Annotated in this window: 48 protein-coding genes, 2 tRNA genes and 1 pseudogene; 18 read left to right on the top strand and 33 right to left on the bottom strand. The window is 69.5% G+C overall.

Translation table 11 applies throughout. The annotated features are described in order from the left end of the window. Positions 1 to 156 precede the first annotated feature (156 nt). From ACWDTS_RS25055 to ACWDTS_RS25045, 3 genes are all read right to left on the bottom strand, one after another. Positions 157 to 354, bottom strand: coding sequence for a hypothetical protein (locus tag ACWDTS_RS25055; protein ID WP_197256812.1), 198 nt, complete (start codon positions 352 to 354; stop codon positions 157 to 159). Between the two features lie 257 nt (positions 355 to 611). After that, positions 612 to 684: transfer RNA gene (locus ACWDTS_RS25050), tRNA-Thr, on the bottom strand. Between the two features lie 62 nt (positions 685 to 746). Further along, positions 747 to 1,931 carry a DNA polymerase III subunit delta' gene (locus ACWDTS_RS25045; RefSeq protein WP_248675950.1) on the bottom strand — a complete coding sequence of 395 codons (1,185 nt, stop codon included), beginning with the start codon at positions 1,929 to 1,931 and terminating at the stop codon, positions 747 to 749. A 94-nt stretch (positions 1,932 to 2,025) separates the two neighbouring features. Here ACWDTS_RS25045 and ACWDTS_RS25040 point away from each other — a divergent pair, with 94 nt between their 5' ends. After that, positions 2,026 to 2,412, top strand: coding sequence for a VOC family protein (locus ACWDTS_RS25040; protein ID WP_197256814.1), 387 nt, complete (start codon positions 2,026 to 2,028; stop codon positions 2,410 to 2,412). Between the two features lie 18 nt (positions 2,413 to 2,430). Here ACWDTS_RS25040 and ACWDTS_RS25035 read toward each other — a convergent pair whose 3' ends face one another. The 4 genes from ACWDTS_RS25035 to ACWDTS_RS25020 all read right to left on the bottom strand — a co-directional run bounded on the left by ACWDTS_RS25035 (position 2,431) and on the right by ACWDTS_RS25020 (position 7,178). Then, the gene (locus ACWDTS_RS25035) at positions 2,431 to 3,099 is read right to left on the bottom strand and encodes a helix-turn-helix domain-containing protein (protein WP_197256816.1); all 669 of its coding nucleotides are present in this window, start codon (positions 3,097 to 3,099) and stop codon (positions 2,431 to 2,433) included. A 37-nt stretch (positions 3,100 to 3,136) separates the two neighbouring features. Beyond that, positions 3,137 to 6,085, bottom strand: coding sequence for a type I DNA topoisomerase (gene topA / locus ACWDTS_RS25030; protein ID WP_450119233.1), 2,949 nt, complete (start codon positions 6,083 to 6,085; stop codon positions 3,137 to 3,139). A gap of 117 nt (positions 6,086 to 6,202) precedes the next feature. Next, complete coding sequence (locus ACWDTS_RS25025) at positions 6,203 to 6,808, bottom strand: hypothetical protein (RefSeq protein ID WP_450119230.1); 606 nt, start codon at positions 6,806 to 6,808, stop codon at positions 6,203 to 6,205. Between the two features lie 166 nt (positions 6,809 to 6,974). Next, entirely contained in the window at positions 6,975 to 7,178 is a 204-nt protein-coding gene (locus ACWDTS_RS25020) for a cold-shock protein (protein WP_003935252.1), read from the bottom strand. 384 nt (positions 7,179 to 7,562) lie between these two features. On the opposite strand from ACWDTS_RS25020, the gene ACWDTS_RS25015 reads away from it, so the two are divergent. Continuing rightward, positions 7,563 to 9,914, top strand: a complete 2,352-nt coding sequence (locus ACWDTS_RS25015) for a DEAD/DEAH box helicase (RefSeq protein ID WP_450119229.1) — start codon at positions 7,563 to 7,565, stop codon at positions 9,912 to 9,914. Positions 9,915 to 9,916: 2 nt separating this feature from the next. Here the strand turns inward: ACWDTS_RS25015 and ACWDTS_RS25010 are convergent. The 7 genes and pseudogenes from ACWDTS_RS25010 to ssd all read right to left on the bottom strand — a co-directional run. Then, positions 9,917 to 10,264: pseudogene (locus tag ACWDTS_RS25010) on the bottom strand (Rv3654c family TadE-like protein); the annotation flags it as partial. Continuing rightward, the gene (locus ACWDTS_RS25005; RefSeq protein WP_450119228.1) at positions 10,261 to 10,575 is read right to left on the bottom strand and encodes a TadE family type IV pilus minor pilin; all 315 of its coding nucleotides are present in this window, start codon (positions 10,573 to 10,575) and stop codon (positions 10,261 to 10,263) included. The gene ACWDTS_RS25005 and the pseudogene ACWDTS_RS25010, both read right to left, overlap by 4 nt. A gap of 23 nt (positions 10,576 to 10,598) precedes the next feature. After that, positions 10,599 to 10,802, bottom strand: coding sequence for a DUF4244 domain-containing protein (locus ACWDTS_RS25000; protein WP_197256821.1), 204 nt, complete (start codon positions 10,800 to 10,802; stop codon positions 10,599 to 10,601). A 43-nt stretch (positions 10,803 to 10,845) separates the two neighbouring features. After that, a complete protein-coding gene (locus ACWDTS_RS24995) occupies positions 10,846 to 11,454 on the bottom strand; it encodes a type II secretion system F family protein (RefSeq protein WP_248675947.1) in 609 nt (202 codons plus the stop codon). Continuing rightward, positions 11,418 to 12,209 (bottom strand): type II secretion system F family protein, encoded by a 792-nt coding sequence (locus tag ACWDTS_RS24990; protein ID WP_450119227.1) that lies wholly within the window; start codon positions 12,207 to 12,209, stop codon positions 11,418 to 11,420. The genes ACWDTS_RS24995 and ACWDTS_RS24990 overlap by 37 nt, the downstream gene beginning before the upstream one ends. After that, on the bottom strand, positions 12,206 to 13,372 hold the full coding sequence (locus tag ACWDTS_RS24985) for a TadA family conjugal transfer-associated ATPase (RefSeq protein ID WP_197256835.1): 1,167 nt from the start codon (positions 13,370 to 13,372) through the stop codon (positions 12,206 to 12,208). Before ACWDTS_RS24985 ends, ACWDTS_RS24990 begins: the two co-directional genes overlap by 4 nt. After that, positions 13,369 to 14,451, bottom strand: coding sequence for a septum site-determining protein Ssd (gene ssd / locus ACWDTS_RS24980; RefSeq protein WP_282582321.1), 1,083 nt, complete (start codon positions 14,449 to 14,451; stop codon positions 13,369 to 13,371). Before ssd ends, ACWDTS_RS24985 begins: the two co-directional genes overlap by 4 nt. A 336-nt stretch (positions 14,452 to 14,787) precedes the next feature. On the opposite strand from ssd, the gene ACWDTS_RS24975 reads away from it, so the two are divergent. Both ACWDTS_RS24975 and ACWDTS_RS24970 read left to right on the top strand, forming a co-directional pair. After that, positions 14,788 to 15,606, top strand: a complete 819-nt coding sequence (locus ACWDTS_RS24975; RefSeq protein ID WP_450119226.1) for an HAD family hydrolase — start codon at positions 14,788 to 14,790, stop codon at positions 15,604 to 15,606. Positions 15,607 to 16,197: 591 nt separating this feature from the next. Then, positions 16,198 to 16,704 carry a pyridoxamine 5'-phosphate oxidase family protein gene (locus tag ACWDTS_RS24970; RefSeq protein ID WP_197256841.1) on the top strand — a complete coding sequence of 169 codons (507 nt, stop codon included), beginning with the start codon at positions 16,198 to 16,200 and terminating at the stop codon, positions 16,702 to 16,704. Positions 16,705 to 16,720: 16 nt separating this feature from the next. On the opposite strand, the gene ACWDTS_RS24965 is transcribed toward ACWDTS_RS24970, so the two are convergent. Further along, positions 16,721 to 17,470 carry a Fic family protein gene (locus tag ACWDTS_RS24965; RefSeq protein WP_197256843.1) on the bottom strand — a complete coding sequence of 250 codons (750 nt, stop codon included), beginning with the start codon at positions 17,468 to 17,470 and terminating at the stop codon, positions 16,721 to 16,723. A 203-nt stretch (positions 17,471 to 17,673) separates the two neighbouring features. On the opposite strand from ACWDTS_RS24965, the gene acs reads away from it, so the two are divergent. Together acs and ACWDTS_RS24955 are read left to right on the top strand one after the other, a co-directional pair. Further along, positions 17,674 to 19,611 carry an acetate--CoA ligase gene (gene acs, locus ACWDTS_RS24960; RefSeq protein WP_450110457.1) on the top strand — a complete coding sequence of 646 codons (1,938 nt, stop codon included), beginning with the start codon at positions 17,674 to 17,676 and terminating at the stop codon, positions 19,609 to 19,611. 283 nt (positions 19,612 to 19,894) lie between these two features. Continuing rightward, positions 19,895 to 21,391 carry a trypsin-like peptidase domain-containing protein gene (locus tag ACWDTS_RS24955; protein WP_450119225.1) on the top strand — a complete coding sequence of 499 codons (1,497 nt, stop codon included), beginning with the start codon at positions 19,895 to 19,897 and terminating at the stop codon, positions 21,389 to 21,391. A gap of 61 nt (positions 21,392 to 21,452) precedes the next feature. Here the strand turns inward: ACWDTS_RS24955 and ACWDTS_RS24950 are convergent, their stop codons facing one another. Further along, positions 21,453 to 22,823: an MFS transporter gene (locus tag ACWDTS_RS24950; protein WP_450119224.1), complete on the bottom strand. Its 1,371-nt coding sequence runs from the start codon at positions 22,821 to 22,823 to the stop codon at positions 21,453 to 21,455. Positions 22,824 to 23,015: 192 nt separating this feature from the next. On the opposite strand from ACWDTS_RS24950, the gene nhaA reads away from it, so the two are divergent. From nhaA to ACWDTS_RS24935, 3 genes are read left to right on the top strand one after another with little or no spacing between them, the layout of a single operon-like run. Beyond that, entirely contained in the window at positions 23,016 to 24,239 is a 1,224-nt protein-coding gene (nhaA, locus tag ACWDTS_RS24945) for a Na+/H+ antiporter NhaA (RefSeq protein ID WP_197256849.1), read from the top strand. Continuing rightward, entirely contained in the window at positions 24,236 to 24,736 is a 501-nt protein-coding gene (locus ACWDTS_RS24940) for a phage holin family protein (protein WP_197256851.1), read from the top strand. The genes nhaA and ACWDTS_RS24940 overlap by 4 nt, the downstream gene beginning before the upstream one ends. Positions 24,737 to 24,757: 21 nt before the next feature. Continuing rightward, on the top strand, positions 24,758 to 25,690 hold the full coding sequence (locus ACWDTS_RS24935) for an alpha/beta fold hydrolase (RefSeq protein WP_450119232.1): 933 nt from the start codon (positions 24,758 to 24,760) through the stop codon (positions 25,688 to 25,690). A 33-nt stretch (positions 25,691 to 25,723) separates the two neighbouring features. Here the strand turns inward: ACWDTS_RS24935 and marP are convergent, their stop codons facing one another. The 4 genes from marP to nth are packed head-to-tail and all read right to left on the bottom strand — an operon-like array spanning position 25,724 to position 29,070. Then, positions 25,724 to 26,914 carry an acid resistance serine protease MarP gene (gene marP, locus ACWDTS_RS24930; RefSeq protein ID WP_450110453.1) on the bottom strand — a complete coding sequence of 397 codons (1,191 nt, stop codon included), beginning with the start codon at positions 26,912 to 26,914 and terminating at the stop codon, positions 25,724 to 25,726. Beyond that, positions 26,911 to 27,609: an NUDIX hydrolase gene (locus tag ACWDTS_RS24925; RefSeq protein ID WP_197256857.1), complete on the bottom strand. Its 699-nt coding sequence runs from the start codon at positions 27,607 to 27,609 to the stop codon at positions 26,911 to 26,913. The genes marP and ACWDTS_RS24925 overlap by 4 nt, the downstream gene beginning before the upstream one ends. After that, the gene (locus tag ACWDTS_RS24920; RefSeq protein ID WP_450119223.1) at positions 27,606 to 28,268 is read right to left on the bottom strand and encodes a TlpA family protein disulfide reductase; all 663 of its coding nucleotides are present in this window, start codon (positions 28,266 to 28,268) and stop codon (positions 27,606 to 27,608) included. Before ACWDTS_RS24920 ends, ACWDTS_RS24925 begins: the two co-directional genes overlap by 4 nt. Before the next feature lie 7 nt (positions 28,269 to 28,275). Then, on the bottom strand, positions 28,276 to 29,070 hold the full coding sequence (nth, locus tag ACWDTS_RS24915; RefSeq protein ID WP_450119222.1) for an endonuclease III: 795 nt from the start codon (positions 29,068 to 29,070) through the stop codon (positions 28,276 to 28,278). A gap of 72 nt (positions 29,071 to 29,142) precedes the next feature. On the opposite strand from nth, the gene ACWDTS_RS24910 reads away from it, so the two are divergent. Both ACWDTS_RS24910 and ACWDTS_RS24905 read left to right on the top strand, forming a co-directional pair. Then, positions 29,143 to 29,415, top strand: coding sequence for a hypothetical protein (locus tag ACWDTS_RS24910; protein WP_197256863.1), 273 nt, complete (start codon positions 29,143 to 29,145; stop codon positions 29,413 to 29,415). A gap of 189 nt (positions 29,416 to 29,604) precedes the next feature. Next, positions 29,605 to 30,279, top strand: coding sequence for a Crp/Fnr family transcriptional regulator (locus ACWDTS_RS24905; RefSeq protein ID WP_197256865.1), 675 nt, complete (start codon positions 29,605 to 29,607; stop codon positions 30,277 to 30,279). Between the two features lie 81 nt (positions 30,280 to 30,360). On the opposite strand, the gene ACWDTS_RS24900 is transcribed toward ACWDTS_RS24905, so the two are convergent. Genes ACWDTS_RS24900 through ACWDTS_RS24890 form a run of 3 tightly spaced genes read right to left on the bottom strand, consistent with a single transcriptional unit; the run spans position 30,361 to position 31,843 of the window. Continuing rightward, positions 30,361 to 31,149 carry an MBL fold metallo-hydrolase gene (locus ACWDTS_RS24900; RefSeq protein ID WP_197256867.1) on the bottom strand — a complete coding sequence of 263 codons (789 nt, stop codon included), beginning with the start codon at positions 31,147 to 31,149 and terminating at the stop codon, positions 30,361 to 30,363. A gap of 59 nt (positions 31,150 to 31,208) precedes the next feature. Continuing rightward, positions 31,209 to 31,673: a RidA family protein gene (locus tag ACWDTS_RS24895; protein WP_374068814.1), complete on the bottom strand. Its 465-nt coding sequence runs from the start codon at positions 31,671 to 31,673 to the stop codon at positions 31,209 to 31,211. A 5-nt stretch (positions 31,674 to 31,678) separates the two neighbouring features. Further along, positions 31,679 to 31,843 carry a DUF4177 domain-containing protein gene (locus ACWDTS_RS24890; protein ID WP_156665596.1) on the bottom strand — a complete coding sequence of 55 codons (165 nt, stop codon included), beginning with the start codon at positions 31,841 to 31,843 and terminating at the stop codon, positions 31,679 to 31,681. Positions 31,844 to 31,919: 76 nt separating this feature from the next. On the opposite strand from ACWDTS_RS24890, the gene ACWDTS_RS24885 reads away from it, so the two are divergent. Both ACWDTS_RS24885 and ACWDTS_RS24880 read left to right on the top strand, forming a co-directional pair. Continuing rightward, positions 31,920 to 32,933 (top strand): ArsA family ATPase, encoded by a 1,014-nt coding sequence (locus ACWDTS_RS24885; RefSeq protein WP_197256869.1) that lies wholly within the window; start codon positions 31,920 to 31,922, stop codon positions 32,931 to 32,933. Further along, entirely contained in the window at positions 32,930 to 34,069 is a 1,140-nt protein-coding gene (locus ACWDTS_RS24880) for an ArsA family ATPase (RefSeq protein ID WP_450119221.1), read from the top strand. The genes ACWDTS_RS24885 and ACWDTS_RS24880 overlap by 4 nt, the downstream gene beginning before the upstream one ends. 51 nt (positions 34,070 to 34,120) lie before the next feature. Here the strand turns inward: ACWDTS_RS24880 and ACWDTS_RS24875 are convergent, their stop codons facing one another. Continuing rightward, entirely contained in the window at positions 34,121 to 34,444 is a 324-nt protein-coding gene (locus ACWDTS_RS24875) for a WhiB family transcriptional regulator (RefSeq protein ID WP_068166357.1), read from the bottom strand. Between the two features lie 304 nt (positions 34,445 to 34,748). Here ACWDTS_RS24875 and ACWDTS_RS24870 point away from each other — a divergent pair, with 304 nt between their 5' ends. Next, positions 34,749 to 37,163, top strand: coding sequence for a penicillin-binding protein (locus tag ACWDTS_RS24870; protein WP_450119231.1), 2,415 nt, complete (start codon positions 34,749 to 34,751; stop codon positions 37,161 to 37,163). 4 nt (positions 37,164 to 37,167) lie between these two features. Here ACWDTS_RS24870 and ACWDTS_RS24865 read toward each other — a convergent pair whose 3' ends face one another. After that, positions 37,168 to 37,644, bottom strand: coding sequence for a GatB/YqeY domain-containing protein (locus ACWDTS_RS24865; protein WP_420749976.1), 477 nt, complete (start codon positions 37,642 to 37,644; stop codon positions 37,168 to 37,170). Between the two features lie 66 nt (positions 37,645 to 37,710). Here ACWDTS_RS24865 and ACWDTS_RS24860 point away from each other — a divergent pair, with 66 nt between their 5' ends. The 3 genes from ACWDTS_RS24860 to ACWDTS_RS24850 all read left to right on the top strand — a co-directional run bounded on the left by ACWDTS_RS24860 (position 37,711) and on the right by ACWDTS_RS24850 (position 39,976). Then, entirely contained in the window at positions 37,711 to 38,664 is a 954-nt protein-coding gene (locus ACWDTS_RS24860; protein WP_450110451.1) for a metallophosphoesterase, read from the top strand. A 54-nt stretch (positions 38,665 to 38,718) separates the two neighbouring features. Beyond that, positions 38,719 to 38,792, top strand: a tRNA-Pro gene (locus tag ACWDTS_RS24855). Positions 38,793 to 38,980: 188 nt separating this feature from the next. After that, a complete protein-coding gene (locus tag ACWDTS_RS24850) occupies positions 38,981 to 39,976 on the top strand; it encodes a hypothetical protein (RefSeq protein ID WP_197256876.1) in 996 nt (331 codons plus the stop codon). Positions 39,977 to 40,031: 55 nt separating this feature from the next. Here ACWDTS_RS24850 and ACWDTS_RS24845 read toward each other — a convergent pair whose 3' ends face one another. The 5 genes from ACWDTS_RS24845 to ACWDTS_RS24825 all read right to left on the bottom strand — a co-directional run bounded on the left by ACWDTS_RS24845 (position 40,032) and on the right by ACWDTS_RS24825 (position 48,494). Then, complete coding sequence (locus ACWDTS_RS24845; protein ID WP_197256878.1) at positions 40,032 to 40,856, bottom strand: DUF5602 domain-containing protein; 825 nt, start codon at positions 40,854 to 40,856, stop codon at positions 40,032 to 40,034. A gap of 52 nt (positions 40,857 to 40,908) precedes the next feature. Next, on the bottom strand, positions 40,909 to 42,294 hold the full coding sequence (locus tag ACWDTS_RS24840) for an FAD-binding oxidoreductase (protein WP_450119220.1): 1,386 nt from the start codon (positions 42,292 to 42,294) through the stop codon (positions 40,909 to 40,911). 111 nt (positions 42,295 to 42,405) lie between these two features. Further along, complete coding sequence (locus ACWDTS_RS24835; RefSeq protein ID WP_450119219.1) at positions 42,406 to 45,825, bottom strand: BTAD domain-containing putative transcriptional regulator; 3,420 nt, start codon at positions 45,823 to 45,825, stop codon at positions 42,406 to 42,408. Positions 45,826 to 45,898: 73 nt separating this feature from the next. Continuing rightward, positions 45,899 to 47,368: an MFS transporter gene (locus ACWDTS_RS24830; RefSeq protein ID WP_450119218.1), complete on the bottom strand. Its 1,470-nt coding sequence runs from the start codon at positions 47,366 to 47,368 to the stop codon at positions 45,899 to 45,901. A gap of 214 nt (positions 47,369 to 47,582) precedes the next feature. Further along, complete coding sequence (locus ACWDTS_RS24825) at positions 47,583 to 48,494, bottom strand: hypothetical protein (protein ID WP_450119217.1); 912 nt, start codon at positions 48,492 to 48,494, stop codon at positions 47,583 to 47,585. A 141-nt stretch (positions 48,495 to 48,635) separates the two neighbouring features. Between ACWDTS_RS24825 and ACWDTS_RS24820 the strand changes: the two genes are divergently transcribed. Beyond that, positions 48,636 to 49,907: an amidohydrolase family protein gene (locus ACWDTS_RS24820; protein ID WP_197256885.1), complete on the top strand. Its 1,272-nt coding sequence runs from the start codon at positions 48,636 to 48,638 to the stop codon at positions 49,905 to 49,907. A gap of 66 nt (positions 49,908 to 49,973) precedes the next feature. Here the strand turns inward: ACWDTS_RS24820 and ACWDTS_RS24815 are convergent, their stop codons facing one another. From ACWDTS_RS24815 to ACWDTS_RS24805, 3 genes are all read right to left on the bottom strand, one after another. Further along, positions 49,974 to 50,732, bottom strand: coding sequence for a maleylpyruvate isomerase family mycothiol-dependent enzyme (locus ACWDTS_RS24815; RefSeq protein ID WP_450119216.1), 759 nt, complete (start codon positions 50,730 to 50,732; stop codon positions 49,974 to 49,976). 32 nt (positions 50,733 to 50,764) lie between these two features. Then, positions 50,765 to 52,513 carry a cholesterol oxidase substrate-binding domain-containing protein gene (locus tag ACWDTS_RS24810; protein WP_450119215.1) on the bottom strand — a complete coding sequence of 583 codons (1,749 nt, stop codon included), beginning with the start codon at positions 52,511 to 52,513 and terminating at the stop codon, positions 50,765 to 50,767. A gap of 92 nt (positions 52,514 to 52,605) precedes the next feature. Further along, positions 52,606 to 53,415, bottom strand: a complete 810-nt coding sequence (locus ACWDTS_RS24805) for a metal-dependent hydrolase (protein ID WP_197256897.1) — start codon at positions 53,413 to 53,415, stop codon at positions 52,606 to 52,608. Positions 53,416 to 53,587 lie beyond the last annotated feature (172 nt).

Raw genomic sequence — 53,587 nt, 5'->3', positions numbered from 1 at the left:
TCGCAGGCGCCTTCGTCCAACCTCGTTTCCCGTACCTTCCGGTCCGGGTCGGTGTCCGTGTCGCTCTGACCTGGAATAAGTTACGCGAAGGCTACGCAGAACACCAAATCACCAGGTCAACGACGGTTTCGGGGTGGTTCAGGCGTCGAGAAGAGGTCAGGGCACCCAGTACTTGACGGCGAGCTGTTGGACCACGTCGTCGTCCTCCGATGCCTGATCCAGCAGCGCGAGGTCATAGCTGATATCGACGAGCCGGGGGTTGTCGCCTTCGGCGTCCCCGAGCGGACGTCCGCCGTCCTCGATGCGCTGCCGGAGTATCTTTTCGCGCACTCGTTCCTTCAGCGACTCGCTCATATAACGAGCATGAGCGCCCCGCGACCGGTTGTCGAGCACTGCGTTCCGGCTACTCGTCGTCGTGTCGTCGGAACACACGTATCGCCATCGGGAGGACGACGGCGAGGGCCCCGATGATGACGATCAGGGAGAAGATTTCCATGGCCATGCTTCCATCGTCCCTGTTTCCGACGATGTGTGTGGGCTGGTCCGATGCGGATGGGCAGGAACGAGGAAGGCCCCTCACCGTGTTCCCGGTGAGGGGCCTTCCCCTTCTGAGCTGCCTGTCGGAATCGAACCGACGACCTTTTCATTACGAGTGAAATGCTCTACCGACTGAGCTAAGGCAGCGAGCCATTCGGCGTCCGAAGTGTAGCCGACCACCCCCCGGAGGATGCAAACCTGCACGTAGATCAGCGGAACGCGGAGCTCAACCTGGCCGCCATCGCAGCGACCGCGAAACGCGGTTTGACGTTCTGCGCGAGCGCCTCGCGGCACTCGAGGATCGATTCGATACAGGTCAGCAGTGATTCCGGGGAGGTGCGGGACGCGAGGTCGCGGACACGCTCGGCCATGTCCGGATGGTTCGGTGTGGTGGTGGCGCCGAACGCGGCCGCGAGCGCGTCACGATACAGCCCGGCGAGGTCGATCAGTGCCCGGTCCATGATGTCGCGCTCGGTTCGGGTCAGGCGCACCTTCTGTTTGTCCGCGAGCGCCTTGAGGACACCGGCCGACCCACGCAGGGCTCCCGCGGTTCCCTTTCCGGTGCCGCCCGCCCCCAGTGCCGTCCTCAGCTCCTCGGTTTCCCGTTCGTCGATCGATCCGGTGATCTCCTTGGCCTCGGCCTGCGCGCGCTGGACCAGGTCCTCGGCATCGGCGTAGGTGGTGGCCGGGTGCAGGACCGCCTTGGCCACGTCGAGTGCGCGGGTGCGGTTGGCACGCGCGGACTCGTCGGTCGCCAGGCGCCGGGCGCGGCCGACGTGACCGCCGCTGACGGATGCGGCCCACTGTGCCGCGCGCTCGTCGATCCCGTCGACGTCGCGCAGCACCCGGGCGATCGATTCGACGCTGGGCGTCACGAGTCCGATGTGGCGGCAGCGTGAGCGCAGCGTGACGGAGATGTCCTGGGGATCGACCGAGGGCGCGCACAGCAGGAAGACGGTGCGCTGCGGTGGTTCCTCGACGACCTTGAGGAGCGCGTTCGCAGCACCCTCGGTGAGCCGGTCGGCGTCTTCGACGACGACGATCTGCCAACGTCCCGTGCTCGGCCGGCGCGACGCGGTCTGAACGATCTCGCGCATGGACTTGACGCTGATGGTCAGGCCCTCGGGTACGACCCGGCGCACGTCACCGTGGGTGCCGGCCATCGTCGTCGTGCAGGCATGGCAGTGTCCGCAGCCGGGTTCGCCGGGGTCGGTGCACTGGAGTGCCGCGGCGAAACACAGTGCCGCGACCGACCGCCCCGACCCGGGAGGCCCGGTGAACAGCCACGAGTGGGTCATCGCCGATCCCGTGTCGCCGTTGCGGGCCGCGATCGCGGCAGCGATCAGGTCCGTCTCGACGTCGCGTTGACCGACGAGACGATCGAAGACACCCATGCAGCGCAGCGTAGCGGCAGGCACCGACGATCCCGCTCCCGCTGCTGTCCGAAATCTGCAAGACACCCGAACCCGCTCTGCCTAGGTTCGGATCATGACTCCGCACCTGTCTGCCGTCGGACTCGTGGTGTCCGACCTCGTCCGCTCCTTCGACTGCTATCGACTCCTCGGCCTCGACCTACCGACGGAACCGCCGGACAGCCCGCACTTCGAGGTGACACTGCCCGGCGGTCTGCGTCTGCTGTGGGACACCGTCGAGTCCGTCCGGTCGTTCCATCCCGAATTCACGCCCGGCACCGGCGGCGCGTCCCTCGCCTTCGACTGCGGCAGCCCGGACGGCGTCGATGCCACGTACAAGGCGTTGCTGTCGGCGTCCTGCACCGAGGTGAAGGCCCCGTGGGATGCCTTCTGGGGACAGCGCTACGCCCTGGTCCAGGACCCGGACGGGCACTCGATCGACCTCTTCGCCGCGCTGTCGTAACCGGCCGCGCTGTCGTGACTATCCGGCGAGGTCGGTGAGAGTCGTTCCGCACAGGGCACGCACCTCACGCGCGAGGTGGGCCTGATCGGAGTAACCGCAGTCGGCCGCGATCCTCGCGAAGCCGCCGCCGGCCCGGGCCAGGTCTACGGCGGTCCGGAATCTCAGAACCCGGGCCAGCGTCTTCGGCCCGTATCCGAAGGTCCGCAACGCGCGGCGATGCAGCTGCCGGTCGCTCCACCCGATCGCCGCCGCGGTGTCCGCGACGGACTCTCCCGCCGCGAGCATTCCCGCGACGGCCACATCGATTCGGAGGTCGGCGTCGGCGAGTTGCGTGCGGGCGAGCGCGACGAGGGCGGCCGCGGGCGCGACGTGCGCAGCATCGGAGAGCCGCCGGACCTGCGCCGACGACCACACCTGGTCGAGGGGAACGCGCTGGTCACGCAGTTCGCACGCGTCGACGCCGAACAGGGCCGGGCCGATTCCGGGTGCGCAGCGCAACGCGGTCAGCGACCGGAGGGTCCCCAGGTCCGAGTGGTGTGCCCGGGTGTCCGGTCCCGCGACGAGGAATCCGTCCTCGTGCCAGATCAGGTCCATGCACCCGTCCGGCAGCACGTGGGACCCCGCAGCCGCGCGCGACGCGGACCACAGGATCACGCCTGCGACACCCGACGCCTGCTCGCGGTACACGCCGCGAGGATACGACGGCCCCGCGGGCCCGTCACCCCTACTCGGCGGCCTTCTTGGCTGCCGTCTTCTTGGCGGTCGTCTTCTTGGCGGTCGTCTTCTTGGCGGCGGTCTTCTTCGCCGCCGTCTTCTTGGCCGGGGTCTTCTTGGCCGCGGCCTTCTTCGTCGCCTTCTTGGCCGGGCCGCGGGCACGACGGTCGGCGAGCAGTTCGGAGGCACGCTCGTCGGTGATCGTCGCGACCTCGTCGCCCTTGCGCAGGCTCGCGTTGGTTTCACCGTCGGTGACGTACGGGCCGAACCGGCCGTCCTTGATGACCATCGGCTTCTCGCTGACCGGGTCGATGCCGAGCTCACGCAGCGGCGGGGTCGCCGCGGCCTGCCGTCCACGCCGCTTGGGTTCGGCGTAGATCTTCAGCGCTTCGTCGAGGGTGACGGTGAACATCTGTTCCTCCGTCGCGAGCGACCGCGAGTCCGTGCCCTTCTTCAGGTACGGGCCGTAGCGGCCGTTCTGCGCCGTGATCTCCTCACCCGTCTCGGGGTCGACGCCCACCACCCGCGGCAGCGACAGCAACCGGAGGGCATCGTCGAGCGTGACCGTCGACAGGTCCATCGACTTGAGCAGCGACGCCGTGCGCGGCTTCGGCCCGGTGGCCTTCTTCGCGGCCTTCTTGGCCGGCGCCTTCTTCGCGGCGGTCTTCTTCGCGGTCTTCGTCGCGGTGCCGCCGGACTCGATCTCGTCGACCGGGATCGGCGTGACCGCGGGCTCCGGCTCCTCGGCTTCGGCCGGCGGTTCCGGCAGCAGCTCGGTCACGTAGGGGCCGAAGCGACCTTCCCGGGCGACGATCTCGTTGCCGGTGACGGGGTCGATGCCGAGGCTGCGGCCCTCCTGCGGCGTCGCGAACAACTTCTCCGCGTATTCGCGGGTCAGCTCGTCCGGCGGCAGGTCGTCGGGCAGGTTCGCGCGCTGCGAGATCAGCTCACCGTCCGGGTTGGCCGGGTCGACGACCATCCGCTCGAGGTACGGACCGAAGCGGCCGACGCGCACGCGGATCTCGCGGCCTTCGGAGTCGTCGAACAGGCGGATCGAGTTGATCTCGCGGGCGTCGATCTCCTCGAGGTTCTCCCCGACCATCTTCTTGAGGCCACCCTCGCGGGCGACGGATCCCTGGGCACCCCGCTCGCCACCGAAGTAGAAGCTCGACAGCCAGGCGTTGCGGTGCTCGTGACCGGACGCGATCTCGTCGAGGTCATCTTCCATCCCGGCCGTGAAGTCGTAGTCGACGAGCTGCCCGAAGTGCGCTTCGAGGAGGCCGATCACCGCGAAGGCCACCCACGACGGCACGAGTGCGCTGCCGCGTTTGTAGACGTAGCCGCGGTCCAGGATCGTCTTGATGATCGACGCGTACGTCGACGGACGGCCGATCCCGAGGTCTTCGAGGGCCTTGATCAGGCTGGCCTCGGTGTAGCGGGCGGGCGGGTTCGTCGAGTGTCCGTCCGGGTCGAGCTTCGTCGCGGTGACGGACTGCCCCTCGCTGAGGTTCGGCAGCCGGGACTCGGCGTCGTCGGACTGGCCACCGGCCTCCTCGTCGACGCTTTCGACGTAGGCCTTGAGGAAGCCGGCGAACGTGATGGTCCGGCCGGACGCCGAGAACACGCATTCCTCACCGGTCGCGGCGGTACCGGCGATCCGCAGCGTCAGCGTGGTGCCGCGTGCGTCCGCCATCTGCGAGGCGACGGTGCGCTGCCAGATCAGCTCGTAGAGCTTGAACTCGTCGGTGTCCAGGCGCGAGTGCAGTTCGCCGGGCGTCGCGAACACGTCGCCGGCGGGACGGATCGCCTCGTGCGCTTCCTGCGCGTTCTTGACCTTGCGGGTGTACTGCCGCGGGCTCGGGCTGACGTACTCGGCACCGTACAGCTGGGTGGCCTGGGCCCGAGCCGCGGCGATGGCCGACTCCGACAGCGTCGTCGAGTCGGTACGCATGTAGGTGATGTAGCCGTTCTCGTACAGCCGCTGCGCGATGCGCATCGTCCGTTCGGACGAGAACCTCAGCTTGCGGCCCGCTTCCTGCTGCAGCGTCGACGTCATGAACGGTGCGTACGGCTTGCGGGTGTACGGCTTGGATTCGGCGGAGGTGACGGCCAGCGCCGCGCCTTCGAGCGCGGCGGCCAGGGCCCGCGCGCGGGCCTCGTCGAGCACCGCGACCCCGGTGGACTTGAGCTGACCGTCCGGGCCGAAGTCGCGGCCGACCGCGACGCGGCTTCCGTCGACACCGACCAGCCGCGCCCCGAACGATCGGGGGCTGGCGTCGGCGCCGGCGTCGAGGGTCGCAGCGATGTCCCAGTACTCGGCGGACGTGAACGCCATGCGCTCGCGTTCGCGCTGCACGATGACGCGGGTCGCGACGGACTGCACGCGGCCCGCCGACAGCCGCGGCATGACCTTCTTCCACAGCACCGGGCTGACCTCGTAGCCGTACAGGCGGTCGAGGATGCGGCGGGTTTCCTGCGCGTCGACCAGGTCGATGTCGAGATCGCGGGTGTTCTCCGCGGCCGCCCGGATGGCGGGCTCGGTGATCTCGTGGAAGACCATCCGGCGAACCGGGACCTTCGGCTTGAGCGTTTCGAGCAGGTGCCAGGCGATGGCCTCGCCCTCACGGTCGGGGTCGGTGGCGAGGTACAGCTCGTCGGCGTCCTTGAGGAGGCTCTTGAGCTCGGCGACCTTGGACTTCTTCTCCGGGCTGACCACGTACAGCGCTTCGAAGTCCTGGTCGACGTTCACGCCGAGGCGGGCCCACGGCTCACCCTTGTACTTGGCCGGGACGTCGGCCGCGCCGCGCGGCAGGTCCCGGATGTGACCGACCGACGCCTCGACGACGTAGCCCCGTCCGAGGTACGGCGCGATCTTCTTCGCCTTGGTCGGAGACTCGACGATGACGAGCCGACGAGTGCCCGACGAGCCGTCCGACGTGCTCTTGTCCCGTGCTGCCACCGTGCCGCCCGCACCTTCCCTAGTTGTCGACATGCCTGCTTCTTCAAGGACATGTATACCGACCCGTCCCCCCGACGCGGCCACACACAGGGTCGCACATGACCGGCGACCGACTCGTCACCTGTCGAAATCGTCGCCCGTCACGTGGGGCCACATCGACCGCGCGGAGGGGTCGTCCGGGGGCTCGCCGATGTTCTCTCCGAGCCTGGTCAGACGCCTGCGGCCGGACACCCGCAGTCCCGGTCCGGTGCCGCGTGTACCGATCAGGGTCGGAGCGATCCCGGCCCTCATCAGCGACTGGGCGAGCACCGGATGGGTGTCGGGTGCGTGCGGGTCGAGTCCCAGCACGTACCGCTCGCCGTCCACCTCCATCCGGCCGGCGGCCAGCACCCACGCGCGCAGCGCCCGCGACCTGGGCACCCAGCCCGGCGGCACGGCCTTGACGGCTCCGCGGGTCCACTGCGTGGCGAGCGGGACGAGGTCCTCGACAGCGGCGCTCCGGACGAGGGGGCGTCCCTCGTCGGTGGTGGTGGTCTCGGGCGTGAGGCCGGCCTGCGTCATCAGCTCGGCGATCGCGTCGGCGCGCCAGCGTTCGTCGACCACCACGGAGATGCGCGCCTTGCCGGCGGACACGACCACCTGTCCCTGCGCGGCGAGCAGTCCGCTGAGGTCGGTGAGCGCGGGCGGTACGGTTTCGGCGCCGAAGATCGACAGTTGTCCCACCACGGGCACCTCCCCATTCAGCACGCCGCGCGTCGCGCGACCGGTCGTGCACGAATCGGTCGTGCACAGAAATGGATCGTCCCCCATCACCGACGGTGACAGGGGACGAATTCAGGCTTCGATCCGTGAGGACCGAGATCCACCTGGTAGTTCGCGCTGCGAACTATCAGAGAGCGCGCACACCGGTGGCCTGCGGGCCCTTGGTGCCCTGGCCCACCTCGAACTCGACTCGCTGGTTCTCCTCCAGGGTGCGGAAGCCGGAGCCCTGGATCTCGGAGTAGTGGACGAACACGTCGGCGGAGCCGTCTTCGGGAGCGATGAAGCCGAAGCCCTTCTCCGCGTTGAACCACTTCACAGTGCCCTGTGCCATGCTTTTCCTTCTCTTTCCTAACACCGGATTCGGTGGGCCGCCGGGTGCGCGGTCCACCGGGCCGGTTCCGACCGCTGTACTTTCTTGATCCCCCCATGTGGAAGAGCGAAGCACCGCGCTCGCAACCTCGATCCTGCGAGCGTGCACTTTCTCAAGTCAACGAACACAGAAGCTGCGACCGGTGTCAGTCAACCACGAACCCGGCGCGCACAACAGTGGGAGGGCGTACAAATCGCCCGAATTTCTGATCTTGTTACAGCACGCGGGAAATTTGCCGACCTTTTGTTGTCGATACTACTGCCCGGAACGACCCACCACCCCGACCGAACCAGGACCGTTGGGCCTACGCTGAACATCGGCCCCACCCGACCCTCGGAGCACACCGTGACCACCCCGCACCACCGTCCGTCCCCCGACGCGACCGTGGGTTTCGGTGACGAACTGCTCGACCGGATCCTCGAGGGCACCCCCGCGAGCGAGCACCCGCTCACCCACACCGCGCAGCTTCCCGCGCGCAAGGCGATCCACAGCGAGTGGCCGGACTGGGTCGCCGAACCGGTGGTGCGCGTGATGCGCGAGTGCGGAATCGACCGGCCCTGGAAACACCAGGCCGTCGCCGCGACCCTCGCCGCGGAAGGCAGCCACGTCGTGCTGTCCACCGGAACCGCGTCGGGAAAATCTCTCACCTACCAACTGCCGGTGCTCACCGCCCTGAGCGAGGATCCCCACGCGACGGCTCTGTACCTGTCGCCGACGAAAGCGCTCGGCGCCGACCAGTTGCGCGCGGCCACGGAGCTGACCTGCGCGGATCCGGCTCTGGCGAGCGTGCGCCCGTGTTCCTACGACGGCGACACCTCGACCGAACTCCGCCAGTGGGCCCGTGCCCACTCGCGCTGGATCTTCACCAACCCCGACATGCTGCATCTCGGTCTGCTTCCCGGCCACGGCCGCTGGAGCCGGTTCTTCAAACGGCTGCGGTACGTCGTCGTCGACGAGTGCCACGCCTATCGCGGCGTGTTCGGCTCCCACGTCGCCCTGATCCTGCGGCGGCTGCGGCGGATCGCGGCGCACTACGGCGCGCATCCGGTGTTCGTGCTGGCCTCGGCGACGACGGCGGAGCCGGGTGCGGCCGCGTCCCGGTTGATCGGTGCGCCCTGCCGGGAGGTGACCGAGGACTGCTCCCCGTCCGGTCCGCGCACCGTCGCCCTGTGGGAACCACCGCTGCTCACCGACGTCACCGGGGAACACGGTGCACCCGTGCGCCGCGCCGCCGGCAGCGAAGCCGCGCGCCTGCTCGCCGATCTCGTCGTGGAAGGAGCCCGCACGCTCGCGTTCGTGCGGTCCCGGCACGGCGCCGAATCGACCGCGATCGCCGCGCGCCGACTGCTCGCCGCCTCCGCCCCGGACCTGGTCGACCGGGTCGCCGCCTACCGCGCCGGATACCTGGCCGAGGACCGCCGCGAGCTCGAGGCGGCCCTCGCCGACGGTCGCCTGCTCGGCGTCGCGACCACCAACGCGCTCGAGCTCGGCGTCGACATCGCCGGGCTCGACGCGGTCGTCGTCGCCGGTTTCCCCGGGACGGTCGCGTCGTTCCGGCAGCAGGGTGGCCGTGCCGGCCGGCGCGGCGCCGGGTCGCTGGTGGTGCTCGTCGCCCGCGACGACCCGCTCGACACCTATCTCGTGCATCATCCGCAGGCGCTGCTCGGCACACCCGTCGAGGCGACCGTCACCGATCCGGCGAATCCGTACGTGCTGGGTCCGCAACTGCTGTGTGCCGCGCTGGAGGCGCCGCTCACCGACGCGGAGGTCGCCGAGTTCGGGGCGGAGGACGTGCTCGCCGACCTCGCCGCGCAGGGCCTGATCCGCCGGCGCCCGCACGGCTGGTTCGTCACCCCCGACACCGACCCGCACGCCGGCCTCGACATCCGCGGCGGGATCGGCAGCCAGATCGCGATCGTCGAGGCCGACACCGGCCGGATGCTCGGCACCGTCGACGCCGGCCGCGCTCCCGCGACCGTGCATCCGGGCGCGGTGCACCTGCACCAGGGCGAATCGTTCGTCGTCGACGAGCTGTACCTCGACGACGGCGTGGCCCTCGTGCACGCGGAGGACCCCGAATGGTCCACGTTCGCCCGGGAACTGACCGACATCACCATCACCTCCGTCGACGAACAGCGCACCGCGGGCGACGTCACCGTCACGTTCGCGCGGGTGGAGGTGACGCATCAGGTGATCGGTTATCTGCGGCGCCTCCCCTCCGGTGAGGTCCTGGACCAGATTCCCCTGGACATGCCGCCGCAGACCCTGCCGACCCGGGCCGTGATGTACACCGTCACACCCGAACTGCTCGAGCGCGCCGGGATCGGAGCCGAACGCGTCCCCGGTGCACTGCACGCCGCCGAGCACGCGGCCATCGGCCTGCTCCCGCTCGTCGCGACCTGCGACCGCGGCGACATCGGCGGGGTGTCCACCGCACTGCACGCCGACACCGGGCTGCCGACCGTGTTCGTGTACGACGGGCACCCCGGCGGCGCCGGGTTCGCCGAGCGCGGGCACAGCCGGATCACCCGATGGCTCACCGCCACCCGCGACGCGGTCCTCGCCTGCGAATGCGCCACCGGCTGCCCGTCGTGCGTCTACTCCCCCAAGTGCGGCAACGGCAACGACCCGCTCGACAAAGCCGGGGCGATCGCGCTGCTCGGTGCGGTCCTCACCGCGCTCGCGGACGAGCCCTGACCGGCCGGACCGGCCCGCGCGATCGCCACCGCCTCCCCCTTAGCCGGGAGCGCCGACGTCACCTCCGCGGCGACCTCGACGACCGCGTCCCACCCGTCGACCGAGCACTCCCGCACCCGGACCCGCATGCGCGTGGCGATCCGTTCGGCCTGCTCGCACGCCCGGCCGCTCCCCCGGTCGAGGGCGACCGCGACGGCCAGCGCCGCCAGATCGGCCGCCGCCTGCGCCCGATGCCGCGACGCCACGGCCGACCCGATGTGCACCAGCGTCGCGGTCACGACGACGAGCGCGGCCATGAGGAAACACCCGACGATCGTGGCGCTGCCCCGGTCGTCCCGCAGTGCACTCACGGCACCGGTTCCGGTTCGCGGACCGCGACGGCCTCGGCGGTCAGCGTCGCCAGCGGCAGCAACGGCCCCGCCACCGACACCACCGCGACGACGAGATCCCCGTCCTCGCGCAGCGTGATCCGCGCGTTCGGCGGCGCGACCCGGGCGGCCGTCTCGACCGCCCGCGCCTCGTCACCGCGCGCAGCCAGCCGGGCGGCCTCCCGCGCCGCGTCCTGGCAGCGGAACTGATGCGAAACGCACAGCACCGCACCGAGACAGAGCACGAGAACCGACACCAGCGCGGCGAGGGTGATCGCCGCTTCGACGGTCACCCCGCCCTCTTCCCCGGAGCCGCTCACACCGCGGTGTTCAGGGCGCGCTCGACGATGCCGGTCAGCGCGGAGACGATGTTGTCGCCGGTGACGACCGTGTAGAGCACGGCCCCGAACGCCGCGGCCGCGATCGTGCCGATCGCGTATTCGGCGGTCGACATGCCGTCCTCGTCGGCCACGGCCCCCGCGAGTCGATCACGTACGTTTCGAATTCCGTTGGTGAACATGTTTTCTCCCCTCCGACCGGCACGGACCGTCCGCGCCGATGTCTCACAGCAGTCCTCCCGAGAGGACCTTCCCCGCCAGTCCGATCACGACCGGGACGATGCCCAGGCACACGAACGCCGGCAGGAAACACAGGCCGAGCGGTCCGCTGACGAGCACTCCGGCCCGTTCGATCGCGGCGGCCGCCCGGTCCTCCGCTTCGGCGCGACCGCGTTCGGCGAGTTCGGCGACGATGCCCGACAGCGGCGCACCGGACTTGGCGGATCGTCGTGCAGCCCGCGAGAACGCTTCGAGCACTTCGTCGTCGCCGAGCCCGTGCCAGGCCTCGGCAGGGTCGGCACCGAGCTGCAGCCGATCGGCACCACGCCGCAGCGCATCGGCCAGGCCCGGCGGCGCCGACTCCGCGACGGCGCGGGCGGCGGTGGCGGTGGGCAGACCCGCGCGCAGGCACGCCGCGAGCAGATCCAGCGTCGCCGGAACGGCGTGCGGATCCTCTTCCGCCGCAAGCACGGTCGCGGATTCGTCGCCGGGCGGCTGCACGACCCGGCGCAGGCGGCCGCGACCGGTCTCCGGCAGAACCAGCACCGCCGCCGCGAGGCACAGCGCCCCGACCGCGATCACGACGCCACCCGCGCCGAGATGCGGTCGGTCCACAGCAGACCCGCACACGCCAGGCCGGTACCGAACACGAGGAGCGCGCCACCGAGGCCACCTCCGAGCAGCACCGCGATCGGTGCGGCACCCATCGCCTGCCCGAGTGCGACACCGAGCGCGGGCAGCCCGGCGAGCACGGTCGCGGTCGCGCGGGCCCCGGCCAGTCCCGCTTCGGTGCGTGCCCGCAGCCGGATCCGTCCGAGCAGGTCGGTGCGCGTCGCCGAGAGCAGTTCCGCGAGTGCGAGCCCGTGCCGGTCGGAGACGGCCCACGCCGCCGCGACGCGCTCCAGCTGTGCGCCGAGCGGACCGGATGTGGCACCGCGCAGTCCGTCCGCCGCCGATCCGCCGAGACGGGCGCGAGCGGCAGCGACGCGGAACGCCTCGGCGGCCGGACCACCGCTCTCCTGCGCAGCGACCGCGCACGCCTCGGCCGGGTGGTTGCCCACCCGCAGTTCGGCGATGACGGTTTCGAGGGCGCCCAGCAGCATCCGCTGGTCGGCGTCCGCCGCCCGGGCACGACGACGGGTGCGCATCCGCCACACCGCGGTCGCAACGACGATCGACGTGGCCAGCGCGACCGCGACACCGACGACCAGCGCCACCACGACGGCGGCGGACGCGCCGATCACCAGAGGCGACCCGACCCGCCGTGCTGCAGCGGGTTCGGTGCCGGTGGCCGACCGGAGACGGTGCCGGGCGATCGGCCCGGGGGCGACCAGCACCGCGACCGCAAGGCACACCGCGGCGACGGTCATGCCCGCCGCCGGAAGTACCGCTCGAGCCGTTCCATCCCGGCGTCCGGCCCGTGCACGGCCGTCCACGCGGGCACGACGAGGACCCCCGCGGCCGGATCGCGCTCGACGACCCCGATCTCGACGAGCCGGCGAGTGCCGTCGGGCGCCCGATCGACGTGCAGGATCACCTGCACGGCCGCGGCCAGCTGGCTGTGCAGCGCGGCTCGGTCGAGTCCGCCGAGCGCGGCGAGGGCCTCGAGTCGGGCCGGAACCTCGTCCGGGGAGTTCGCGTGGACCGTGCCGGCGCCGCCGTCGTGTCCGGTGTTGAGCGCGGTCAGCAGGTCGACGACCTCGCCGCCGCGCACCTCCCCGACGACGATGCGGTCGGGTCGCATCCGCAGGGCCTGCCGGACCAGGTCGCGCACGGTGACCTCACCGACGCCCTCGACGTTCGGGGGTCTGGCGACGAGCCGGACCACGTGCGGGTGGGTGGGTGCGAGTTCGGCGGCGTCCTCGACGCAGACGATCCGTTCGCCCGGGTCGACGGCGCCGAGCATCGCCGCGAGGAGCGTTGTCTTTCCTGCGCCCGTGCCGCCCACGACGAGGAACGCCAGCCGGGCCGTGACGACGCGGCGCAGCAGCCGGTACGCGTCCGGCTGCACGGCGCCGTTGGCGAGCAGCGCGTCGAGGCCTTGCGTGGCCGGCCGCAGGATGCGCAGGGACAGGCACGTCCCGCCCTGGGCGACGGGGGCGAGCACGGCGTGCAGCCGCACCCCGAACTCGCCGTGTCCGGGCAACCGGCCGTCCACCCAGGGTTGGGCGTCGTCGAGCCGCCGCCCCGCGAACAGCGCGAGGCGCTGGGCGAGCCGGCGTACCGACGCCTCGTCCGGGAACGTGACGGGAGCGAGCTGCAGACCCGCACCACGATCGACCCACACGCGGTCCGGGGCGGTCACGAGCACATCGGTGACCTCGGGTTCGGCCAGCAGTGCCTCGAGCGGTCCCGCCCCGGTGAGTTCGGTCTGCAGGTGCCGCAGGGCGGTGAGCAGGTCGGAGTCTCCGAGCACGCCACCGGATTCGGCGCGCAACGCCGCCGCGACCCGCGCGGGGGTCGGTTCGGCGCGGTCGCCCGCGAGGCGTTCGCGCACGCGGTCGAGCAGGTCGGCGGTCAGCACGGTGCTCATGCCGCCCACCTCGAGGACGCCCGGTCGAGGCCGACGACGGCGAGCACCGCGTCGGCCGCGGTGGTGAGGGGCGAGCGGCGCCGGACCCGCAGCCCACCGTGTTCGAGGGCTTCGGCGAGACCGGGCTGGGCCCGCATCGCGGCGAGCAACGGGATCCCGACGACGGCGGCGACGTCGGCGCCGCGGAGCCCACCCGGCGCGGGCCCGCGCACCACGAGACCCGTGTTCGGGTTTCGCGCCCCCGCCCATTCGGCGGTCCGTGCCGCCGCGAGCGCACCGCCCACCCGCGCCGGGGTGATCAGGACGACCAGATCGGCCGCGGCGACCATCGCCTCCGCGGCCGGGCCGACGCTGCGCGAAACGTCGCACACGACCACCGTTCCGGATCGACGCGCCGCGTCGAGCACGGCGGTGACCGCGGCCGACGGCGGTTCACCGGACGCGGTGCGGTCGGTGGAGAGCACGCCGAGCCCGGGCGCCCAGTCCGGGACGGCGTCGCGCAACGCCCGCGCGGAGACCCGGCCGCCCTCGACGGCCAGTCCCGGCCAGCGCACCCCGGGCCGGTCTTCGAGGCCGGTGAGCACGTCGAGGCCGCCGCCGAAGGGGTCGCCGTCGACGAGCAGCACGTTCGGGTCGTCGCGGTCGGCGGCGGTCCAGGCCAGGGCCGCCGCGAACGTGGAGGCGCCGGCACCTCCGCACCCGCCGACGACGGTGACGACGCGACCCCCACCGGTGTCCGGTTCGGCCGCGGCACCCATCACCGCGAGCAGTTCGACCTCGTCGTCCGGAAGCGCGATCACGTGTTCGGCACCGACCGCGGCCGCTGCCTGCCAATCCGCCAGCCCCGCGGCACCCGAGCAGACGAGAACCACGCCGCGCCGCCGCGGGAACGTCTCCATCGCCGCCGCGGTGGCATGGTCGACGACGACGAGCCCGGCGTCGTCCCAGCTGCGCCGTGTCGGAGGGACGGGTGCGTCGTCGAGGTCGCGGTCGGATGCAGCGGCCACGCGCCGCAGACTGGCCAGCAGGGTGCCGTCGGAGATCAGCGCGAGGATTCGTGCGGTGCGCTCGTCGTTCATGCGGACAGCGTGCGTGGAAGCACCGAGACGCGGAAGACGGTTTTCGGGGCGGGGGGCGAATCTGTGGATGAACCGGGCGCCTGTGGACAACTTCCCGGCCGCGGACGCGCGCGGCGAAACCGAAAGACATTCGGATACGGGACGACCCTCGCCAGGGGGGAGGAGGCGAGGGCCGTCGTGTTCAGCCCCGGGGGGTCGGGCTGAACACAGCCTGGTTGCGCCCAGGTATTTGCGATACTACACCGGGCCGCTCGACTATTTGCAAGTTGAAACATTCAGTGGGACCGAGGTACCGAGGACCGGCCGAAACGCGGATCAGCGGCCTATTGTGGTGCGGTGACCGACGAGACACCACGGCCCTCCGAGGCGGGTCGCATCGCCGCGTTCTTCGACCTGGACAAGACCGTCATCGCGAAGTCCAGCGTCCTGGCGTTCAGCCGGCCGTTCTTCGATCAGGGGCTGCTCAACCGTCGCACGGTCATCGAGAACACCTACGCCCAGTTCCTGTACCTGCTGTCCGGCGCCGACCACGATCAGGCGCAACGGATGCGCGCGTACATCGCGGCGATGTGCGAGGGCTGGAACGTCGAGCAGATCAAATCGATCGTCGCCGAGACGCTGCACGAGATCGTCGATCCCCTGGTGTTCCAGGAGGCCGCGGACCTCATCGCCGACCACAAACTGCGCGGACACGACGTGGTCGTGATCTCGGCGTCCGGGGAGGAGGTCGTCGCCCCGATCGCCGAAGCACTCGGCGCGTCGCACAGCACCGCGAGCCGGATGCGCATCGTCGACGGACGGTACGCCGGCGAACTCGAGTTCTATTGCTTCGGCGAGGAGAAGGTCGCGGCGATGAAGGAACTGGCCGAGCGATACGGCTACGACCTGGCGCGCAGCTACGCATACTCCGACTCGTCGACGGACATCCCGATGCTGCAGGCGGTCGGATACCCCCGAGCGGTCAACCCGGACCGGACGCTGCGCCGGGTCGCAACGGAAAGAGGTTGGCCCGTATTGACTTTCGTCAAGCCCGTGCCGCTGCTGCGGCGCCTGACCATCCGCGGTCGCGGGTTGCTCACGGTCGGCATGATCGTTTCCGCGACGGCCCTGCTCGCAGGCGCCGCCACCTACTCCGTCCTGCGCCGGCGGCGCTAGATCAGGGCCGGACACCAGCGGAAATCGACCCGAAAATGGGGCTTGCCGACCCCGGCAACAGAGGGTAGAAATGGTGTTACGGAAGCCGGAAGGCCAAGAGCGAATCGGAAGAGAAGGTTCGATCTCCCGTACCGACTTCCCAGCACGGACACCGAGTACCCACGCGGAGCCGATGCCACTATAAGGGCAAAAGCGTTGTGGACCTGCGAGATCCGGGGCGTCGCGAGCGAACCTCCTCGCACCCGTTGCGAGGGCGAACTTGCGAAACCCGAGTCATCGCCGAGGTCGTTGACACACAACCCATTCCAGCACGCATGCGTAACACGGCGATCCGTGCTAGCGGGTGGCGACACCGACGCAAGTCGGCGGCGCCACCCGCTTCGCATGTGGAGACTCCTTCGTGCAAGGCCTCGCTGCGACAGAACTCTCCTGCGCCGCAGCGACTTCCGAAGCCCGGGGCGACGTCCCGACCGGGGATCGCACGTCCATGCATTCTTGACACAGGGTGTCAGCATCCGATGCGAGCATGGTCTCGCGGACCGACGCCGAGCGCCGGCCGCGACAGCAGCCGATCACGGACAAGGTGCCCCCATACAGGAAACACCGGAAGAACTCGCCGAACTTCAGGCTCTCCTGGACGCGTCCCTCGCCCGGTCCACCGCGCACCTGCGGTCGATCATCAACCGCGAGAGCACACTGACCGCCGAGCAACTCACCCGAGTCCTCACCGGCATGTGCACGCTCGCCCTGTCCACCGTGACGGCGTGCGGCGAACCCCGGATCAGCGGCGTGGACGGGCACTTCCTCCACGGCAAGTGGCACTTCGGCACCGCGCGCAGCGCCGCCAAGGCCCGTCACCTCGCCGCGCGGCCCGCCGCCAGCGTCGCTCATCTTCGCGGTGAGGAACTGGGCGTCTTCACACACGGCACGGTGGAGATCCTCACCCCGCCCGACGCCGAACCGGCCGCGGACTGGCCCGAACTGCTCGCCTATTTCAAGTCGTTCTACGGCGAGGACATGTTCGACTGGGACAACGACGTGGTCTACTACCGGCTACACCCGAAATGGATGACCGTCTACGCCCCGGCACCACACTGACCGGGCCCCGGGTGGCTCAGCCGGCGAACGCGTCGGCGATCGACGTCGCCTCGCGGGCACCGGACTCGAGGGCGACGCAGCAGAACAGCAGCCAGTTGCCGACACCCTCCGCGGTGCCCTGCCCGAAGGCGGCGATGCCCTCGCGGTAGGCCGGGACGCGGCGCATCCAGGTCACCTCCGGCACCCCGAGGTTGTGGGGGTCGAGACCGGTCGAGACGCACACGAGCCGGGAGGCGGCGCGCGCGATCACCCCGTCGGCGACACCGAACGGGCGCAGCGTGCACAGTTCACCGTGCACGACGCCTGCGAGAACCGGAGCGGGCACACGGGTCCCTCCGGTCACCAGCTGCGCGAGGGCGTCGAGCCGTTCCCCGATTCCGGGATCCGTCCGGGGACGACCCAGCGATTCCGGATCGTCCACCAGGTCCGCCGCAGCGAGCAGATGCAGTCGCGCGAGGGCCTGCAGCGGAGCCCGCTTCCACGTCGCGACCAGTATGCCGAGGCTGTCCCCGTCGAGCGCCTGCGCGACCCGCAGTGCGCCGGCCAGGATGGGGTCACCGGCCTCGCCCGGCTGCGGCAGCTCCATCGAGCCGCCGTCGATCGCGGCCGAGGCCCGCGCCGCGCGCACCGATGCCTCCGCGGCGGTGTTCGGCCAGCCGCGCCGGTTGGTCTTGTGCCGGTGCACCTCGGCGAGCGCGTCGCGCGCTCGATCGGCGGCGTCGCGCACTCCGGGCAGGTCGAGAAGGGGCTGCAGCGGGTCCGTCACGTCTGTGGACGCTACCGGTCCGGGGTCCGATACCGGTCGGCGGTCCGTTCGTCGACGCAGCCGACCATCCGTCGCGCGACACCGACCGATCGGCGCAAGTGACCAGGTTGCAAGTGGATGCAACGATGCGATCCCCGTCACAGGTGACTACTCTCACTTGAGCCCGATTCATTTCGCACATCCCGGAAAGAGGCCCCGGCATCATGACGAGTGCAGCCCAGGACCATGAACAGCAGGTGTTCCCGCCGAGCGCGGAATTCGCCGCGACCGCCAACGCCGGTCCCGAGTTGCAGGCTGCCGCCGACGCCGACCGCCTCGCATTCTGGGACACCCAGGCCAAGCGTCTGGACTGGGCGACGCCGTGGAGCGAGGTGCTGGACTGGTCCGACGCCCCGGTCGCGAAGTGGTTCGTCGGCGGACAGCTGAACGTCGCCTACAACTGCGTGGACCGGCACGTCGAGGCCGGCAACGGCGACCGTGTCGCCATCCTGTTCGAGGGTGAACCCGGCGATTCCCGGGCGATCACCTACAACGATCTGCTCGCCGAGGTCTCCAAGGCCGCGAACACCTTCACCGAGCTGGGTCTGGTCGCCGGCGACCGCGTCGCGATCTACATGCCGATGATCCCCGAGGCGATCGTGTCCATGCTCGCCTGCGCGCGCCTGGGCCTGACGCATTCGGTGGTCTTCGGTGGCTTCTCCGCCTCGGCGCTGCGCTCGCGCATCGACGACGCGCAGGCCAAGCTGCTGGTCACCGTCGACGGCCAGTGGCGCCGCGGCGCCCCTGCCCCGCTCAAGTCCGCCGCCGACGAAGCGGTCACCGGCGCGGAATCGATCGAGCACGTGCTCGTCGTCAAGCGCACCGGCATCGACGTCGACTGGACCGACGGCCGGGACCTGTGGTGGCACGAGACCGTCGAGAAGGCCTCCGATCGGCACACCCCGCAGCCGTTCGACGCCGAGCACCCACTGTTCATCCTGTACACCTCGGGCACCACCGGTAAGCCCAAGGGCATCGTGCACACCTCCGGCGGCTACCTCACCCAGGCGTCGTACACGCACCACAACGTCTTCGACCACAAGCCGGGTCAGGACGTGTACTGGTGCACCGCGGACATCGGCTGGGTCACCGGCCACACCTACATCGTGTACGGCCCGCTGAGCAACGGTGCCACGCAGGTCGTCTACGAGGGCACTCCGAACTCGCCGACCGAGCACCGGCACTTCGAGATCATCGAGAAGTACGGGGTGTCGATCTACTACACCGCCCCGACGCTGATCCGCACGTTCATGAAGTGGGGCCGCCAGATTCCCGACGCCCACGACCTGTCGTCGATCCGGCTGCTCGGCTCGGTCGGTGAGCCGATCAACCCGGAGGCGTGGCGCTGGTACCGGGAGGTCATCGGCGCCGGCAAGGCACCGATCGTCGACACCTGGTGGCAGACCGAGACCGGCGCGATCATGATCTCCCCGCTGCCGGGCCTGACCGCCACCAAGCCCGGTTCGGCGATGGCGCCGCTGCCCGGCATCTCGGCGAAGATCGTCGACGACGAGGCCCACGAGCTCGGCAAGGGCGGCAACGGCTACCTGGTGCTCGACCAGCCGTGGCCGGCGATGCTGCGCGGCATCTGGGGCGACATGGAGCGCTACAAGGAGACCTACTGGTCCCGGTACGCCGAGCAGGGCTGGTACTTCGCCGGTGACGGTGCCCGCTACGACGAGGACGGCGCGCTGTGGGTGCTCGGCCGCGTCGACGACGTCATGAACGTCTCCGGCCACCGCATCTCCACCTCGGAGGTCGAGTCCGCGCTCGTGTCGCACCCGGCCGTCGCCGAGGCCGCGGTCGTCGGCGCCTCCGACGAGACCACCGGCCAGGGCATCGTCGCGTTCGTGATCCTGCGCGAGAACGTGGAGAACACCGGCGACACGCTCGTGAAGGAACTGCGCGATCACGTGGCGGTGGAGATCTCCCCGATCGCCAAGCCGCGGCAGATCTCGGTCGTGCCGGAACTGCCGAAGACCCGCTCCGGCAAGATCATGCGCCGCCTGCTGCGCGACGTCGCGGAAGGTCGTGAACTCGGCGACACCTCGACCCTCGTCGACCCGGCCGTGTTCGAAGCCATTCGCGGAATCAACAAGTAGCCACTGCCGGCACCTCCGCACGACGCGGCCCGCTCTTCGGAGCGGGCCGCGTCTGCGTATTTGTACTCATTTTCCGCCGCGTTACCGATGACTTTTCACAGACTTCTTCCATTCGGGTTTAGCACCTGAACCACTATTCATTTTGCCTGTTTCGCCCGATCCCCTCCTCGGCATACTCTGTGTCGGCAATCGAACGCCGTTGTCCCGCAATGGTTACCAAGGCTCACATTGTTGTGGGCCGGGTTCGTCTACGTCACACCCTCACCGTCTCTTCGGAGGACCCATGTCCGGATCAGGACACCGCTTCTCACGCCGGTTCGCCGCGTGCTCGGTACTTGCGCTCGGTCTCCTCAGCGCATCCCCGGGCGCCGCACTCGCACAGGACACGAGCACCCGCCCGGCGGCCAACCCGGAGCAACGCGCAGCTGCCCTGATCCGCCCCGCCACCGTGTACCTCGAGGGCACGACGACCGGGTGGATCCGCATGCCGGACGGCGAGCTGTTCGACACCGCGCCCTACCAGGCCAGCTGGACCTGCACGGGCTTCGTGGTGAACCCCGACGGGTGGGTCGCGACGGCCGGGCACTGCGTGGACGACGTCCGGAGCATGCTCCTCGACGCCGCGTTCGGCGACATCTACGCCGCGAACATGGACTGGGCTCCCGAAGAGCTCGCCGCGTTCGTCGACGGCAGCTTCACCGTCGAGGGCGAGAAGGGCGGATCCGACCCGGCCCTCGAGATCGCGGTGCTGTTCGGCGAAGGCACCTCGGGAACTCGCCTGCCCGCCAACGTCATCGAGTACCGCCCGCTCGAACAGGGCGACGTCGCACTGCTCAAGGTGCAGCGCGACGACCTGCCCGCCGCGCTGCTCGCGACCGACGACGACGTCGCGATCGGCACGCCCGTGCTGTCCGTCGGATTCCCCGGCAGCACCGAGAAGGTCACCGACCCCAGCCTCGAACCGACCAACAAGAGCGGCAAGGTCAGCGCGAAGAAGACCTCCGGCACGGTCCCGTTCTACGAAACCGACGCGGCCCTGTCGGGCGGCATGAGCGGCGGCCCGACGGTCGATCTCGAGGGCCGGGTCATCGGCGTGAACAGCTTCGGCCCCTCGGGTGAAAGCCAGGCGTTCAACTTCATCGCGCCGTCGAGTGGCCTGGAGGAACTGCTCGCCGCCCGCGGTATCACCTCCCAGCTGGGCCCCGCCGACGAGCGCTACCGCGACGCCCTCGCCGCGTACTACGACGGGCGCTACACCGAGGCCATCGAGGGCTTCGACTCGGTCCTCGCCATGTCCCCCGAATATCCCGGCATCTCCCCGCTCAAGTCCGACGCCGTCCGTCTGCGCGAGCAGCACGGCGATGCCGCGTCGTCCTCGTCGTCCTCGTCGTCGAAACTGCCGTTGATCCTCGGCGGCGCCGCTGTCGCAGTCCTGCTGATCGCCGGGCTCGGCGGGTTCCTGCTCGTGCGCAGCCGCCGCACCCCGGCCCCGGCCGCGGCCGGATTCCACGGGGCTCCCGGCAACGGACCGGTTCCGCCGGCCGGGACGGGTCCGCAGCCGGGCGCGCCCGGTGGGTTCGGTGCCCCGCCCGCAGGTTTCGCGCCGCCCACCGCGCCCGGCGGCTACGCACCTCAGCCGCAGCAGGGCGCCCCGGGCTACGACGTCCCGCCCACCGCTCCCGCACCGGCGGCGCAGGGCACCCGGTTCTGCCCGTCCTGCGGCACCGAGCGCCGCGGCACCGAGAACTTCTGTTCCAACTGCGGGCAGCGCATCGGTTAGCTCCGTATGCACTTCGGCCCCCGGTCCGTGCGGACCGGGGGCCGATTACGTGCGTGGACGATCAGACCTCGTCGAGGGAGGCGTCCTTGGTCTCGCGCACCGCGAGCAACGCGACGAACGTCAGCACCGCGGCGGCCAGCAGATACACACCCACCCAGCCGACGCCGTACGTCGTGGCGAGCCAGGTCGCGATGAAGGGGGCCACCGCCGCGCCGAGAATGCTGGACACGTTGTAGGCGATGCCCGATCCGGTGTAGCGCACGTTCGTGGGGAACAGCTCCGGCAGGATCGCCGACTGCGGGCCGAACGTGAAACCCATCAGCAGCATGCCGAGGATCAGGAAGAACAGCATGCGCGCGGAGCTCATGGCGTCGCCGTCGAGCAGCAGCCCGAAGCACAGGCCGAACACCATCATCGTGCCGGTGACGACGAGCAGGGTGGACCGGCGCCCGTAGCGGTCGGCGAGAATGCCGGAGACCGGGATCGCCGCGGCGAAGAACAGCACGGCCACGAGTTGCAGGACCAGGAAGTCCGAGTACTGGAAGCCTGCGCCGGTGCCGCCCTGTGCGGGCGTCTTGCCGGTGCCGAAGCTCAGCACCCAGGTGGTCATGATGTAGAAGAGCGTGTAGGTCGCGAGCATCACGAAGGTACCGATGATCAGCTGCCGCCAGCTGCTCTTGAACACCTCGACGAGCGGGGTCTTCACCTTCTTGCCGTCGGCGACGGCCTTCGCGAAGACCGGGGTCTCCTCGAGCTTGAGTCGAACGTAGAGACCGATGATCACCATGACGGCGCTGAGCAGGAACGGCACGCGCCAGCCCCACTCGAGGAACGCGCTGGACAGGTCCGGATCGGAATTGTCGTGGCCGAGCAGCAGCGTCATGATCAGGAACAGCCCGTTGGCGAAGACGAATCCGATCGGGGCGCCGAGCTGCGGCCACATCGCGGCCCACGCGCGCTTGCCGGGCTTCGCGGTCTCGGTCGCAAGGAGTGCCGCGCCGGACCACTCACCGCCGAGCCCGATGCCCTGGCAGAAGCGCATCAGCGCAAGCAGCATGGGGGCGAGCAGACCCACCTGGTGGTAGGTCGACAGCACCCCGATGAGGAACGTCGCGATGCCCATGGTGAGCAGCGAACCCACCAGCGTCGCCTTGCGTCCGATGCGGTCCCCGAAGTGACCGAACAACACGGAGCCGATCGGGCGCGCAACGAACGCGATACCGAAGGTCGCGAGGGAGGCCAGCAGTGCGGTCGTCTCGTTGCCCTTCGGGAAGAACAGGTGCGGGAAGACGGAGACCGCGGCGGTCGCATAGATGTAGAAGTCGTAGAACTCGATGGACGTGCCGATCAGGCTCGCGACGACGATTCGCCGGCGGGGTACTCCCGCGACCCTGTCGTCGTCGTGCCGGTCCACGTCGAGGGTAGTGCTCACAAAACTCGCTCCAAAAGTCACATTGTGGGAGAGTCATCCCAATTAGTAGGAAATTGAACACCCAATTTCCTTAGCGAAGCAAATTGGCCGTTTGGGATCGAGACGCCGGTCACCGCTAGGATCGGCCGGAGGTGTGCCGGGAAGTCTGGTCGGCGAGTCGCAGCCGTACCGATTTCCGAACGAGAGGGACCCGTGTCGCAGACGTCCGATTCCGCATCCTGGAGCAGGGAACTCACCCGGTACCTCCGCACCGAGACCGTTGGCGGTTCGATCCTGCTGGCCGTCGCCGCCATCGCGGTCGCGTGGGCGAACTCGCCGCTGGCGCCGTCCTACGAGGCGTTGCGGGACTTCACCGTCGGGCCCGCGTCCCTCCACCTGAATCTCACCGTCGGCACCTGGGCCCAGGACGGCCTGCTCGCCGTGTTCTTCTTCATCGCCGGCCTCGAACTCAAACGCGAACTCGTCGTCGGCGAATTGGCCGATCGGAAGAAGGCCCTGCTGCCGGTGCTCGCCGCGGTCGGCGGCGTCGTCCTGCCGGCCGCCATCGCCGCGACGATCGGCTGGGGAACCCCCGGTCTCGAACGCGCCTGGGCGATCCCGGTGGCCACCGACATCGCCTTCGCGCTGGGCGTGCTCGCGCTGACCGGATCGCGAATCCCCACCAGCGCCCGGGTGTTCCTGCTCAGCCTCGCAGTGGTCGACGACCTCATCGGCATCGGACTGATCGCGATCCTGTTCACCTCGTCGATCTCGCTGCTCTGGCTGGCCGCGACCGTGGCCTGCGCCGTCGTCTACTGGTACGCCCAGCGCCGGCGCGTGACCACTCCCCTGCTGTACGTGCCGCTCGCCCTCCTGACCTGGTACGCCGTGCACCAGTCCGGGATCCACGCGACGATCGCCGGGGTGCTGCTCGGGTTGCTCACCCGCGTGCACACCGATCCGGGCGAATCCGCAGCGCCCGCCGAGCGATTGGCACATCGCATCCAGCCGTGGTCGGCCGGCCTGTGTGTGCCGATATTCGCGCTGTTCGCCTCCGGGGTACCGCTCGGCGCGGAGGCCCTCCGCGCGGTGTTCACGACACCGGTCGGCCTGTCGATCGTGGTGGGGCTGCTCGCAGGCAAGATCATCGGTATCTTCGGTACGTCGTGGGTCGCGATCCGGCTCGGGATCGCGTCCCGCCCGACCGGACTGCACTGGAAGGATCTGTTCGCCCTCGCGACCCTCGGAGCGATCGGATTCACCGTCAGCCTGCTCATCGCCGAACTCTCGCTCGGGAACGGAGATCAGGCGGACACCGCAAAGGCCGCGGTCCTCGTCACATCATTGATCGCATCGATGCTGGGTTCGACGCTACTGTTACGGCGTGGGCGAGCCCACCGTCAACCGGACGAGACAATTGGAGGGGTCGACAAGTGAGCGTCACGAACGGGAATCGGAAGCCAAGCGACGGCGCACCGACAAGCATCTCGTCCATCCCGCTGACAGAAGTCGCCGCCCCGACTCCCAAGGACGCCAGCATCGGAGACCTGGTCCGTGACGCGACCGCGCAGGTGTCGACGCTGTTCCGCGCCGAGGTCGAACTCGCGAAGGCCGAGGTCACCGGAGAGGTCAAGAAGGGCCTGCAGGGCAGCCTGTTCTTCATCCTCGCGCTCGCGGTGCTGATCTTCAGCTCGTTCTTCTTCTTCTTCTTCCTCGCCGAACTGCTCGACGTGTGGGTCGCGCGGTGGCTGGCGTTCCTCATCGTCTTCCTGATCATGGTGGTGGTGACGGCGATCTTCGCCCTGATCGGCTACATGCGGGTGCGCAAGGTGCGCGCGCCGAACAAGACGATCGACTCGCTCAAGCAGGCCCGGTCCGTCCTGCCGCTACACGAGGAGCCGTCCCCCGCCGGCGGTCCCCGGCACGCACGCTGAGCCGCGACCGTGCTCGAGGCAGTGTCCCTTCCCGATCCGTCCACGGTCCGGTATCCCGGGCCGTGGACGCATCGTGATGTCCATGCGAACGGAATCCGGCTGCACGCCGCCGAGATCGGTCCCACCGATCCCGATGCCCCGCTGGTCGTGTTCCTGCACGGCTTCGCCGACCTGTGGTGGACGTGGCGGCACCAGTTGATCGCATTCGCCGAGGCCGGCTTCCGGGCCGTCGCGGTGGACCTGCGCGGCTATGGCGACACTGACAAGCCACCGCGCGGTTACGACGGCTGGACGCTGTCCGCGGACATCGCCGGTCTCGTCCGCGCGCTCGGATACACCGATGCCGTGCTCGTCGGTCACGCCGACGGCGGCCTGGTGTGCTGGGCGACCGCGATCCTGCACCCGGGATCGGTCCGGGCGATCGCCGTCGTCGATTCGCCGCATCCGATCTCGCTGCGCGACGCCACCCTGCGCGACCGGGCCCAGCGGAAGGCGCTGCTGCCGACGTTCCTGGACTACCAGATTCCGTGGCGGCCCGAGCGGCTGCTCGTCCGCGACGACGGCGCCGAGATCGAACGCCTCCTGCGGGCCCGCTCGGGACCCGCCTGGCAGAGCTCCCCGGAGTTCGCGGAGGTGGCGGAGAAACTTCGCTCGGCGATCCGCATCCCGGGAGTCGCCCATTCGACCCTCGAATACCAGCGCTGGGCGTTCCGCAGCCAGTGGCGCCCCGACGGACGCCGCTTCCTCAAGGCCGTGGGCGTTCCGCTGACGCTGCCGATTCTGCAGCTGCACGGCACGCTGGATCCCTACGTCATGACCTCCACGGTGCGCCGCTGCTCGCGGTACGCGCCCGGTCGCATCCTGAAGTTCGTGGACGACGCCGGCCACTACGCGCACCAGGAGCGGCCCGAGGCCGTCACCGGCATGCTGCTCGACTTCGTCACCGCGCTCTGAGATCGGCCGCGCCGCGGAAATCGGCTCAGGGAATCAGACGATGCAGGCGCCGGTCTCGACCGCGGTGAACGACCCTCCGGCCAGCGCGAGCTGACGGCTCACCTCTTCGGCCGTGAGCGCGAAGCCGGTGTCCGAGTCGTCGACGGCGGCACCGAAGACGACGCCGAGGACCCGGCCCTGCTCGTCGACGAGGGGGCCGCCGGAGTTGCCCTGCCGGATCGAGCCGCGGACCGTGTACACCTCACGCTCGACGGTTCCGGCGCGGTAGATGTCGGGGCCCTGCAACTGCAGCGACTCGCGCACCCGCGCCGCGCTCGCCGTGTACGGCCCACCGCCGGGATACCCGAGGACGATCGCGCTGGTGCCGGACTCGGCGAGGTCCTCGGCGAACACCAGCGGATCCGCGGTCAGGCCGGGCACCGCGAGGATCGCGACGTCCACCTCCGGATCGAACAGCACGACCTCGGCCTCGAGCGGCCCGTCCTCGGTCTCCACCGTCACCGCCGTCGTTCCCGCGACGACATGCGCGTTGGTCATGACACGTTCGGGCGCGACCACGAACCCCGATCCCTCGAGCGCCTTCTGGCAGCTCGGCGCGATGCCGTTGATCCGCAGCACACTCGGGTGCAGGGCGAGCGGAACCGGACTGTCGAGCAGCGCCCCGTCGGGCGGGTCGACCTCCGTGATCGGGGTGCGACCGAACGGCCCGATCACCTCCGGCAGCCCCGAGGTGTCCAGCAACGCCGAGAACTCCCGGGGGATGCTGCGCATCCAGTCCGGCGCGACGTCGTCGACCGTGCCGAGGACAGTGGAACCGCGGACCGCGGCGGACAACTGGGTTTGCGAGGTTGCGGTCAGCGGGATCGCGAGCAGCCACGCGGCGACGAGCACCGCGCCGGCCTGCAGGACCGCCCCGACCACGCTGTCCACACCGCGGGCGACGGGACTGTGCATACCGCTGCGGGCGGCCCGGCCGAGCACCATCCCGGCGACCTCACCGATGATGACCAGCGCCACGATGAGCGCGACCCCGGCGAGCAGCCGCGTGTTGCCCTCGTCGATGTGCACCAGCACGTGCGGGGCGATGAGGATCCCCGCGACCGCGCCGAGCACCACCCCGAAGAACGCGAGTGCCGACGCGACCGCTCCCTGGCGCAGTCCCGACGACACCGCGACCACGACCACCAGCACGATGATCAGGTCGATCCACCCGGATGGCGTCACGGTTCGACCACTCCTGCCTCCAGTTCGGCGAGCACGACGTCGAAGTCGCGCACGTCCCGGTGATCCCACTCGATTTCCCAGCCCGACACCGCGAACAGACCGGCGAGCACACCCGCGGTGAAGCCCCACACCAGCATGCCGTCGACCTGGAACGCCGGGCCCTGGTAGCCACGCGAGTGCCGCACCTGGAATCGATTGTCCGGATCGAGCAGGTCCCGCAGCGGGACGCGGACGACGCGCGCCGCCTCACCCGGATCGACGACACCGATCGGGCTGGGCTGTTCCCAGTACGCGACCACCGGGGTGACGTCGAACCCGGACGGGGGGATGAAGATCTCCGGCAGCACGGCCAGCGGCCTCACCCCGGACGGTTCGAGCCCGGTTTCCTCCTGAGCCTCACGCAGGGCGGTCCGGATCGGGCCGTCGTCCTCGGGGTCCGCGGCACCGCCCGGGAACGCGACCTGACCGCTGTGCTGCCGCAGCGTCGGCGCGCGCTGGGTCAACAGCACGTCGGCGTCGGCGGGCAGTCCGCCGCGCGCGAGCGGGTCCGGGACCGGAGAGCCACCGAACAGCACGAGGACAGCGGCGGGCCGGACGTCGATGCCGCGCGGGGGCCGCCGATCCAGAATCGGGTTGACGCCGTGCGGGTCGCCCGGGTCGAGGGTCGCGACGCGCCGCAGCCAGTACGGGGTCACGCGCTCACCCCCAGGTGGGTCTCGACGGCGGCGGCGATCTCCTCGACGCTGCGGAACGGCTGCGGAAGCACCTTCGCGATCGAACCGTCGGGCCGGACCAGCACCGTCAGCGGCAGCACCGGTGGTGCCGCGGCCGCGGCCTGCACGCGTGCCGAGCCGTCCTGCACCCCGGGGAGCTGTACCCCGTACTCGACGAGCCGGGACAGCGCGTTGGCTTCGTTGGGGTCGGTGTGGACGGTGACGAGTGCGACTCGGTCGCCTGCGCGGCGCGCGTACTCCTGCAGCACGGGCAGTTCCTCGGCGCACGGTCCGCACCACCACGCCCACAGGTTGAGGATCGCGGGGCGACCGGCCAGGGCGGCCGCCAGATCCACGGCACTGCCGTCACCGACACATTCGAACGTCATCCCCGTGAGCGGTCCGGCGGGTTCGGCACCGGTCGGTGCCGGGCACGGCTGCAGATTCGCCTCGGCCCGCAACGGTGCCAGGGCCTGCGCGTCGTCCTGGGCCCGCCGGTCGACGGGCGCGGCGGTGCCGGTCGGCATGCCGGAACCGCCCGGATCCGGGGTCTCGGTGTCGCGGGGCCAGATCGCCACGATGAGGGCGACGACGACGACGAGGACAGCGAGGCTCCACCGCCCCGCACCGGTCGATCTCATGCCCAGGTCACCGCCCGGCCAGTTCGAGCAGGTGCTCCGTCTCGGGACCCTTCACGAGCGCGGCGGCGGTCGCCGGGTCGGTGGGGCCGATGCCGTAGGACGGGCAGTCCTTCGCGAGCACGCACACGCCGCAGGCGGGTTTGCGGGCGTGACACACCCGGCGCCCGTGGAAGATCACGCGGTGCGAGAGCAGGGTCCATTCCTTGCGTTCGATGAGGGCACCGACGGCGTGTTCGATCTTCACCGGGTCGGTTTCCTCGGTCCACTTCCAACGGTTCACCAGGCGGGCGAAGTGTGTGTCGACGGTGATCCCCGGCACATCGAACGCGTTGCCGAGGATCACGTTGGCGGTCTTGCGGCCGATGCCCGGCAGGGTCACCAGGTCCTCCAGCTGGCCCGGGACCTCGCCGTCGAACCGCTCGAGCAGGGCCTGGCCGAGCCCGATCAGCGAGTTCGCCTTGTTGCGGTAGAACCCCGTGGACCGGATGTACTCCTCGAGTTCGGTGCGTTCGGCCTCCGCGTAGGCGCGGGCGTCCGGGTAACGGGCGAACAACGCCGGGGTGACCTGGTTGACCCGCACATCCGTGCACTGCGCCGACAGGATCGTCGCGACCGCCAACTCAAGCGGAGTGGTGAAGTCCAGCTCGCAGTACACGTGGGGGAAAGCCTCCGCGAGCTGCCGATTCATGCGACGCGCCCGCCGCACCAGCGCAAGCCGCGATTCCGGTTTGCGGGCACTTGCGGACGCGCGAGAACGCCTCGCCTCAGGGGTCTCGGACGGGGTCGCTTGCACCTGAACCACTGTACGTAAACGGACGGACACCACTCCGCGACCGTGTCGCTTCTGAGACCTTTCCCGTGTTTACTTCCCGATATGCAAGCTCTTGCCGTCGTGCTCTTCCCGGTGCTCCTGATGCTGTTCGCACTGGCCATGGAGCGGGTCGAGTCGCGCTTGAGTCGTCTGTCGGTCCGGGAGCAGGAGGTCGAGGACTTCCTCAACCGGGCCGGACACGAGGACGTCGCGACCCTGGCCAGGGAGGGTTTCCCCCACGCTCTCGCCCGCCTGCACCGGCGCCGCCGGAACAGCGCCGCGGAACACGTGGTGGAGGATTCCCCGCTCGACGCGGACGCCCGACGAGCAAGCTGAGGACGTGACCGACCGGTAGTATCGGACACCGCAGAAGAGACACACGACGAGTTGTTCGTGGTGTCGGTCACTCGCGCGTAATGCAGGCACAGTAGACTTTGCAACGTACGCCTTGCAGGTGACCTGCCCGGGATGCCAGTAGACGTGCAAACCGGCACACGACGATGAGATTTCCCAAAAGGAGTGCACGTGGACGACGTCCTGGCCAGAGCAGGCATCTTCCAAGGAGTCGAGCCCTCCGCGGTGGCGGCGCTGATCAAGGAGCTTCAGCCTGTCGATTTCCCCCGCGGACACGTCATCTTCAACGAAGGTGAACCCGGCGACCGCCTGTACATCATCGTCTCCGGCAAGGTGAAGATCGGCCGCCGCTCGCCGGACGGACGCGAGAACCTGCTCACGATCATGGGCCCGTCGGACATGTTCGGTGAGCTGTCGATCTTCGACCCGGGTCCGCGGACCTCCACCGCCACCACCGTCACCGAGGTTCGTGCCGTGAGCATGGACCGCGAGGCGCTGAAGGCGTGGATCGATCAGCGTCCCGAGATCGCCGAGCAGCTGCTGCGCGTGCTCGCCCGCCGCCTGCGCCGCACCAACAACAACCTCGCCGACCTGATCTTCACGGACGTTCCGGGTCGTGTCGCCAAGGCCCTGCTGCAGCTCGCGCAGCGTTTCGGCACCCAGGAGGCCGGCGCCCTGCGCGTCACCCACGACCTCACCCAGGAAGAGATCGCGCAGCTCGTCGGCGCGTCCCGCGAGACCGTGAACAAGGCGCTCGCCGACTTCGCGCACCGCGGCTGGCTGCGTCTCGAGGGCAAGTCCGTGCTGATCTCGGACTCCGAGCGTCTCGCACGCCGGGCTCGCTAGAACCTGCCGCGAAAGGCCGGGTCGTTGTCGACGGCCCGGCCTTCGTCGTTCCCGGGATCCGGATTTCCCGGACCCGCCTGCTCAGGCGAAGCTGCGCAGGTATTCGAGCTGCACGTTGACGGATTTCTCGGCGGCGGCCCACAACGACCGGTCGACATCGGCGTAGACGTGTTCGACGACGCTGCGCGGCGTCGCGTCGTCGCCGAGCACGCGCAGCGCCGCCCGGACCTGCTCGAGCCGCTCCTCGCGGTGCGCGAGATAGGCGCGGGCGATCGGCTCGAGATCCGGATGGTCGGGGCCGTGGCCGGGCAGCATCGTGTAGCCGGACCCGAGGTCGATCAGGCGCCGCAGCGAACCGAGGTAGTCGCCGAGGTCACCGTCGGTGTCGTCGAGGACCGTGGTGCCACGACCGAGGATGGTGTCGGCGGTCAGAACGCTGCGGTCGTCCTCGAGCACGAACGACAGCGAGTCCGCGGTGTGACCGGGCGTCGCGAGCACACGGATCCGCAGCCCGGCGGCCTCGACGACCTCACCGTCCTCGAGTCCGCGGCCACCACCGTGCCGGTGCTCGGGGTCGACGGCGCAGACGGGATTCCCGGTCAGCTCCGCGAACCGGGCCGCGCCCTCGGTGTGGTCGATGTGCCGGTGACTGATCAGGGTCAGGGCGACCGGAACCTGCGCGATGCGCTCGAGGTGGGCTTCGTCGAGGGGACCCGGGTCCACCACGACGCATTCGTCGCTGCCCGGCGCCCGCAGAATCCACGTGTTGGTGCCCTCGAGGGACATCACCGACGGATTCTCTGCCAGGACCACGGCCGCATTCGGGGTGACCTGGCGCAACTGCGCGTAGGCGGGGTGAACCAGCGCCATGCTCGGCCTCTTTCGTGACGACGGTGCGATTCACCCCACTCTACGGTCAGCGTTCGGGGTCAGCGCACCTCGGCGATCACTTCGACCTCGACGGGTGCGGCCAGCGGCAGTTCCGCCACACCGACCGCCGAACGGGCGTGCACGCCGGCATCCCCGAAGACCTCGCCGAGGAATTCCGACGCGCCGTTGATGACGCCGGGCTGCCCGGTGAAACCCTCGGCGGACGCGACAAATCCGACGACCTTCACGATGCGGACCACGTTGTCGAGTCCGACGAGCGCGTCGATCGCGGCCAGCGCGTTCAGCGCGGCGATGCGGGCCGCGGCCTTCGCGTCCTCGGCGGTGACGGCATCACCGACCTTGCCGGTAAGTTCGAGTTTGCCGTCCACGAACGGAAGCTGGCCCGAGGTGTAGACGTGGTCGCCGGTGCGCACCGCGGGCACGTAGGCAGCGACGGGCGCGGCGACCGGGGGCAGTTCGATGCCGAGTTCGGCGAGCCGGGACGTCCAGTTCTGTTCGGTCACCTGCGTCAGCCCTTCGGTCGCTTCAGGTAGGCGACGTGCTGCTCACCGGTCGGGCCCTGCAGCACCGTCACCAGTTCCCAGCCGTCGGCACCCCAGGTGTCGAGGATCTGCTTCGTCGCGTGGGTGAGCAGCGGTACGGTCGCGTACTCCCAGGTGGTCAATTCGCTCATGTGATTCTCCTCTGTCGAGCTGCGCTCTGACCCTATCCGGCGCATTCGGGGGCCGGTCACTTATAGGCTCACCCTCGTGGCAACACCGACAGCACAGCCCGGCCTCTGGCCGGCGAAGGCCGCGAATGCGCGGCTGCACTTCGTGTCCGGCAAGGGTGGCACCGGGAAGTCGACGGTCGCGGCCGCCCTGGCGCTCGCTCTCGCGGCCGAGGGCCGCAAGGTACTGCTGGTGGAGGTGGAGGGCAGGCAGGGCATCGCCCAGCTGTTCGACGTGCCACCGCTGCCGCCGGTGGAGACGAAGGTCGCGACCGCCGACGGCGGCGGCGTCGTGATGGCCCTGGCCGTCGACATCGAAGCGGCCTTCCTCGAATACCTCGACATGTTCTACAACCTGGGTTTCGCGGGACGGGCGATGCGCCGGATCGGTGCCGTCGAATTCGCGACGACCCTGGCGCCGGGCCTGCGGGATGTCATCCTCACCGGCAAGATCAAGGAGTGCGTGGTGCGCTCCGACGCGCGCGGGGGCCGGGTGTACGACGCGGTGGTGGTGGATTCTCCGCCGACCGGTCGCATCGGCAGCTTCCTCGACGTGACGAAGGCGATGGCCGATCTGGCGAAGTCCGGCCCGATCCGCTCGCAGAGCGAAGGTGTCGTGCGGCTGCTGCACTCGGACGACACGGTCGTGCACCTGGTGACGTTGCTCGAGGCGCTGCCGGTGCAGGAAACCTCCGACGCCGTCGAGGAACTGCAGGCCGCGGACCTGCGGCTCGGCACCGTGATCGTCAACCGCACGGTGCCCGAGTACCTGCCCGGTGAACTCGTCGACGACGTGGCGAAGGGACGCATCGACAGCGAATCGGTGCGAGCCGCGTTCGATCGGGTCGGGCTGAAGGTCTCCGAGCCCGACTTCGCGGGACTGCTCACCGAGACCATCGAGCATGCTTCGACCCTGAAGGCGCAGCAGGACAGCGCCGCCCAACTCGACGACGTGAAGGTGGCACGGATGACGCTCCCGGCGCTGGCCGACGGTGTCGATCTCGGCGGGCTCTACGAGCTCGCCGAGATCCTCGGCGAACAGGGTGTCCGGTGAGCGCCCCGCACGCGCGCGCCGGCGCGGTCCTGGACGTCGGGCGGATTCTCGCCGATCCGAGTTCCCGGGTCATCGTGTGCTGCGGTTCCGGCGGTGTCGGCAAGACGACGACCGCGGCGGCACTCGCGTTGCGGGCGGCCGAGCGCGGTCGCAAGGTCGTGGTGCTGACGATCGACCCGGCCCGGCGGCTCGCGCAGGCGCTCGGGGTGGAGGCTCTGGACAACAGTCCGCAGCCGGTGAAGCTGGGCGCGGAGGCGGAGGGTGAGCTGCACGCGATGATGCTGAACATGCGTCGCACCTTCGACGACATGGTGATCGAGCATTCCACGCCCGAGAAGGCCCAGCAGATTCTGGACAACCCGTTCTATCAGACGGTGGCGTCGTCCTTCTCCGGCACGCAGGAGTACATGGCGATGGAGAAACTGGGCCAGCTCGCGGCGAGCGACGCGTGGGACCTCATCGTGGTGGACACCCCGCCGTCGCGGAACGCGCTGGACTTCCTGGACGCTCCCCAGCGGCTGGGGTCGTTCCTCGACGGCCGCATGATCCGCATGTTCACCGCGCCCGGCCGTGGGCTCGGCCGCCTGGTGACCGGCGCCATGGGGCTCGCACTGAAGGCGGTGTCGACGATCGTGGGCAGCCAGATGCTGTCCGACGCGTCGGCGTTCGTGCAGTCCCTCGATTCGATGTTCGGGGGATTCCGCGAACGCGCGAACCGCACGTACCAGCTGCTCCAGCAGCCCGGGACGCACTTCGTCGTCGTGGCCGCGCCCGAACCGGACGCGCTGCGCGAGGCGTCGTTCTTCGTCGAACGGCTCAGCACGGACGGGATGCCCCTGGCCGGGCTCGTTCTCAACCGGACGCATCCGACGCTGTCGTCGCTGTCTGCCGATCATGCGTCGACTGCGGCCGATGCTCTCGCCGAGGGGGAACGTGACGACAGTCAGCCCGCTGAGGCGGTGCTGCGCATCCACGCCCATCGGGCGGTGACCGCGAAACGGGAACTGCACCTGCTGGGCAGGTTCACCGCTGCGCATCCCCGGGTACCGCTGGTCGGGGTGCCGTCGCTGCCGTTCGAGGTGTCCGATCTCGAGGCACTGAGGGCCGTCGGAGACCAGCTGACCCGCGAGGTCTGACCCGCGGGTCCACTGGTCGTCGAGTGGTCGACGGTGCCGGGAGGTCGCTCCCTATACGGCGTTCTGGTGCTGACGCTGCGCTTCGAAGAAGTCGGCCCAGGACTCGACCTCGGGGTGCTGCTTGAGCAGTGCGCGCCGCTGTCGTTCGGTCATGCCTCCCCACACACCGAACTCGACACGATTGTCGAGGGCATCCGCACCGCACTGCAGCATCACCGGGCAGTGCCGGCAGATGACCGCAGCCTTGCGCTGGGCTGCGCCTCGAACGAACAACTGGTCGGGATCCACTTCTCGGCACCGCGCCTGGGTCACCCAGGCGATTCGTGCCTCTGCTTGGTCTACGTCGAGCCGGGCCATCGGAGTCGCCATGTGCATTCAGTTGCCCCTTCACTCTCCGAACACCGTGTTGCGGAGTTCCGGAAGTTCGCGCAAACCCGCCGTGCCGCTCAGTACGCTCAGTAGCTGCGTAGCATCAGTAGGAAGCGCCACATTCCTATTGAGGTGTTACCTGCATCACACTGATGTCTCAATCTAGGTAAAGACTCCCCAGCGCGCAAGGCGAACAAACACTTTTCTGGTACGCCCGTCCATACCTGCACGTCGGAGGCTTTTCGCCGCTACCGAAGCATCGAATCGGCGGGTCGCCACGTAGGGTGTAGCCGTGTCGATCCGAAATACGGTGGCGAAGCTCGCCGGTTGCACGGCCCTCGGCGGCGTCCTTCTCGCGGGAATGCTGTTCCCGGCCGCAGGTGGTTTCGGCTACGTCTCGAACCGGGCCGCGGACACCGTGGACAACAGCTCCGCCGAACTCGTCGAAGGTGTCGTACCCGCGGTGACCACCATGGTCGATGCCGCCGGTAACCCCATCGCCTGGCTGTACGACCAGCGCCGCTTCGAGGTGCCTAGCGACCGCATCTCCAACGAGATGAAGCTCGCGATCGTCTCGATCGAGGACAAGCGCTTCCCCGAACACCAGGGTGTGGACTGGCAGGGCACGATCCGCGCGTTCCTCACGAACACCACCAGCGGCCAGGTCGAGCAGGGTGCGTCCACCATCGACCAGCAGTACGTGAAGAACTATCTGCTGCACGTCGTCGCCAAGACCGACGCCGAGCGGCGCGCGGCCATCGAGACGACCCCGGCCCGCAAGATCCGCGAGATCCGGATGGCGCTCACCCTCGACGAGGAACTGACGAAGGACGAGATCCTCACCCGGTACCTGAACCTGGTGCCCTTCGGCAACGGATCGTTCGGCATCCAGGACGCGGCCCAGACCTACTTCGGGATCGACGCGAAGGACCTGAACATCCCCCAGTCCGCGATGCTCGCGGGCATGGTGCAGTCCAGCTCCGCACTGAACCCGTACACGAACGCGGACGGCGTGCTCGAACGCCGCAACGTCGTGCTCGACACGATGATCCAGAACATCCCGGAACGGGCCGACGAGATCCGCGCCGCGAAGAACGAGCCGCTCGGCGTCCTGCCCGAGCCCAACACGCTGCCGCGCGGCTGCATCGCCGCCGGTGACCGCGGATTCTTCTGCGACTACGCGCTGCGCTATCTCGAGAACTCCGGGCTCTCCCGCGAGCAGATCGACAAGGGTGGCTACCTGATCCGCACGACCCTCGACCCCGAGGTGCAGGAGTCGGTCAAGGCGTCGCTCGACAAGTTCACCAGTCCCACGGTCGACGACATCGCCACGGTGATGAACGTCGTCCAGCCCGGGCAGGATTCGCATCGCGTTCTCGCGATGGGGTCGAGCCGCGTCTACGGCCTCAACGGAGACGCGAACGAGACCGTGCAGCCGCAGCCCTACTCCCTCGCCGGTCACGGCGCCGGATCGATCTTCAAGATCTTCACGGTCGCCGCCGCGATGGAGAAGGGCCTCGGCACCAGCGCCGTGCTCGACGTGCCGGCCCGCTACAACGCGCGCGGTCTCGGTGACGGTGGCGCCAAGGGCTGCCCCGCCCTGACGTACTGCGTCGAGAACGCCGGTCCCTACCCGCCGCAGCTGTCGGTGACCGACGCGCTCGCGCAGTCGCCGAACACCGCCTTCGTCAAGCTGATCGAGGCGACGGGTGTCGATCCGGTCGTCGACATGTCGGTGCGGCTGGGACTGCGGTCGTACGCGCAGCCGAACACCTCCGGTTTCGGCGAGCAGAGCATGGCCGACATGCAGAAGGATCAGCACCTCGGCTCCTACACGCTCGGCCCGACCTGGATCAACCCGCTCGAGCTGTCGAACGTGGCCGCGACGCTGGCTTCGCACGGCAAGTGGTGCCCGCCGTCACCGATCGACGCGGTGTTCGACCGCGACGGCAAGCCGGTGCCGATCACGCAACAGGCGTGCGAGCAGGTCGTCGAACCCGGTCTCGCCGACACCCTGGCCAACGCCCTGAGCAAGGACACCGCCGGCGGCGGCACCGCGTCCGGCGCGGCCGGCTCGGTCGGCTGGAGCCTGCCGGTGTCCGCGAAGACCGGAACCACCGAGTCGCACATGTCGTCGGCGTTCCTCGGATTCACCAACCACTTCGCGGGCGCGGTGTACACCTACGGTGACTCCCCCACCCCCGGTGAAATCTGCTCCGGACCCGTGCGGCCGTGTTACAACGGCAACCTGTACGGCGGTACCGAACCGGCACGGACCTGGTTCAACGCGATGCTGCCCGTCGCCGGGAAGTTCGGGCCGATCGAAATGCCCCCGGTCGATCAGAAGTACGTGCGCGGTGCGGGCAACGCCCAGGTCCCCGACGTGACGGGTCTGAGCCGCCAGCAGGCGGTCTCACGACTGCAGGACGCCGGATTCTCGGTCACCGAACTGAACGTCAAGGGCGAGGCACGCGCCGGCACCGTCATCAACAGCGCGCCCTCCGGGTCCGCCGTGCCCGGCTCCACGATCACGCTCTACATCAGCGACGGGACCGTCCGGGCCGCGCCGACCACGACGGCCACACCCGCCCGGCCCAGCGGAAGCCAGGTTCCGGACACGACCGCGCCGAGCTCGCCCGCACCGATTCCGGGCCGCTCGCCCGAGCCGTCGCAGTCCGAGTCGGAGTCGCCGACCTCGGGCGACAGCGAGGCCGGCGACAACTGATCGTCTAGAGCCGCGATCGGACCGCCGCGGAAAGCCGCTTGCCGTCGGCTTTCCCGGCGGCGATCGCGGTCGCGACCTTCATGACCTGCCCCATGTTCTTCGGGCCCGGACGCTCGCCGAGTTCGTCGGCGACGCGGCCGATCGCGGTGTCGACGACGTCGACGAGTTCGGCGTCGGTGAGCGGGGTCGGCAGGTACTCGTCGATGATCCGCGCCTCCGCGTGCTCCTTCGCCGCGAGCTCACCCCGGCCGTTCTCGGTGTAGACCTCGGCGGCCTCGCCGCGCTTCTTGGATTCGCGCGCGAGAACCTTCACAACCTCCTCGTCGGTGAGCTCGCGGGCTTCCTTCCCGGCGACCTCCTCCGTCTGGATGGCGGCGAGCAGCATCCGCAGGGTCGCCGTGCGGAGCGGATCCTTGTCCTTCATCGCCGCGGTGAGGTCGGATCGGATGGTGGACTTGAGGGACTGTGAGGTCTCGGACATGCTCCGAACGCTACGCGGCGAGGATGAAGACCGTGCACAGTCGAGGCCCGGCGGTACGCTGGATGCGTGTCTGACCACTCCGCACTCTTCCGCGCAGCTGCCGGTGCCGCCGGCGCGGCCGCCCTCGGACTCGGCTACGCCACCCTGATCGAACGCAACGCGTTCGCGTTGCGGGAGGTGACGATGCCCGTCCTCGAGCCCGGCACGTCGACGCTGCGCGTGCTTCACCTCAGCGATCTGCACATGATGCCGAACCAGAGGCTCAAGCAGAACTGGCTGCGCGAACTCGACCGGCTGGAACCGGATCTCGTGGTCAACACCGGCGACAATCTGTCGCATCCGAAGGCCGTGCCGGCCGTCGTGCAGGCGATGGGCGGTCTGCTCGCCCGTCCGGGCCTGTTCGTGTTCGGCAGCAACGACTACTTCGCACCCGTGCTGAAGAACCCGTTGAAGTACTTCGACAAGAACCACCAGCGCGTATACGGCGCGCCCCTGCCGTGGGGCGACCTGCGCGCGGCGTTCAGCGAACGCGGCTGGCACGACATGACGCACGTGCGGCGCGAGTTCGAGGTCGCGGGCGTGCGCATCGCCGCGGCCGGCGTCGACGATCCGCACCTCGAGCGGGACCGGTACGACACGATCGCCGGTCAGCCCAATCCCCTCGCCGACCTGAAGCTGGGCCTGACGCATTCGCCCGAGCCGCGGGTGCTCGACCGTTTCGCCGACGACGGCTACGACCTCGTGCTGGCGGGCCACACCCACGGCGGGCAGCTGTGCCTGCCGTTCTTCGGTGCTCTCGTGACCAACTGCCAGATCGATCGGTCGCGGGTGAAGGGACCGTCGCGTTGGGGAGCCCACATGCGGCTGCACGTGTCGGCCGGCATCGGCACGTCGCCGTTCGCCCCGGCCCGGTTCTGCTGCCGCCCGGAGGCGACGCTGCTGACCCTCGTCCCGGCCCCGCGCAACGAGGCTCTCGCCGCCGCCGACCGCGCCGCGGAAAGCGCGATTTCTCCCCGCTGACCAGGCGATTTAATCTTCCGAGGAATGGTGCTGTAATCTATCTGAGGTTCATCACGGGGTGTGGCGCAGCTTGGTAGCGCGCTTCGTTCGGGACGAAGAGGTCGTGGGTTCGAATCCCGCCACCCCGACTCGTGAAGCACCATCGAAGGCCCTTCCGCAGCGCGGAAGGGCCTTCGGCGTTTCGTCCTCCGGCCACACCCGCCGAGCGGGCGGACACACGCGCGCTGCCCGCACCGCGCGTGTGTCTATGCGGTGTGCGGAGACCGACATCACGTTGCCAAGGAATTCTCACAATCGGGCTGTACCGTGGCCGAACGTGCTTTCACGTGTTGTCTCCATCCTCATCGCGGCCGGCTTGGTCCTTCTCGCAACAGGCTCCACATTCGCCTATCTCGATGCACCGTCGACGACGGTGACCGTGGCCGAGTCCCCGCAGCCGGCGGCCGACTCCGATGACGGCGTCGACGCGGCCCGCTCCCGTCTGCAGCGTGCCGGACTGCCCCTGTCGATGCTCGACGGCGGCGTCGGGCAGCTCACCGACGGCAGCCGTCAGCTCGACGACGGTGCGCGTCAGCTCTCGGACGGTCTCCGGCAGGCACGAGAGGGCGGCGAACAGCTCGCGACCGGGCTGGATCAGCTCGACGGCGGCGTGGCCGAACTCGGCGACGGCGCGACGCAGATCAGCGGCGGAGTCGACGAGGTGGTCGGCCGGCTCACCGGGTTCGGTGCGATGCAGGGAACGGTGACCGAGCAGCTCACCACCGTCGCCGACACCCTCGGTGCCTCCCCCGACCCGGTGTCGCAGAGCGCCGCCGGACAGTTGCGCACCCTCGTCGACACGCTGAACACCCAGGGCCTCGGCCAGGACACCCTCGACCAGCTCGGCCTGCTCCGCGACGGCGCCCGGCAACTCGCCTACGAGCTCACCGATCCGAACGCCCGGTTCGTGGCGGGGATGTCGCAGGCCGCCGGAGGAGCCGCACAGCTCCGCGACGGCCTCGTGCTGCTCGACGACGGCGGACGGGCGCTGTCGGACGGCACGGGACAACTCGTCGACGGTGTGGAGCCGGTGGCCGGTGTGGTCGCGGGGATCGCGGACAACGTCAGATCGGCAACGGACGCGCTGCCGCGCGTCTCCGGTGCCCAGGTGGAGCCGTCGGCCACGACCACGACGACGACCGGTCCGCAGTGGTGGCCGTATGCGTTGATCGCTCTCGGTGCCGTTGCGCTCGTCGCGGCGGCACTGTGGACCCGGATCCCGGGTGTGGGAAGCCGGTCGCGTGGCGGCGGCGTGGCGGTGTCGGACAGCTGACGCGACACGGCGCCACCCGGGCGACCCCTCCTCGCCCGGGTGGCACCGGTCGGGGCTACGAGGCTTCGCGCAGCGTCAGACCCGACAGTGCGATGACGTACTCCCCCGCCTCCTCGTCGAAGTCGACGGTGTAGACGGTCGGGAAGTACCCGGTCCGCTGGTAGGCGGCGGGCTGACTGACCTCTTCGCGGATCTGTGGTTTGGTGGCGAGCCACTCGCGGGTCATCATCGGTTCGATGAACGTGAACTCGCCGTCCCACGTTCCGAAGAGCAGCACCTCGGTGAAGTCGAACGATCCGGGTATCGCGCCGTCGGCGGCATTCGTCCAGTGCATGCCCATGAACGGCACGGTGTTCTCCGCCGCGGGCCCCGGCGGCGGACCGTACCCGGCCGGAACATACTGCGGTTCGGGAAGAGTGGCGGCCCGGGTCGCGAAGTCGGGGGCGGCAGGATCGACGTCGCTCTCGGTGTCCGTCGTGTAGAAGTGCATGTCGAAATGTGGCTTGCCGAAGAGGACCTCGGGCTCGTGGCCGTTCGGGTTCCAGTCGAGCATGACGTGGTCGAAACCGGTCTCGGGTGCGCCGGACGGCAGGTCCAGCATCAGCATCGTCATCGCGGCGTCCGGTCCCTCCGGCAGCCCGGTGAGTGCGGACTCGGAGATCCGGATGCCGATCTCCTGGGGCGTTCCCGCGTCGTCGACCGTGATGTACGTCCTGGACCTGCCCTCCCCGAGGGATTGTTCCGCACCGTAGAGGGTGGCTTCGTGGCCGTGCGCCTGCGAGCCGTGCGCGACGGGGGTGGACGAGTCACCGCAACCCGCGACCGCGAGTACGGCGAGAGCGGCGAGTCCGAGCCCGGTAGCGGTCCGAACCGTATGCATGGGTGTGCCTTTCGAAGTGATGGTGTTCGTGGAGTCGAGCCGGTGCCGCCGGTCAGCGGTCACGGCGCACGACCTGCCCGACGCGCAGCACACCGTTGCTGTCGTGTTCGTCGGCGAGTGCGCTGAGCCAGTGGGCGGTGTCGTCGTCGTAGGCGCGGGCGATGGTGGCCGGGTCGGCGCTGGCCGCGAAATTGGGAAGATGCCGGCCAGTGGTCCACGGCGCCAGCGCCCGGTCGATGGTGCGGGCGTGCCCGACCACGTTCTCCGCGGTGGGCGGCGCCAGCACACCGGCGACCATCACCGCGAACTGCGCGTCGCGGTGGCAGAAGGCGCTGCGGTGCCGCGGTTCCCGGGCCAGCGCGCCGCCGAGCTGCCGGACTTCGACGACGGTCTGCGGCGAGTGCGATCCCGGTCCCGCGACCGACAGCAGGGCGTCGATCGCCTCGTGCGTCAATTCGTTTGTCAGTGCGCTGTATTCGTTGGTCGGCATCGGGTCGACAGGGTCGGCATGCACCGCGGCGATCGCGGCGAACGGCAAGGTTCCGATGCCGTCGAGAATCGGGGTCGCGACCGCACGCAGGCGGCCGAGGAGGGCTTCGGCCTCCGCCGGGTCCGCGAGGCTGGCGAAGCGGACCGCGAAGGTCAGGCGACCCGCGAGCGGCGCGGGCACCTGCGGCAGCGGGGGCAGTTGCAGGAACGCGATCGACGTCGTGCTGTGCTCGGGCAGTTCAGCGCACCAGTCCAGCCACGCGTGGACGACCGCAGCAGCGTCGGATCCGTCGAAATAGAGTGCGCCGCCGTAGAAGTGGGTGACGGGCAGCAGTTCGATCTCGACGGCGGTGACGATCCCGAGGGTCGCCTTGCCGCCGCGGAGCCCCCAGAACAGTTCCGCGTGTTCCTCGGGTGTCACGTGCAGCACCTCGCCGTTGCCGGTCACGATGTCGAAGGCGCGCACGTAGTCGGACGACAATCCGTAGGTGCGCACCAGCGGCCCGATGCCGCCGCCGGTGAGGAAGCCGGCGACGCCGACGGTCGTGGAGGATCCCGCCAGCGGCGCGAGTCCGTGCGGTGTCGCGGCGTCGATGACGTCCTGCCACACGACCCCTGCCCCGAGCCGTGCGGTGCGGGCGTCCGGATCGATCGCGCATTCGGTCAGCCGGCCGGTATGAACCAGCAGGACATCGTCGCCCAGCGGGACCGCGCCGTGGCCGGTGCGCTGAACGGCGACCTTCAATCCGTGGTCCGCCGCGTATCGCACGGCCGCGGCGACATCGTCGGCGCTCTCCACCGCGACCACCGCGTGCGGCCGGACCGGCACCGCGACGTTCCACGGAGTCGCCAGCTCGTAGCCGGGCTCACCGGGCAACGCCACCGCGCCGGACACCGCCGCCCGGAGCGATTCGATCGATGCGGCCACCGCAGGTGTCGTGTTCGTCATCGGGACTTCCTTCCATCCGTGTTGCGGGTGTGAAGGAAGGATGGAGGAGCTGCCTTGGCCGGTTCTTGGCTCGAGCGGCCCTGTCCGTCCAAGCAACGGCCAAGGGCAGCGTCAGTCCAGAATCGAGCGCGCGTAGTCGGCCAGTCCGAACATCCCGAGACGGGAGGCCTCGTCGGCGATCTGCTCGATCGCCCGGTCCCGTTCCGGCGAGGCCGCACGCAGCTGGGTACGCAGCAACCGGCAGCGCAGCAGCGTCGGAGGGCTCGATGTCCGTGTGGCGAGCTCCTCGGCCCGGTCCAGCAGCTCGTGGGCCGTTTCGACACGTCCGAGCAGCGCGTGCAGGCGCGCGGACGCCTCCGCGACGGAACCGATCACGCCGACCTGGCCCACGGTGGCGATGCGGTCGTGGAACGGCGTGAGCAGTTCGATGAAGGTCTCCGCGTGCTCGACGAGTTCGAGATCGGCGATCACGCGCGCGAGCAACGTGCGGTGCCCGAGTGTGGTCCATGTGAACGGCCCCTGGCCGGCGGACCACCGTGCGATCTCGGTCGCCACGGTCCCCCTGTCTCCTCGTGCCGCGGCGATCGCGATTCGCCACGAATCCGGCTCCACGAAGCCGGGATCCGAATCGGCGAGCATTCCGCGTTCCCATTCCAGGGTGTTCGCGGCGAGGTCGGGGCTGCCCGCAACGTACAGTTCGGTCTGCAGATGGAACTGCCTCGCGGTCTCGTACTGCCGCCTGGTCTCGTCGAAGTCTCCGCGCCACGACGCCAATGTCGCTTCCATCCAACGCAACTGGACTCGGACGACCGGGAGCCGCAGCAGGTCGCACCCGACGATCCCCTGGCGGACATGCGCGGCGGCGGCATCGACATCCCCCAGGTTCATGCGGGCCATGCTGGCTGCGGCATGGGCGATGACCGCGTCGAAGCGGGATTGTCGGTGCCGCAGGGTGAACAGCTCGTCGATCAGCCGTACGGATTCGTCGCTGTGCGTCGCCACGCCGGAGTAGAGCAGGATCCGTCCCAGCAGCGCGTCGGCGATCACATCGGGATCGCCTGTCTCGCGGGCGATCGCGAGTGATCTGCTGCTGAGTTCGTCGGGAACGGCCGAATCCGGGTGGTAGCAGCTGCCGACGGCCAGTGCCGCGAGCACCCGGCAGTGGGCCGTCGGGTCGTCGGAGACGAAAGGTTCCAGACCCGAGAGTCTTTCGAGAAGCGGTCCGGGATCCTTGCCGTAGGACACCCACGGCCACGCGCCCGCGGAGCGCAGCAGTGCCGCGGCCAGTCGGCCCGCGGCCGAGGTTCGGCCCTCGCGGACCGCCGCGAGCAGACCGGCGTCGACGACGTCGAGCACCGTCTGGCCACGGCCCGCCCGCGCGAGCGCCTCGACCCGGGCCACGAGCAGATCGTCACGGGCACCGGCCGATTGTTCGGAGGCCGGCAGCAGGTCGAATGCCTTCACCGCCGCCTCCCACCACTGCGCCGCGGTCTCCGAGTTCCATCGTTCGGTCGCTTCCCGCGCCGCGTCGGTGCACGCGTCGAGCACGGTCCGCGGATCGGCGACGGGCAACGCGGCCATCAGATGCTGCGCTCGCCTGCTCGAGCGATCGCTGTCGGACGAGTCCGCCAGCGCCTCGGCGACCTGGGCGTGGATGCGCTGGCGGCGCAGTTCCGGTATCTCGGCGAGCACTTCGTCGCGGAGCAGACCGTGAGCGAACACGTATCCGCGAACACCGGGGTCGGCGACGATGATCCGCTCGTCGGCTGCGTCGTCGAGATAGTCGGCGAGGGTGTCGAGATCCAGCCGGGTCGCGGCGGCCAGGATGTCGGTCTCGATGTTGTCACCGATCACTGCGGCGACCCGAAGCACCTGCAGCACAGCCGGTTCCACGGCCGCCAAGCGACGGCCGAGGACCGAACGGACGGCCAGCGGGATCTCCCCGCCGAGTCGCTCGTCCCGCGGAAGTCGCGCGTACTCGGAGACGAACAGCGGATTGCCGCCGGTGCGTTCGGCGAGCATCCGCGCCTCGGTCGCATCGAGTTCCTCGCCGGTCACGTGACGGGCAAGTGCCGCCACTTCCGACTCGGCGAGCGCCGGTACCACGATGTGCCGGTTGCCGTCGCGACGCAGGACTGTGTCGACGAATTCGCGTACGCCGGAACGCATCTCCGAATCACGCAGCGTGAGGACGAACCAGACCCGCTGCCGGTGCAGCGCGCCGACCAGGTATCTCAGGCAGCGGAGGGACGTCGGGTCGGCCCACTGGATGTCGTCGACGACGACGGTCAGCGCGGCCTTCTCCGCGGCCACCGTCTCGATCGCGTTCAGAACGCGTTCGTAGACGGCGAAACGCGCTTCGTCCGGTTCCACCCCGGTCGGCGGGATGAGAGCGGCGTCGGCGTCGACACCGAGTTCCCTCAGCATCCGCCGGATCGGCCACCACGCGGGCGCACCTTCGTCCTCGAGGCACCGCGCCCACACCGCGGTGCCGCCCGCCGCGACCGTGCGGGCGTCGCATTCCTCCGCCAGCCGAGTCTTTCCGATTCCCGCGGGGCCGGTCAGCACCACCCAGCGGGGTGCACCGGCCAGGACCTCGTCGAACATCCCGTCGATCACGCCGGTCTCCGTCTCGCGTCCGACGAACACGCGCCCGGATTCTGCCTCTGCGACCGGGACCGTGACGGACGGCGGGGCGGGTGCCGGAACCGTCTCGGCACCCGTCCATTCCGGTGTCCTCGGCCAGGCCGCGAGTTCGGGTTCGTGCCTCAGAATCGCGCCCTGCAGTGCGGTCAGCTCGGCGCCCGGCCGCAGACCCAGCTCGGCATCCAGGCGAGCGACGTGAACACCGAACTGCTCCAACGCTTCCGGTGAGCGGCCCGCCCGGTGCAGAGCCAGCATCCGCAGCCAGCACGTCCGGTCCCGGAACGGGTACTCGTCGTACAACCGGGTCGCCTCGGCAAGGGCCGGGGCCGGCCGTCCCATCGCGAGCAGCGCCGTGACCAGGGTTTCCCGGCACTCGGTGCGGACCTCCTCGAAGCCGGCGGCGGCCACCTCCACCCACTCCTCGTCGCGGAGATCCTCGAGGAGCGGTCCCCGGACGGACGCGAGAGCACGACCGGCCGTGTCCAGCGCGGATTCCCATTCGCCGTTGTCGGCGTGCCGGCGCGCCGCCTCCGCGTCGTCGAGGAACACGGACAGGTCCACGTCCTCGCGGGGGATGTCGAGGACGTATCCGGGTGGCTGGCGCACGATCGGTGATGCGGCACCCGATTCGCTGCGCAGCGCCCGGCGCAGGTTGGAGATGTACGCCTGGATGCTCGAGACGGCGCTCGCGGGCGCGTCACCGGACCACAGCGCGTCGATGAGCCGATCGGTGGAGACGACCTTTCCGCGGCTCAGGAGCAGGACCGCAAGCACCGCACGTTGCTTGCGCGGCCCGAGATCGACGAGATCCGTCCCGGAACCCGGGTCGTGTGGACTGCCCGGCTTCCGCGCGACCTCGAGGGGTCCGAGCAGTCGGTAGATCATGCGGGCTCCTCGTACCGGCAGGGGTGGAACGGTAGAAGTGTAGGGACCTGATCCTGCCGGCGCGCGGGGACGGTCAGGCGTCGACGCTCGCGATCTCGCGGCTGTTCTCGACCGGTGTGCGGGCCGGACGCAGCATCACCACGCACACCAGCGCGCCGAGCGCGGCGATCACGCCTGCGACCAGCAGCGCGTGGTGCAGGCCGGTGACGAAGTCGTGCGGCGATCCACCGGGCAGCAGCGACTGCGCGGGCAGCAGTGCGCCGAGACCCGCGACCCCGACCGCGATGCCGGTCTGACGGAACGCGTCGTTGATCCCTGCCGCCAAACCGGAATGGTCCGATGTGCTTTCACCGAGAACCAGGCCGCTCATCACGGGATTGAACACCCCTGCCCCGGCGCAGGCGAGGATCAGGCCGGGCAACATCGCGTACCTGGACCCGGCGACGTCGACGGTGGTCATCAGGACCAGACCGACGGCAACGAGGAGCAGCGAGACGCTCAGCGAGATGTACACGGGGATCCGCCGGTCCAGTTTCGCGGTGGCACCGGCCACGACGAACATCGCCACGGTCGCGGGAATGTAGACGAGCCCGGCCTCGACGGGCGACAGATGCAGCACGTTCTGCAGGTAGATCGTGGTGTAGACGAAGACCGCGAACAGCGACGCGGAGATCGCGAACGCTGCGATCTGAGCGCCGGCGAACGCGCGGTTCGCGAGCAGGTGCGGCGGCAGCATCGGTTCGCGGGTGCGGAGTTCGTGCAGCACGAACCAGACCAGCGCGACGGCGGCGACCGCAGCGGCGGTGAGGGTCGTCGGGTCGAGCCAGCCGTGTTCGTTGCCGTGCAGCAGTCCGAAGACCAGGGCCGCCAGGCCCGTGGAGACGAGGAGTTGTCCGGGCAGGTCGGCACCGCGGGGATGCGGGTCGCGCGATTCCGGCACCCACCGGACCGTGAGCGCGAGCGTGACGAGGCCGATCGGAATGTTGACGAGGAAGATCGCACGCCAGTTCAGCAATTCGGTCAGCAGACCACCGACGAGTGGGCCGACCGCGAACGCCCCGCCGATGGTGGCACCGTAGGCGGCCAGCGCCGCCGCGCGCTGTGGGCCCTCCTCGAACACGTCCGCCAGCAGCGCGAGCGAGCACGCGAACAGGATGGCGCCCCCGATACCCTGTGCGGCGCGGGCGATGTCGAGTATCCAGATGTCGGGAGCGAGAGCGCACAGCAGCGACGCCGCGGTGAACCACACGACGCCGACGAGGAACACGTGGCGCCGGCCCCGGCGGTCCGCCCAGGATCCCGCGCTCAGGACCACCGTGGCCAATGCCAGCGTGTACGCGTCGATCACCCATTGGAGCGCGCTCACACCGGTCTCCAGGTCGACGGCGATGGACGGCAGTGCCGTGTTGACGACCGCGATGTCGAGCATGAGCATCGCGGTCGTCACGCACACCACCGCGAGGGTGGCTCGTCGGGTCGCGGGGCTTTTCGGGGTGGCCGGAACAGTCGTCGGCCCGTTCTGGTTCGTCGAGGTTGAAGTCACCTCGCAGACGTTGCTCCCCCGCGCTTGGACCGGACCGGGTCGAACGCTTGGATGCGTGAAATTCGGTGTGCCCCTGCCGAGTGTGCACAAATTGTTGCGACACGCCGGGTGGAAGAAGCCCTGTAATGTGCTTTCGGATTTGATCGCGGGTGTTGCGTTGGCCTCCTGAATCCGCCCCGCGTGAAGCCACCATTTGTGCACACTCGAACGGCGCCTACGGGCGCTGCAGTGTCACCGTGATCAGCGCAAGCACCCGGTCGTCGTCACCGGCGTCGACGAGACGGATGTCGATCACGCTGTGGTCGGGGGCGTCGCGCAGCACGGTGCCGTACGAGCGCGCCGGGCCGGACCGCACCTGGGACAGGTAGCGGACGAGCATGTCGGTGGCGACGAGTCCGGGTCGCATCGCGTGGGCGGCGGCCTCGGCGAGCAGGGCCTGTGCGCCGCCCTGGATGGTGCCGATCTGGTTGATGACGAACACGCTCCGGTCGAGTTCGAGGATGCCGGCCGCCGCGTCGACGACGCGCAGATCGAGGCGTTCGTAGATGTCGCCGTCGATTTCGCGGTCCGGGTGAGCGCGCACCTTGCCAACCCACTGTTCGGGTGTGTAGAGGTCCGCGTGGGCTGCCGCGTGCCGGGGCAGCCGCGCGAAGGTGACGAGCCCGCGCGCCACGAGGGTCGGTCCGCCGGGTTCGTCCGCCGCGCCGGCGTCGATCTCGCGTGCGAAACCGGCGATGTCCTGGCGACCGTGACCGTCGTAGACGTCCGCCGAGACGACGACCGTCTTCTTGCCGGTACGGACGAGGTTGGCGTCGACGAACAGCGGGCCGTCCTTCGGCGTGCTCACGGCGTGCAGGGACAGGTCCTGCGTTGCGGTCCAGTCGCCGGCCCCGGCGACGAGCGCGGGGTCGGAGGTCACGATGTCGACGGCGGTGACCAGGAAGCCCAGAGCCGCCCCGCCGGCCGGGGAGCGCACCTTGTCGGTGAGGTTCGCGCGGATCACCGAGCGGCGCTCGTCGAGCAGGAGGGTGTTCAGTCCGAAGTCCGCGGTGAACGTGCGCGCCCCCGACAGGATGAGCTCGGACAGATCCTCCGAGAAGTCGACGGAAATGGCGTTCTCTTTCATATCGGCATCATGACAGAGGTTCTGCCTGCCGTGTTGGCGTCCCTTCGCGGCGGATCGAAATCTGGATTCTCAGTTCTGAAAGTAATATTCTCACAGGAGCGAGTGCCGCCGGACAGCTCTGTTCCGCACGAGAGGATTCCGATGAACATTGACGACATGGTGATGATCAGCATCGACGACCACGTGGTCGAACCGCCCGATCTCTTCGAGAAATACTTCCCCAAGAGCCTCAAGGACCAGGCACCGAAGCTGACCGCCAACCCGCGAAATCCCGACGTGCAGGCGTGGATGTTCCAGGGCGTCGTGGTCGGGAGCTCGGGACTCAACGCGGTCGCGTCGTGGCCCAAGGAGGAATGGGGCATGGACCCCACCGGCTACGCCGAGATGCGGCCGGGCATCTACGACATGAGTCTGCGCGTGCGCGACATGGACGCCAACGGCACCCTCGCTGCGACCCTGTTCGCCACGTTCCCCGGATTCGCGGGCACGCACCTGGCGAGTCTGCCGGACAAGAAGCTGTCGCTCGCGGCGTGCAAGGCGTTCAACGACTGGGTGGTCGGCGAGGTCCCGAGCACCTACCCCGGCCGCTTCATCCCGCTCGGAATCATTCCGTTCTTCGACGTCGACGAATCGGTCAAGGAGATCGAGCGCCTCGACGCGATGGGTGTCCGTTCGATCAGCATTCCCGAGACCCCGTACGGCGTCGGCGAAGGCTATCCGCCGTTCAAGTCGGGCTACTGGGATCCGATCTTCAAGGCGTGCGCCGACCGCAACATCGTGCTGAGTCTGCACATCGGTGGCGGCATCAACCTCGTCAAGCGCGCCGAGGGCTTCGACCTCGACGACATGATGATCCTGACGCCGCTCATCTCGACGATCGCCGCGACCGACGTCATGCTCAGCGGTGCGCTCAAGAAGTTCCCCGACCTGAAGTTCGCGATGAGCGAGGGCGGTGTCGGCTGGGTTCCGCCGTGGCTCGACCGGCTCGAGCGGCACGTCACCAACCAGGAATGGACCGGGCGGACCTTCCTGCCCAAGGGCGTGACCCCGACCGACGCGTGGCGCAAGAACTTCCTGGCCTGCTACATCACCGAGCCGAGTGCGCTGAGCAACCGCGACCGTCTCGGCATCGACACGATCGCCTGGGAATGCGACTACCCGCACTCGGATTCGACGTGGCCGCGCTCGCCCGAGATGCTGATGGAGGAGCTGAAGGCGTCGAACTGCACCGACGAGGAGATCAACAAGATCACGCACGAGAACGTCGCGCGCTTCTTCGGCTGGGATCCGTTCAAGCACATCCCGCGTGAGGAGGCCACCGTCGGCGCGCTGCGCGCCAAGGCGACCGACGTCGACGTCAGCGAGACCTCCAAGCACGAGTACCGCCGTCGCTACGAGCTCGCGAACTCGTAGGCTGCCGCTGGTGTGCCTTTGTGGCGGCCAGGGGCGCCACAAAGGCACACCGGCAGCGAAGCTGCACTACACGGTCACGGCGCTTCGCCAGCGCTCGAGGATCGCACGGTCCCCGAACACCTCGAGCCCGGCGGGATCCACCCGGTTCCACAGCAGAAGCAACAGATCCGACGCGGAACCACGCACCGCGACATCACCTTTCGCGTGCGTATGTTCGACGGTCACGGCGTCGGCACCCAGCACGATCAACCACTCGCCGAGTCCCTCGCCGAGATCCGGGTCGGTCGCGTGCAGGTGGACCGTCTCCCCACCACGACGCAGTTCGCCGGTGCCGCGGTGCGGGATGATCACCTCGAACAACTCGTCGACACCGTCGACGGCCAGGGCCGCATCGATCGGCGTGGGCGCACCGACCGCCGACTCGCCGTCGACACGGTGCAGTGCGGTTTCGACCGCCATGCGCCGGACCCAGAACGCGGAATGCCGCGGCCCGTCCCAGGTCTCGACCGTCTGCTCGGGGTCGGCGGCATCCTGCGCCGCGAGCAGCTCGTCGAGGCCGCGCCGCACCCAGTCCACGAGACTCTCGGAGCCCGGCGGCTGTTCGATCTCGGTGACATTCCCCGTCGCTCCGCTCGCCCCGACTTCACCACCAGCGGTCGTCAGCCACGCCGCCGCGCGACGGTGCACCCGGCCGACGTGCCCCACCAGCCGTTCGACGGTCCAGCCCGGGCAGGTCGGAACCGGCCGATCGAAGTGTCCGTCGGCGACGTGGAGCAGCCGGTCGGTGTCGGCGCGCAGCAACGCCGCGTATTCGGGACGAGTCATTGCCCGATCATGCCTCAGAGAACGAATTCGACTCAGGGAAACAGCCGGTCGAGGAATTCGTTGCCGAAGACGCGGTGCGGATCGTGCCGGTCGAACACCTCGAGGGCGCCGTCCCATCCGGCCTTCGACGACAGTCCGGTGCGGTACATGGCCGGGATGGTCTCACCGAGGAACTCCGCATGGCGGTAGCCGCCCTCGTCGTCGAACGCCCAGCCCTTGGACCATTCGGAACGGAAGGTCGCGTAGTCACCGGAATAGTGGTCCGCCATCCACTGCTCCATCTCCCGGAAGAACGCCGGCATCCCGGCCGTGCCAGGAAGCGAGACCACGTTCATCCAGATCGCGGTGTCCCAGTCCGGCCGGTCGGGCCGCGGCCGCACCGGCGACAGGTTCGGGGCGCCCGCCGAGTCGACGAGAACCTCGGACTGGTCGTCGACGGTGCACAGCCGCACCTCGAACGGGCCGTTGACCGGGTACTGGCCGAGCGAGGCGAAGTGGGTCATGCGTTCGTGCAGCCACGTGGTGAACTCGTTGATGACGCGCGCGATGTTCTCGCGACGGGTCACCACGACACCACCACCGGCGACGACCCGCAGCGTGGTGTGCCGCAGGTAGAACAACAGGTCCTTCGACCAGCCCCACAGGTCGTTGGTGCCGGTCGCGACGAGTCCTGCCGCGACAGCCCCGAACTGGCCTGCCCCGAACGCCGGGGTGGCGGACTGGAGACCGCTCGCGACCTGACCGAGCGGGGTGGTCACGGCCTCCGGGATCGTATCGGTGAAGAAGTAGTTGTAGGGACCGGACACCTCGCGGGACCCGGCCGGCTTCTCCGGGCTGACGGACCAGATCTTCAGCCACGGCGTTTCGGTGAACGGGAACCAGATCGCCTCGACGCGTCCGCTCTCCTCGACGAACCGCTCGAACGTGCGGCCGGGCGAACCGGCCGGGGCGAACAGTTCCTGCCACGGCACGTCGGTGAAGCTCTGGCAACGCAACCGGTAGTTCGCGCCGGCCTGCAGGGTCACCGACGTGACGAAGCTGCGGCCGACGTGGGCGAGCAACGCGGTGATGTCGGCGTCGGACCGCTGGAAGGTGCGCACCTCGTAGGCGCCGGATGCGGAGTTCCACACGACGGCGTCGAGCGCGACCACGAGGTTCGACAGGGAGCCGAACGACTGCCCCGGGATCGCCTTCTCCCCCGCCGCCGGGTAGGTCGCACCGTGGGCACCGATGGACAGGGCGCCGGCGATGGTGATGTCACCGATGGCAGGCGAATTCGCCCATCCCAGTCCCTCGTGCTCGAGGGCGGTCAGGATCGACTCGATGCTCGCCCCGGCACCGGCGGTGACGGTCGCGGGGGTGCCGGAGGGGTCGACGGTCACGGAGTTCAGGTGCGCCATCGTGTCGATGAGCACGATCTTCTCGACGCTGCCTCCCGGTACCACGGTCAGGGGGCTCCAGCTGTGCATGGTGCCCCGCGGGCGGACGCGGTAGCCGTGGGCGTGCGCCCAGTTCGCGATGCGCACGACGTCCTGGGGATCGCGGGCCGTCGCGGTCCACACGGCGTCGAAGCGGATGGTCTTGGCCCAGTTCTCGAAGCGCTGCTGGGCGAGCGGGATGTCGGCCGGGAAGTCGGGCGGTGCGGGGATGGTCGCCCGCGGGTCGCCGAGGGGCACGGCACCGGCGGGGCTCCAGCCGAGGCCGGTCAGCGCTGCTGCTCCTGCGGCGGCGCCGAGGAATCCACGTCGGCTGAGGCTGATGGCCGGTGCGCTGTCGCTCACGTCGTCGAGCTCCGATCTGAGGTGGGAGTAGAAAGATCAGAGCCAAAATAGAACAAGTTCAGTTCCGATACCAGCGGCCCCGAAAATGTCCCTCAGAACGCGAGCCCGGAAGCTTCCAGCGCCCCCTGGATGTATTCGGGCGCACCGTCGATCGACCAGATCGCGAATCCCACCGCCGCCAGTGTCAGGCCGGGCCCGAGAATCCCCACCTCGAACGGACCACCGGCGCGGATCGCGACGACCCGCGGCATCTTGAACTCCCACCAGCGCTCACCGCGCCACGGCAGGAACGGTGCCAGGAACGGGATGCCCTCCTTCGTGATGGCGTCGCCGAGGCAGTGCGTCGCACAGCCCAGCGTCACCGCCACCCCGAGACCGACGGAACCGACCTCCCCGGGAAACCACGTCCACGTCAGCACCGACAGGATGGCAGCGGTCGCAGTGACCGCGAGCCAGCCGTTCCGCTTCGCCCATCCCCCGAACAGTCCCCGCAGCGCCAGTCCGAGGGTGACGAACAGGACCGCGACGATCGCCTCGCGCCCGAACCGCGCGACGAGCGCGGACACCCCGACCCCGAGCAGTCCGGCGAACAGCGCGGTGTGGGTCAGGGTGCGGTGCCCGCCGCGGCGCTTGCGGTCCCGGCGACCCTTGGTGAGGTTGTAGTAGCCGACCGAGACCCGGTCGATGCCACCGGCGACGGCCTGGCTCACCGGGCCGAACGACCGGGCGACCGTCGACTGTGCGGTGTCGAGGTCGGGCAGCAGCGCCGCGCCGGCGCACACCCCCGCGAACGCGAACGTCTCGGCGGTGGACGTCGGCCCACCCCAGTCCTGCGGCAGCACGTCGGCGACGAGCAACCCGACGAGCGCGCCGGAAACCGCGTGGGTGGGACCCATCACCATGACAGAGAACACCTTTCGAGAGCGCAGGCAGAAGAACCCGGCCCGACGCCGTGGCATCGGTCCGGGTTCCAACCTAGTGCCGCATCAGGCTACGTTCGCCCTGTCGACGATCTCGCGTAGCCGTTGATCTCTGGCGTGCTGGTTCCGCCAAATGATGTAGCGACGAATCATC

It is taken from the genome of Rhodococcus sp. NPDC003383 (assembly GCF_053589115.1).
Note: the sequence above shows the minus strand (reverse complement) of the source record. Positions and strands in the feature narration are given on the sequence as shown.

Excerpts from the sequence above, each read along its gene's own strand:
- ACWDTS_RS25055 (WP_197256812.1), bottom strand. The coding sequence starts at position 354 with ATGAGCGAGTCGCTGAAGGAACGAGTGCGCGAAAAGATACTCCGGCAG.
- ACWDTS_RS25045 (WP_248675950.1), bottom strand. The coding sequence starts at position 1,931 with ATGGGTGTCTTCGATCGTCTCGTCGGTCAACGCGACGTCGAGACGGAC.
- ACWDTS_RS25040 (WP_197256814.1), top strand. The coding sequence starts at position 2,026 with ATGACTCCGCACCTGTCTGCCGTCGGACTCGTGGTGTCCGACCTCGTC.
- ACWDTS_RS25020 (WP_003935252.1), bottom strand. The coding sequence starts at position 7,178 with ATGGCACAGGGCACTGTGAAGTGGTTCAACGCGGAGAAGGGCTTCGGC.
- ACWDTS_RS25000 (WP_197256821.1), bottom strand. The coding sequence starts at position 10,802 with ATGTTCACCAACGGAATTCGAAACGTACGTGATCGACTCGCGGGGGCC.
- ACWDTS_RS24990 (WP_450119227.1), bottom strand. The coding sequence starts at position 12,209 with ATGACCGTCGCCGCGGTGTGCCTTGCGGTCGCGGTGCTGGTCGCCCCC.
- ACWDTS_RS24985 (WP_197256835.1), bottom strand. The coding sequence starts at position 13,372 with ATGAGCACCGTGCTGACCGCCGACCTGCTCGACCGCGTGCGCGAACGC.
- ssd (WP_282582321.1), bottom strand. The coding sequence starts at position 14,451 with ATGAACGACGAGCGCACCGCACGAATCCTCGCGCTGATCTCCGACGGC.
- acs (WP_450110457.1), top strand. The coding sequence starts at position 17,674 with ATGACGAGTGCAGCCCAGGACCATGAACAGCAGGTGTTCCCGCCGAGC.
- ACWDTS_RS24955 (WP_450119225.1), top strand. The coding sequence starts at position 19,895 with ATGTCCGGATCAGGACACCGCTTCTCACGCCGGTTCGCCGCGTGCTCG.
- ACWDTS_RS24920 (WP_450119223.1), bottom strand. The coding sequence starts at position 28,268 with ATGAGATCGACCGGTGCGGGGCGGTGGAGCCTCGCTGTCCTCGTCGTC.
- ACWDTS_RS24910 (WP_197256863.1), top strand. The coding sequence starts at position 29,143 with ATGCAAGCTCTTGCCGTCGTGCTCTTCCCGGTGCTCCTGATGCTGTTC.
- ACWDTS_RS24900 (WP_197256867.1), bottom strand. The coding sequence starts at position 31,149 with ATGGCGCTGGTTCACCCCGCCTACGCGCAGTTGCGCCAGGTCACCCCG.
- ACWDTS_RS24890 (WP_156665596.1), bottom strand. The coding sequence starts at position 31,843 with ATGAGCGAATTGACCACCTGGGAGTACGCGACCGTACCGCTGCTCACC.
- ACWDTS_RS24875 (WP_068166357.1), bottom strand. The coding sequence starts at position 34,444 with ATGCACATGGCGACTCCGATGGCCCGGCTCGACGTAGACCAAGCAGAG.
- ACWDTS_RS24865 (WP_420749976.1), bottom strand. The coding sequence starts at position 37,644 with ATGTCCGAGACCTCACAGTCCCTCAAGTCCACCATCCGATCCGACCTC.
- ACWDTS_RS24845 (WP_197256878.1), bottom strand. The coding sequence starts at position 40,856 with ATGCATACGGTTCGGACCGCTACCGGGCTCGGACTCGCCGCTCTCGCC.
- ACWDTS_RS24840 (WP_450119220.1), bottom strand. The coding sequence starts at position 42,294 with ATGACGAACACGACACCTGCGGTGGCCGCATCGATCGAATCGCTCCGG.
- ACWDTS_RS24835 (WP_450119219.1), bottom strand. The coding sequence starts at position 45,825 with ATGATCTACCGACTGCTCGGACCCCTCGAGGTCGCGCGGAAGCCGGGC.
- ACWDTS_RS24825 (WP_450119217.1), bottom strand. The coding sequence starts at position 48,494 with ATGAAAGAGAACGCCATTTCCGTCGACTTCTCGGAGGATCTGTCCGAG.
- ACWDTS_RS24820 (WP_197256885.1), top strand. The coding sequence starts at position 48,636 with ATGAACATTGACGACATGGTGATGATCAGCATCGACGACCACGTGGTC.
- ACWDTS_RS24815 (WP_450119216.1), bottom strand. The coding sequence starts at position 50,732 with ATGACTCGTCCCGAATACGCGGCGTTGCTGCGCGCCGACACCGACCGG.
- ACWDTS_RS24805 (WP_197256897.1), bottom strand. The coding sequence starts at position 53,415 with ATGGTGATGGGTCCCACCCACGCGGTTTCCGGCGCGCTCGTCGGGTTG.